General features: G+C 71.9%; 51 protein-coding genes and 1 tRNA gene (2 of these 52 cut by a window edge). 23 read left to right on the forward strand and 29 right to left on the reverse strand.

Annotation, left to right across the window (positions count from 1 at the left end; all coding sequences use genetic code 11):
* From aroA to ALLO2_RS03870, 4 genes are all read left to right on the forward strand, one after another.
* On the forward strand, positions 1-656 hold the end of the coding sequence (aroA, locus tag ALLO2_RS03855; protein ID WP_035729792.1) for a 3-phosphoshikimate 1-carboxyvinyltransferase. 685 nt of this gene lie to the left of the window's left edge; the window shows 656 of its 1341 coding nt (coding positions 686-1341); the start codon falls outside the window, past its left edge; it ends in the stop codon at positions 654-656.
* Positions 657-731: 75 nt separating this feature from the next.
* Entirely contained in the window at positions 732-1718 is a 987-nt protein-coding gene (gene rsgA, locus ALLO2_RS03860) for a ribosome small subunit-dependent GTPase A (RefSeq protein WP_035729793.1), read from the forward strand.
* Positions 1719-1819: 101 nt separating this feature from the next.
* Positions 1820-2665: a histidinol-phosphatase gene (gene hisN / locus ALLO2_RS03865; RefSeq protein WP_035729794.1), complete on the forward strand. Its 846-nt coding sequence runs from the start codon at positions 1820-1822 to the stop codon at positions 2663-2665.
* Positions 2662-3381 carry a glycerophosphodiester phosphodiesterase gene (locus ALLO2_RS03870; protein WP_035729795.1) on the forward strand — a complete coding sequence of 240 codons (720 nt, stop codon included), beginning with the start codon at positions 2662-2664 and terminating at the stop codon, positions 3379-3381. Before hisN ends, ALLO2_RS03870 begins: the two co-directional genes overlap by 4 nt.
* A 308-nt stretch (positions 3382-3689) precedes the next feature.
* On the opposite strand, the gene ALLO2_RS03875 is transcribed toward ALLO2_RS03870, so the two are convergent.
* The 4 genes from ALLO2_RS03875 to ALLO2_RS03890 form a co-directional block, all read right to left on the reverse strand.
* Positions 3690-3887 carry a hypothetical protein gene (locus tag ALLO2_RS03875; RefSeq protein WP_035729797.1) on the reverse strand — a complete coding sequence of 66 codons (198 nt, stop codon included), beginning with the start codon at positions 3885-3887 and terminating at the stop codon, positions 3690-3692.
* Between the two features lie 418 nt (positions 3888-4305).
* Complete coding sequence (locus tag ALLO2_RS03880) at positions 4306-5367, reverse strand: alpha/beta fold hydrolase (RefSeq protein WP_369808120.1); 1062 nt, start codon at positions 5365-5367, stop codon at positions 4306-4308.
* A gap of 177 nt (positions 5368-5544) precedes the next feature.
* Positions 5545-6975 carry a gamma-aminobutyraldehyde dehydrogenase gene (locus ALLO2_RS03885; protein ID WP_035729802.1) on the reverse strand — a complete coding sequence of 477 codons (1431 nt, stop codon included), beginning with the start codon at positions 6973-6975 and terminating at the stop codon, positions 5545-5547.
* A gap of 31 nt (positions 6976-7006) precedes the next feature.
* Positions 7007-8380 carry an aspartate aminotransferase family protein gene (locus tag ALLO2_RS03890; protein ID WP_011438153.1) on the reverse strand — a complete coding sequence of 458 codons (1374 nt, stop codon included), beginning with the start codon at positions 8378-8380 and terminating at the stop codon, positions 7007-7009.
* Between the two features lie 225 nt (positions 8381-8605).
* On the opposite strand from ALLO2_RS03890, the gene ALLO2_RS03895 reads away from it, so the two are divergent.
* A complete protein-coding gene (locus ALLO2_RS03895) occupies positions 8606-9094 on the forward strand; it encodes an Lrp/AsnC family transcriptional regulator (RefSeq protein WP_011438154.1) in 489 nt (162 codons plus the stop codon).
* A gap of 238 nt (positions 9095-9332) precedes the next feature.
* Positions 9333-9599 carry a hypothetical protein gene (locus tag ALLO2_RS03900; RefSeq protein ID WP_035729936.1) on the forward strand — a complete coding sequence of 89 codons (267 nt, stop codon included), beginning with the start codon at positions 9333-9335 and terminating at the stop codon, positions 9597-9599.
* A gap of 282 nt (positions 9600-9881) precedes the next feature.
* On the opposite strand, the gene ALLO2_RS03905 is transcribed toward ALLO2_RS03900, so the two are convergent.
* Positions 9882-9958: transfer RNA gene (locus ALLO2_RS03905), tRNA-Met, on the reverse strand.
* 78 nt (positions 9959-10036) lie between these two features.
* Positions 10037-13093, reverse strand: coding sequence for a UPF0182 family protein (locus ALLO2_RS03910; protein WP_035729804.1), 3057 nt, complete (start codon positions 13091-13093; stop codon positions 10037-10039).
* Positions 13094-13195: 102 nt separating this feature from the next.
* Between ALLO2_RS03910 and ALLO2_RS03915 the strand changes: the two genes are divergently transcribed.
* A complete protein-coding gene (locus ALLO2_RS03915) occupies positions 13196-13702 on the forward strand; it encodes a PPA1309 family protein (RefSeq protein WP_011438157.1) in 507 nt (168 codons plus the stop codon).
* Positions 13703-13814: 112 nt separating this feature from the next.
* On the opposite strand, the gene ALLO2_RS03920 is transcribed toward ALLO2_RS03915, so the two are convergent.
* From ALLO2_RS03920 to ALLO2_RS03930, 3 genes are all read right to left on the reverse strand, one after another.
* Positions 13815-14852 carry a PDZ domain-containing protein gene (locus ALLO2_RS03920; protein WP_035729807.1) on the reverse strand — a complete coding sequence of 346 codons (1038 nt, stop codon included), beginning with the start codon at positions 14850-14852 and terminating at the stop codon, positions 13815-13817.
* Between the two features lie 282 nt (positions 14853-15134).
* A complete protein-coding gene (locus ALLO2_RS03925; RefSeq protein WP_011438159.1) occupies positions 15135-15410 on the reverse strand; it encodes a hypothetical protein in 276 nt (91 codons plus the stop codon).
* Positions 15411-15470: 60 nt separating this feature from the next.
* Entirely contained in the window at positions 15471-16046 is a 576-nt protein-coding gene (locus ALLO2_RS03930; RefSeq protein ID WP_232234868.1) for a molybdenum cofactor biosynthesis protein MoaE, read from the reverse strand.
* A gap of 120 nt (positions 16047-16166) precedes the next feature.
* Between ALLO2_RS03930 and ALLO2_RS03935 the strand changes: the two genes are divergently transcribed.
* From ALLO2_RS03935 to ALLO2_RS03945, 3 genes are all read left to right on the forward strand, one after another.
* The gene (locus ALLO2_RS03935; RefSeq protein WP_035729809.1) at positions 16167-17534 is read left to right on the forward strand and encodes a zinc-dependent metalloprotease; all 1368 of its coding nucleotides are present in this window, start codon (positions 16167-16169) and stop codon (positions 17532-17534) included.
* A 177-nt stretch (positions 17535-17711) separates the two neighbouring features.
* Positions 17712-18992, forward strand: a complete 1281-nt coding sequence (locus ALLO2_RS03940) for a ThiF family adenylyltransferase (protein ID WP_023841365.1) — start codon at positions 17712-17714, stop codon at positions 18990-18992.
* Positions 18993-19105: 113 nt separating this feature from the next.
* A complete protein-coding gene (locus ALLO2_RS03945; RefSeq protein WP_035729811.1) occupies positions 19106-20830 on the forward strand; it encodes an AarF/ABC1/UbiB kinase family protein in 1725 nt (574 codons plus the stop codon).
* Positions 20831-20847: 17 nt separating this feature from the next.
* Here ALLO2_RS03945 and ALLO2_RS03950 read toward each other — a convergent pair whose 3' ends face one another.
* The 4 genes from ALLO2_RS03950 to ALLO2_RS03965 form a co-directional block, all read right to left on the reverse strand.
* Positions 20848-22398, reverse strand: a complete 1551-nt coding sequence (locus ALLO2_RS03950; protein WP_084588347.1) for an alkaline phosphatase family protein — start codon at positions 22396-22398, stop codon at positions 20848-20850.
* Positions 22399-22544: 146 nt separating this feature from the next.
* Positions 22545-22835, reverse strand: a complete 291-nt coding sequence (locus ALLO2_RS03955; RefSeq protein WP_011438164.1) for a WhiB family transcriptional regulator — start codon at positions 22833-22835, stop codon at positions 22545-22547.
* Between the two features lie 110 nt (positions 22836-22945).
* Positions 22946-23221 carry a hypothetical protein gene (locus ALLO2_RS03960; RefSeq protein WP_011438165.1) on the reverse strand — a complete coding sequence of 92 codons (276 nt, stop codon included), beginning with the start codon at positions 23219-23221 and terminating at the stop codon, positions 22946-22948.
* Between the two features lie 200 nt (positions 23222-23421).
* Entirely contained in the window at positions 23422-25632 is a 2211-nt protein-coding gene (locus tag ALLO2_RS03965; RefSeq protein WP_035729817.1) for an ATP-dependent DNA helicase UvrD2, read from the reverse strand.
* 94 nt (positions 25633-25726) lie between these two features.
* Between ALLO2_RS03965 and ALLO2_RS03970 the strand changes: the two genes are divergently transcribed.
* Together ALLO2_RS03970 and ALLO2_RS03975 are read left to right on the forward strand one after the other, a co-directional pair.
* Positions 25727-25966, forward strand: coding sequence for a mycoredoxin (locus tag ALLO2_RS03970; RefSeq protein WP_011438167.1), 240 nt, complete (start codon positions 25727-25729; stop codon positions 25964-25966).
* 113 nt (positions 25967-26079) lie between these two features.
* Positions 26080-27243 (forward strand): GAF and ANTAR domain-containing protein, encoded by a 1164-nt coding sequence (locus tag ALLO2_RS03975; protein WP_035729818.1) that lies wholly within the window; start codon positions 26080-26082, stop codon positions 27241-27243.
* A 79-nt stretch (positions 27244-27322) separates the two neighbouring features.
* On the opposite strand, the gene ALLO2_RS03980 is transcribed toward ALLO2_RS03975, so the two are convergent.
* Complete coding sequence (locus ALLO2_RS03980; protein ID WP_035729819.1) at positions 27323-28669, reverse strand: pitrilysin family protein; 1347 nt, start codon at positions 28667-28669, stop codon at positions 27323-27325.
* Entirely contained in the window at positions 28666-29967 is a 1302-nt protein-coding gene (locus ALLO2_RS03985; RefSeq protein WP_011438170.1) for a pitrilysin family protein, read from the reverse strand. Before ALLO2_RS03985 ends, ALLO2_RS03980 begins: the two co-directional genes overlap by 4 nt.
* A gap of 233 nt (positions 29968-30200) precedes the next feature.
* Here ALLO2_RS03985 and ALLO2_RS03990 point away from each other — a divergent pair, with 233 nt between their 5' ends.
* Both ALLO2_RS03990 and ALLO2_RS03995 read left to right on the forward strand, forming a co-directional pair.
* Positions 30201-31559 carry a helix-turn-helix domain-containing protein gene (locus tag ALLO2_RS03990; protein WP_232234869.1) on the forward strand — a complete coding sequence of 453 codons (1359 nt, stop codon included), beginning with the start codon at positions 30201-30203 and terminating at the stop codon, positions 31557-31559.
* A gap of 28 nt (positions 31560-31587) precedes the next feature.
* A complete protein-coding gene (locus tag ALLO2_RS03995; protein WP_035729823.1) occupies positions 31588-32379 on the forward strand; it encodes an endonuclease/exonuclease/phosphatase family protein in 792 nt (263 codons plus the stop codon).
* On the opposite strand, the gene ALLO2_RS04000 is transcribed toward ALLO2_RS03995, so the two are convergent.
* Both ALLO2_RS04000 and ALLO2_RS04005 read right to left on the reverse strand, forming a co-directional pair.
* Entirely contained in the window at positions 32337-35729 is a 3393-nt protein-coding gene (locus tag ALLO2_RS04000; protein WP_011438173.1) for an ATP-dependent DNA helicase, read from the reverse strand. The genes ALLO2_RS03995 and ALLO2_RS04000 overlap by 43 nt on opposite strands.
* The gene (locus ALLO2_RS04005) at positions 35726-39046 is read right to left on the reverse strand and encodes an ATP-dependent DNA helicase (protein WP_023841359.1); all 3321 of its coding nucleotides are present in this window, start codon (positions 39044-39046) and stop codon (positions 35726-35728) included. Before ALLO2_RS04005 ends, ALLO2_RS04000 begins: the two co-directional genes overlap by 4 nt.
* Before the next feature lie 196 nt (positions 39047-39242).
* On the opposite strand from ALLO2_RS04005, the gene ALLO2_RS04010 reads away from it, so the two are divergent.
* Positions 39243-39989 carry an SDR family NAD(P)-dependent oxidoreductase gene (locus ALLO2_RS04010; RefSeq protein ID WP_035729824.1) on the forward strand — a complete coding sequence of 249 codons (747 nt, stop codon included), beginning with the start codon at positions 39243-39245 and terminating at the stop codon, positions 39987-39989.
* A gap of 15 nt (positions 39990-40004) precedes the next feature.
* Here the strand turns inward: ALLO2_RS04010 and ALLO2_RS04015 are convergent, their stop codons facing one another.
* Complete coding sequence (locus ALLO2_RS04015; protein WP_011438176.1) at positions 40005-40391, reverse strand: MGMT family protein; 387 nt, start codon at positions 40389-40391, stop codon at positions 40005-40007.
* Between the two features lie 44 nt (positions 40392-40435).
* On the reverse strand, positions 40436-41608 hold the full coding sequence (moeZ, locus tag ALLO2_RS04020; protein WP_035729827.1) for an adenylyltransferase/sulfurtransferase MoeZ: 1173 nt from the start codon (positions 41606-41608) through the stop codon (positions 40436-40438).
* A 221-nt stretch (positions 41609-41829) separates the two neighbouring features.
* Here moeZ and ALLO2_RS04025 point away from each other — a divergent pair, with 221 nt between their 5' ends.
* Complete coding sequence (locus ALLO2_RS04025; protein ID WP_023841357.1) at positions 41830-42003, forward strand: CsbD family protein; 174 nt, start codon at positions 41830-41832, stop codon at positions 42001-42003.
* A 121-nt stretch (positions 42004-42124) separates the two neighbouring features.
* Here the strand turns inward: ALLO2_RS04025 and ALLO2_RS04030 are convergent, their stop codons facing one another.
* A complete protein-coding gene (locus ALLO2_RS04030; protein ID WP_011438179.1) occupies positions 42125-43315 on the reverse strand; it encodes a Ku protein in 1191 nt (396 codons plus the stop codon).
* A gap of 419 nt (positions 43316-43734) precedes the next feature.
* Between ALLO2_RS04030 and ALLO2_RS04040 the strand changes: the two genes are divergently transcribed.
* The 3 genes from ALLO2_RS04040 (at position 43735) to ALLO2_RS04050 (ending at position 45286) form a co-directional block, all read left to right on the forward strand.
* Positions 43735-43938, forward strand: a complete 204-nt coding sequence (locus ALLO2_RS04040) for a hypothetical protein (protein WP_023841356.1) — start codon at positions 43735-43737, stop codon at positions 43936-43938.
* Positions 43939-44144: 206 nt separating this feature from the next.
* Complete coding sequence (locus ALLO2_RS04045) at positions 44145-44834, forward strand: TetR/AcrR family transcriptional regulator (protein WP_023841355.1); 690 nt, start codon at positions 44145-44147, stop codon at positions 44832-44834.
* 224 nt (positions 44835-45058) lie between these two features.
* Positions 45059-45286, forward strand: coding sequence for a DUF3107 domain-containing protein (locus tag ALLO2_RS04050; protein ID WP_011438181.1), 228 nt, complete (start codon positions 45059-45061; stop codon positions 45284-45286).
* An 84-nt stretch (positions 45287-45370) separates the two neighbouring features.
* Here the strand turns inward: ALLO2_RS04050 and ALLO2_RS04055 are convergent, their stop codons facing one another.
* A complete protein-coding gene (locus ALLO2_RS04055; protein WP_035729943.1) occupies positions 45371-46057 on the reverse strand; it encodes a ferritin-like fold-containing protein in 687 nt (228 codons plus the stop codon).
* 192 nt (positions 46058-46249) lie between these two features.
* Here ALLO2_RS04055 and ALLO2_RS04060 point away from each other — a divergent pair, with 192 nt between their 5' ends.
* A complete protein-coding gene (locus ALLO2_RS04060; RefSeq protein ID WP_232234870.1) occupies positions 46250-48199 on the forward strand; it encodes a DEAD/DEAH box helicase in 1950 nt (649 codons plus the stop codon).
* Between the two features lie 54 nt (positions 48200-48253).
* Here ALLO2_RS04060 and ALLO2_RS04065 read toward each other — a convergent pair whose 3' ends face one another.
* The 3 genes from ALLO2_RS04065 to ALLO2_RS04075 all read right to left on the reverse strand — a co-directional run bounded on the left by ALLO2_RS04065 (position 48254) and on the right by ALLO2_RS04075 (position 50187).
* On the reverse strand, positions 48254-48649 hold the full coding sequence (locus ALLO2_RS04065) for a hypothetical protein (protein WP_023841352.1): 396 nt from the start codon (positions 48647-48649) through the stop codon (positions 48254-48256).
* Between the two features lie 7 nt (positions 48650-48656).
* A complete protein-coding gene (locus ALLO2_RS04070) occupies positions 48657-49637 on the reverse strand; it encodes a ParA family protein (RefSeq protein WP_035729831.1) in 981 nt (326 codons plus the stop codon).
* Positions 49638-49812: 175 nt separating this feature from the next.
* On the reverse strand, positions 49813-50187 hold the full coding sequence (locus tag ALLO2_RS04075) for an antibiotic biosynthesis monooxygenase (RefSeq protein ID WP_035729833.1): 375 nt from the start codon (positions 50185-50187) through the stop codon (positions 49813-49815).
* Positions 50188-50240: 53 nt separating this feature from the next.
* On the opposite strand from ALLO2_RS04075, the gene ALLO2_RS04080 reads away from it, so the two are divergent.
* Entirely contained in the window at positions 50241-50873 is a 633-nt protein-coding gene (locus ALLO2_RS04080) for a hypothetical protein (protein ID WP_011438186.1), read from the forward strand.
* Here ALLO2_RS04080 and ALLO2_RS04085 read toward each other — a convergent pair.
* Positions 50860-52077, reverse strand: a complete 1218-nt coding sequence (locus tag ALLO2_RS04085) for a pyridoxal phosphate-dependent aminotransferase (RefSeq protein ID WP_011438187.1) — start codon at positions 52075-52077, stop codon at positions 50860-50862. The genes ALLO2_RS04080 and ALLO2_RS04085 overlap by 14 nt on opposite strands.
* Positions 52078-52203: 126 nt before the next feature.
* Positions 52204-53049, reverse strand: coding sequence for a PD-(D/E)XK nuclease family protein (locus tag ALLO2_RS04090; protein ID WP_023841351.1), 846 nt, complete (start codon positions 53047-53049; stop codon positions 52204-52206).
* 403 nt (positions 53050-53452) lie between these two features.
* On the opposite strand from ALLO2_RS04090, the gene ALLO2_RS04095 reads away from it, so the two are divergent.
* Positions 53453-53734: a chorismate mutase gene (locus ALLO2_RS04095; protein ID WP_011438189.1), complete on the forward strand. Its 282-nt coding sequence runs from the start codon at positions 53453-53455 to the stop codon at positions 53732-53734.
* A 68-nt stretch (positions 53735-53802) separates the two neighbouring features.
* On the opposite strand, the gene ALLO2_RS04100 is transcribed toward ALLO2_RS04095, so the two are convergent.
* From ALLO2_RS04100 to ALLO2_RS04110, 3 genes are all read right to left on the reverse strand, one after another.
* Positions 53803-54414: a DUF1003 domain-containing protein gene (locus tag ALLO2_RS04100; RefSeq protein WP_011438190.1), complete on the reverse strand. Its 612-nt coding sequence runs from the start codon at positions 54412-54414 to the stop codon at positions 53803-53805.
* Positions 54411-55754 carry a magnesium transporter MgtE N-terminal domain-containing protein gene (locus ALLO2_RS04105; RefSeq protein WP_035729835.1) on the reverse strand — a complete coding sequence of 448 codons (1344 nt, stop codon included), beginning with the start codon at positions 55752-55754 and terminating at the stop codon, positions 54411-54413. Before ALLO2_RS04105 ends, ALLO2_RS04100 begins: the two co-directional genes overlap by 4 nt.
* 193 nt (positions 55755-55947) lie before the next feature.
* The gene (locus ALLO2_RS04110) at positions 55948-57429 is read right to left on the reverse strand and encodes a TerD family protein (protein WP_023841349.1); all 1482 of its coding nucleotides are present in this window, start codon (positions 57427-57429) and stop codon (positions 55948-55950) included.
* Positions 57430-57542: 113 nt separating this feature from the next.
* Here ALLO2_RS04110 and ALLO2_RS04115 point away from each other — a divergent pair, with 113 nt between their 5' ends.
* Positions 57543-57671 carry the 5' end (the start) of a suppressor of fused domain protein gene (locus ALLO2_RS04115; protein WP_023841348.1) on the forward strand. It continues 447 nt past the right edge of the window, so the window shows 129 of its 576 coding nt (coding positions 1-129); its start codon is at positions 57543-57545; its stop codon lies beyond the right edge, outside the window.

Genomic DNA, 57671 nt, shown 5'->3' on the forward strand with positions numbered 1-57671 from the left:
ACGCCGTGTGCTCCCCCGCGGCCGGCCCGGTGGCGGACNCCCGGCGCTGGCGCGTCGANCCGGGCCGGCCGACCGCCGCGGACCGGACCATCGAACCGGACATGAACAGCGCGGCGGCCTTCCTCGCGGCGGCGGTCGCCACCGGCGGGCGGGNGNTGATCTCGGACTGGCCGGAGTCGACCGAGCAGCCCGGCCGGCTGCTGCCCGATCTGCTGGTGGCGATGGGAGGCACGGCCCGGCGCACGTCGGCGGGCCTGGAGATCACCGGCGCCGGTGCCGTCCACGGGATCGACGTCGATCTGTCCGACTTCGGGGAAGCCGCTCCGATACTGACCGCCCTCGCCGTGCTCGCCGACTCGCCGTCACGGCTACGGGGCATCGCGCACCTGCGGCTGCAGGAGACCGACCGGCTGGCCGCCCTGGCCCTCGAACTCGGTCGCCTGGGCGCACGGATCACCGTCGCCGACGACGGGCTGGCGATCAGTCCGGCGCCCCTGCACGGCGCCCGGCTCGACCCGCACGCCGATCATCGGCTGGCGATGGCCTACGCGGTGGTCGGCCTCGTGGTGCCCGGGATCGTCATCGACGACATCGCGACGACCGGCAAGACGGTGCCGGACTTCCCCGAGATGTGGACGGCGATGCTGGACCAATGAGCGGCGCGACGCGACGCCCCCCAGGCCAGGCCGGCTGCCCCCCGGGTCCGACCGACAGCGCCGGCGGCTAGTCCGATGGCCCGCGAGCTGGACGAGGACGACGTCCGGGTCCGGCCGAGCCGGGGATCGCGCCCCCGGACCCGGGACCGGCCCGACCATGCCGAGGCGGTCGCGGCGGNGGNAGTGGGNGTCGACCGCGGCCGGTACACCTGCCGGCTCGACACGATGGCCGACCGCCTGGTCGCGGCCGTGCGCGGTGGGTCGATGCGCCGGACCTCCGTGATAGTCGGTGACCGGGTGGCCCTCGTGGGAGATGTCTCCGGGGCGGCGGGCCTCTTGGCGCGCATCGTCCGCCGCGAGGAACNCACGAGCGTCCTGCGGCGCACCCCCGACGACAGCGATCCGGTGGAACGCCCGATCGTCGCGAACGCCGACGTCCTGGTCATCGTCTGCGCGGTCACCGATCCGCCGCCGCGGCCCGGCCTGATCGACCGATGCCTGGTCGCCGCCTACGACGGCGGGCTCTCCCCGGTCCTGTGCCTGACCAAGACGGATCTCGCGGATCCGGCAGCGCTGGTGGACCTGTACCGCCCACTCGGACTCCCCGTCGTGACCACGCGCCCCGGTGGGGACCTGCGCGCGCTGCTGGAGCTGCTGACCAATCGGGTCAGTGTGCTGTTCGGGCACAGCGGGGTCGGCAAGTCCACCCTGGTGAACCGGCTGGTGCCGGCGGCGGACCGGGCGATCGGCGAGGTCAACGCCGTGACCGGCCGCGGCCGGCACACCTCGTCGGCCGCTGTCGCACTGCGGCTGCCCCAGGGGGGCACTGTCGTGGACACCCCGGGTGTCCGGTCGTTCGGGCTCGGCGCGGTGTCCCCGGACCGCGTGCTGCGCGCCTTCGAGGACCTCGCCGCGGCCGCCGCGCACTGTCAGCCCGGATGCCAGCACCTGGCGCCGTCCCCCGACTGCGCCCTGGACTCGGCGGTGCGGGACGGCCATGCCGACGCCGCCCGGCTGGCGAGCCTGCGCCGGCTGCTCGGCACCCGCGGAGCCTCACCTTGATCGCAATAGATCGGGAGATTGGTCACACTAACCCCGCCACCTGGTGTCCGGCGCCCGGGACCACCGACGCGCGGTGGGGCTCGGCTCGTAGTCTCGCAGGCGTGACCCCGCCTAACCCCGCATCCGTGAGCATCGAACCGACCGCGGACTCCGACACCGTCGCCATCGCCGACGATCTGGCCCTCGCGCTCAGCCTCGCGGACGCCGCCGACCGGATCACTCTTTCCCGATTCCAGGCAGTAGACCTGCACGTCGAGTCGAAGCCGGACAACACCCCGGTCTCCGACGCCGACACCGCCGTCGAGTCCATGATCCGCAAACGGCTCGCCGTGGCCCGGCCGGGCGACGCCGTGCTCGGCGAGGAGGAGGGTCTCGTCGGATCGGGCGCCCGCCGGCGCTGGATCCTGGACCCCGTTGACGGCACCAAGAACTTCGTGCGCGGCGTGCCCGTCTGGGGCACCCTGCTCGGACTCGAGGTGGACGGCGAGATGGTCGTCGGGGTCGCGAGCGCCCCGGCGATGAGCCGACGGTGGTGGGGAGCCCGGGGCACCGGCGCCTTCACTCGCGACGCCACCGGCGACACCCGTGCCCTGAAGGTCTCCTCGGTCACCAGCCTGGGTGACGCCTTCCTGTCCTTCGCCTCCGTCGAGGGCTGGCAGACCGCCGACCGGCTGGAGGAGTTCCTCCACCTCGCCGGCCAGGTCTGGCGGACCCGCGCCTACGGCGACTTCTGGTCGCACATGATGGTCGCCGAGGGCGCCGTGGACCTCGCCTGCGAGCCCGAGGTGTCGCTCTGGGACATGGCCGCGCTCCAGGTCATCGTCGAGGAGGCCGGTGGCCGGTTCACCGACCTGGGCGGGCGCCGGGGGCCGGGACACGGCACGGTGCTCACCACCAACGGGCATCTCCACAACGTCGCGCTGCAGTCGTTCAACGGCTCTTCATGATCGGTTTTGCGCATCGTGGTTCTCCCGCCCCCGGCCAGCGGGAGAACTCCCTGCCCGCGTTCCGTCGCGCTCTGGCCGGCGGGGCGAGTGGGCTGGAGTCGGACGTCTGGCTCGCCGCCGACGGCGTTCCGGTCCTGCATCATGACGGTGTGTTCGGCCCGCCCGGGCGGCGTCGGCGGATTCCCGACCTGACCGCCGACCGCCTGCCGGGGTGGCTGCCAACCCTCGCGGAGTTCTACGCGCAGCTGGGTACGTCCTTCGAGTTCAGTCTTGATCTGAAGGGCCCGCCGGGCAGCTGGGCGGACGCGGCGGCGGCCGTCGTCACCGTCGCCCGCGAGGCCGGTGGCGGCGAGGCCGCGAGGCGGCTGTGGCTGTGCGGCGGGCTCACGGACCTAGCGAAATACCGACCGCTGGATGACGACGTCCGGCTGGTGAACTCGACGTCGATCCGCGACATCGTCACCGGCGGCGGAATGACCGCGTACGGCGATGAACTCCGGGCCGTCGGAGTCACCGCCCTCAACCTGCGCGCGCGTGAATGGACCCCACCACGGGCCGGCATCGTCGGTGTTCTCCACGACCTGGGTATCGCCGTGTTCGGGTGGGATGCGCAACGAACAACCACACTGACCCGGCTAGCCGGCTACGGGCTCGATGCGGTCTACAGNGACCATCTACGCCGGCTGGTACGCGTGACGGGTGCCACCCGGGCATAGCCAGCAGAGGTGCCCGGTGACGCGACTGTCGTAGGTGCGCCAAGGTCAGACGAATTGGGTAGTCAACCAGGCGAAGTCGTTGATTCAGTTGTGCGCAGCGTGACGCGACTCCGGCACACCGTCATATCACTGCTGGTTAGGATAGCGCCGTGCAAGCTATAGCCGGCGTCGCCCTCGATCACCAGGGAAAGATCGGTTCCCCGAACCTGCGGATTGACCACGAAAGGGATAACACTCACTCCCGCGCCGGCAGCCGACGATGGCGCATCGTGGCACTTTCTTGACACCGGGATGGCGGGAGGCTGCACTCAGTCCTCCTCGGCGACTTTCAGCATCTGCTCCGGAAACCCGGTGCGTTCCGCCACATGCTCGACGGAGTATCCCTGTCGTAGCAGGTCACGAGCCTGTTCCAGGGTCCAGCCCCGACCGGGGTCGACCCGACGGACAACTACCTCACTCGCCTGGCGCCGTTCCTGGGGCCAGCTGAGTCGTGCACGGCGTGCCAAGGGTCGACCTCCGAGATTTGAGAGGACTTTGGTGTTACGCCACCAAGGATAGGCCATATTGACGTCGGCCTGCCCGTTGAACTCCACGATAGCGGGTGCCGACCAGTTAATGCAGACCCGCGCCGGAAGACAGCGCATCACGCGAAGACTCTGGCCCGAACAGGCGGCACGCCAAGAGGTACGAGAGTCCTTGATCCTCGGCTGGNCGGATCCATCGGTGACCGGGAAGACCTTCCGCGAGAGCGGTTCAGCCGAGAACGGCACCGACGCATCTCACCGGGTGACTTCCCGCAAGGCATGGCTATGGATGGCCAACCGGGTCGTGGATGCATAGCGGCTCCGCTCCGATGCGACGGGTCACCTCGGTGAACGTATAACGGCGGATCCCGGCCCCGCGGTGGCCGGCAGCCGTGCCCGTTTATCGGCTCCGGGTGAGGCCACGACCCGCGGCTTCCGCCGGGGCCGAACGCGCGCCCGACGGCTGGACGGCGGGCGCGGACACTTCCGTGGTCCTGGTCGAGCGGCCGTGCTCACGCAGCATCGTCCGCCACTGCTGCGGGGAGTGACTCGCCGGCCGGGTGGTCGCCAGAAAATCCTCGAGAACCGCCCGGAAGCGTTCGGGGTCAGTGTGATGGGGGAAATGCCCGGCACCGGAAAAGATCTCCAGGCGGCTCCCCGGCATCGCCTCGTGCGCCATCCACGCGTGCTCAACCGGGATGACGGCATCCCGGTCACCCCAGACGATCAGCGAGGGCATCCCGGCGGCGAGGTAGCACCGGTCCAGCATCGTGATGGACTGCCCACGCCCGTCCACCGCCGACCGTAGCGTGCGCAGGAACGCCGCCCGCGCGGTGGGTACGCCCAGCGAGTCGAAGACGTTCAGGAGATCGTCGGCGTCCCGCCCGAGATCGGTGTGCAGCAGGCGCAGCGCGTGCATTCCGGCCCAGCCGGCGACCCGCACCGGCGGCATGCCGATCAGGGAAAGCNCCGCCCCGGCTCCGGGCACGGCCGCCGCCCGCAGCGCGGGATGCAGGTGCGGCCCGNCCCCGCCGGTGGCGACCAGCACCAACCGCTCGCAGCGCTCCGGGAACTGGTAGGCGAACTGCATGGCCACCCCGCCGCCCAGCGAGTGTCCGACGACCGTGGCGCGCTCGACTCCGAGGATGGTGAGCAGGTCACGCATGCCGCACGCGTAGCCGGCCACCGAGTAGTCACCGCGCGGTTTGTCCGACTCGCCGTGTCCCAGCAGGTCGGGAGCGATGACGGTGTGCCGGCGGGCCAACTTCGGGATGATCGAGGCCCAGGTGCGCGCGTTGTCCCCGATGCCGTGGATGAGCAGTAGANCCGGCCCGCGCCCGGCCCGCAGATAGCACCGCCGGTACCCGTGGACCGTGACGAAGCGGGAGGTCAGCGGGCCCACCCGGGGCACGCCATGGGCACGGCCGCCCCCGGTGCTCGTCGTCCCGTCTGCCGATGCCACGACCGAGGCTGGATTCTTCCTCACTCGCCACCACCCACCCGCGACTCGCCGCCACCCACCTGCCCCCGCTCGAAGCACACCATCCTACTTCCACGGCCTNCCCCGGGAGCCGGCCCGGGACTCGTACCCGCCTCCCCGCGCCCGACCGCTTCTGACCTGGTGGTCAGAACCTGATGGTCAGAATTCGATGTTGCTCATCACATGCTTGATCCTGGTGTAGTCCTCCAGGCCGTAGACCGACAGATCCTTGCCGTACCCGCTCTTCTTGAACCCACCGTGCGGCATCTCCGCCACGAGCCGGATGTGCGTGTTGATCCATACGCAGCCGAAGTCCAGCCGGCGGGCGACCCGCAGGGCCCGGCCGTGATCGCGGGTCCAGACGCTGGAGGCCAGGCCGTATTCGACCCCGTTGGCCCAGGCAACCGCGGTGTCCTCCGAGTCAAACCGCTGCACCGTGATGATCGGGCCGAACACCTCGGACTGGATGAGCTCGTCGTCCTGGCGCAGACCCGAGACGACCGTGGCCGGGTAGAAGTAGCCCGCCCGGTCCAGCGGAGCACCGCCGGCGAGCACCTCGGCATGTTCAGGTGCCCGCTCCACGAAACCGCTCACCCGGGCCAGTTGGCCCGCGTTGTTGAGGGGCCCGTAGTCGACGTCGGGCTCCTCCGGCGATCCAGTCGCGGTCTTCCCGGCCGCCTCGGCCAGGGCGGCTGCGAGCTCGTCGNGGACGCCCGGCGCGGCCAGCACCCTGGTCGCCGCCGTGCAGTCCTGGCCGGCGTTGAAGTACGCGGCCTCGGCGATCTGCCGCGCCACCACCGCCGGATCCACGTCGTCGAAGACGATGACCGGCGCCTTGCCCCCGAGTTCGAGGTGCACCCTCTTCAAGGAGTCCGCCGCGGCCCGGGCGATCTCCATCCCGGCCCGCACGCTGCCGGTCACCGAGACCATCGCCGGGCCCGGATGGGCCACCAGCGCGCGTCCGGTGTCACGATCACCACACACCACGTTGAGCACGCCGGGCGGGAGGAACTCCGCGGCGATCTCGGCAAGCAGCAGGCTGGACGCCGGGGTGGTGTCGGAGGGCTTGAGCACGACGGTGTTGCCCGCCGCGATCGCCGGCGCGACCTTCCAGACCGCCATCATCAGCGGGTAGTTCCAGGGCGTGACCTGGGCACAGACCCCGATGGGCTCGCGGCGGACATAACTGGTGTACCCCGCCAGGTACTCGCCGGCCGACCGGCCCTCGAGCAGCCGCGCGGCCCCGGCGAAGAACCGGATCTGGTCGGCGGACGGCCCGACCTCCTCGTCCACGGTGAGCCGCAGCGGTTTGCCGGTGTTCGCGCTCTCCACCGCCGCGACCTCGTCGGCCCGGTCCTCCAGCGCGTCGGCCACCCGCAGCAGTGCCCGGGACCGCTGCGCGGGCGTGGTGTCCCGCCAGCCCTCGAACGCCGCGCTCGCGGCCGCCACGGCCGCGTCGACGTCGGCCGGCCCCGACCGGGGTGCCTGCGCCAGCAGGTCCGCCGTCGACGGGTTCAGGATGGACATTGTCTCGCCATCGACGGCCGGGGTGGAGACGCCACCGATGAGATTGGCGAAGATCGCATCCATGTCTCTGTCCCTCCTGGGGGATCGGGCCGGCTCAGCCGACGAGGTCCCGGGCCATCTGGTCGAGGCTGTCGAGGTAGCGGTCGACATCGGCGTCGGTGTGCTGCACCGACAACGTCCACTCCTCCTCGCGCCCGGGCGCCATGAGGACGTTGCGGTTGGCGTTGTAGAGCCAGGCCAGTTCGGGCAACTCGGCGTTCTGGTGCGCCATGAACGAGGTGTAGTCACGGATCGGGGCGTCGGTGAAGTGCACGCATCCCTTCGAGCTGATGCCGACGGTGTAGCCGGGAATGCCGTGCCGGGTCAGGATCTCGTCGCAGCCGGCGGTCAACCGGCCACCCAGCCGATCGAGGTGGGTGTAGGCGTCGGGAGTGAGCACCTCGAACAGGCTCGCCCGGGCGGCGGCCATGGTCAGCGGGTTGCCGTTGTACGTGCCGACCTGTTTCACCCGGTCCGAGGCCACGGCCTCCATCAGTTCCGCCGTCGCGCCGATCGCCCCGGACGGCAGCCCGCCACCGAGCGCCTTGGCCAGGGTCACCAGGTCCGGGCGCACGCCGAACCTCTCGGTGGCCCCACCGGCCGCCACGCACAGCCCCGTCTTGACCTCGTCGAAGATCAGGATAACCCCGTACCGGGAGGTGATCTCCCGGACCGCCGCCAGGTAACCGGGCTCCGGCAGGACGACGCCGAGGTTCATCATCGCCGGCTCCATGATCACACAGGCGGGCAGGCGTCCCTCGGCGGCGAGCGCGGCGATCCGCCGCTCCATCGCCGGAGCGTCGTTGAAGGGGACCGGCACCGTGAGGTCGACGACCACCCGGGGGATCCCGGCACCGTAACCCAACGAGTTCATGTTCTCGGCCGGACCGATGTCGTCGTACGGGGTCCCGATCGACACCATCACGTAGTCGTGGTGCCCGTGGTACGAACCGAAGATCTTGACGATCGTGTCGCGGCCGGTGACGCCGCGGGCGATGCGGATCGCGTCCATCGTCGCCTCGGAGCCGGAGTTGACATAGCGCCACTGCGGCAGGCCGAAGCGGCGGGCCAACTCCTCGCTGACCACCACGCAGTCCTCGGTGGGCATCGCGAAGTGCGTACCGAGCGCCACCCGCTCGGTCACGGCCCGCACGATCGCCGGGTGGGCGTGCCCCTGCACCATCGAACCGAACCCGTTGTGGAAGTCGGAGTACTCGTTGCCGTCGACGTCCCAGACCTTCGACCCGAGACCGCGGGTGAGGTAGATCGGCCAGGGATCACGCACCTGGTAGGACGACGGCACCCCGGAGGTCATCGACCGCACCGCCCGCGCATGCAGCGCCTCCGAGCCCCGGGTGCGGACGTCGAGGCGGGCGGACTCGCGCGCGGCCAGCTCCGCGACCCTGGCCCGCGCAACGACCCGGGTCACACCGCTCCCGGAGGCAGTCACATTCGACACTAGCCACGCATCCTTTCCACCGATCAGCCACTGAAAGCGTAGCCTGATCGGCAGCTTGACGATGGAATCCGTCGAAGATTGCGTGGATAAGGATCGCTTCCCAGTTCACTCATCGACGGCCATACGATGGCAGCAGGGGCAGGCCAGCGTGAACGGGCGTGGGGAACCGCCACGGAGGACCGAGGAGGACGCCGGGTGCAGTCGCGACGGTCGCCCGGCCAGCGACTTAGCTCCGATACCCTGCTGGACGATGTCAACAAGGCCATCATCGAGCAGCTGCAGCAGGACGGCCGGCGGTCCTACGCGGCCATGGCGGCGGCGGTCGGGCTCTCCGAGGCGGCCGTGCGCCAACGGGTGCAGCGTCTACTCGACGCCGGCATCATGCAGATCGTCGCCGTCACCGACCCGCTCCGGGTGGGCTTCCACCGGGAGGCGATGATCGGGGTGCGGGTCACCGGGGACACCCGCGTCGTCGCCGACACGATTGCCGCGCTGCCCGAGGTCGATTACGTCGTCCTGACGGCCGGATCCTTCGATCTCATCGTGGAGATCGTCGCCGAGAACGACGAGCACCTGCTCGAACTGATCAACGAGCAGATCCGCGCCCTGCCACAGGTCCTCGCCACCGAGACGTTCGTCTACCTGCGGCTGGTCAAGCAGACCTACACGTGGGGAGCACGCTGAAACGTCCGGACGCCGACAGCGCGGGCCGCCGGGCGCGGAGGGGAAGCCGGGCCGGGTCGAACATCGATAGGGCGCAGAACCTGCCGACGGGCCGACGGGCGCGGCGACGCGGGCGGGCATGCGGTTCGGGGGTGTCACCGTTTGTACCGCCGACGGGAACAACCAAGCGGCCACAACAAGAGTCCAACATATGCAACGAACGTCAAATATCTCGGCCCGGACACACGATGGGGTGAACATGGCGCTGGTCCACCATGACCCGCAGGACGGCATTATGGTTACCCGGATCGGGCAGGCGGAGATAACGGTACGTCCCGAGCCACCGGCGAGCGCCGGGAAGGCTCCGGTCATCCTGCTCCGGTTGGATGCGCCCATGCTCGACACCCTTGCCGCGGCCTACCTGGATCCGGACGAGGCCCGCCGGCTGGCCCAAGCGCTGATGCGGGCGGCCGAGGCGGTGCGTCCGGCAAGCCCGTGGCGANCCCCGGGAACCNCCCCCCGCTGANCCCGGAACGGNCCCCGCCGCGGGAGAACCCGCCGCCGACGGCCGCCATGCCGGGGCGGCTCCCGGGCCACCACTGTGCGTCCCGGGCTCGGACGACCGCCAATCCGGGCCCCGCGCCGCCGGGCGTCGGCGCGCATCCCGGCCGGGCGCCCGGGTCGCCAACCGGCGGAAGGAGCGGACGGATTCCGATGAAAACGGCCCGTGATACGGCCCGTGATAATGATGCATGCCTGCCTAAATGCGAAAGTACCCTCGGAAAAACTTTCCGAGGGTACTTTCGACTGGTAGCGGGGACAGGATTTGAACCTGTGACCTCTGGGTTATGAGCCCAGCGAGCTACCGAGCTGCTCCACCCCGCGTCGGTGTGTCTTCACTATACAGGGCCGCCATCGGCGGCTGTCAAATCGATGGCGGCCCCAATTTCGGAACTTTCGGGACTAGCCGGGCGCCGGGGCGGCCCGGGCCCCCGGTGGACCGGGAGTGTCGCCGCCGGCCACGGTCGCCGAAGGAGACGGAGCCGGTGGTTTGGCTGCCGGTGACGCGGGGACCGGTGACGCGGGCACCGACGCACCGGCCCGTGTCGCCGTGGCAGCGGGCGGTGTCGCCGCCGGACTCGACAGAGTACGCAGGCGACCCAGCGCATCAGCCAGCTCGCTCTGGGCCTTCCCGTAGGCGGTGAAGTCCGGCGGGCTCTTGCGCAGAGCGTCCTGCCCCGCCTGGTAGGCGCGGTCGGCGTCGCCCACGGCGTCCTGCAGCGCGGTCTGCCCCGGCGGCGGGACGCCGGCCCCGCCCTGCCCGGATCTGGGAGCCGGCGTGCCGTCCTGACCGGCGTCCGTGGTCGTGGCCCCGATGCCGGCCCCGGCCGCCGCGGCACCGGCACCGGCACCGAAGACCTTGTCCAGGGCCTCACCCAGCGAGGCACCGAAACCGATGCGGTCGCCGAAGGCCGTGGCGACCCCCTGCAGGGTCGGGTAGCCGGTGCTCCCTCTGGCCTGGACGTAGTAGGGCTCGACGTAGAGCAGGCCGCCGGCCAGGGGCAGGGTCAGCAGGTTGCCCTCGATCGTGGTCGCTCCCCCGCTGCGCCATAGCGACAGCTGTTTGGCCACGTCGCCGTTGCCCTCGATGGCGTTCTGCACCTGGACCGGACCGTTGATCGTGTTCCCCGCCGGCAGTTTGAGCAGGGTGAACCGGCCGTAGTTGGCGGGGTCACTGGACACCGCCATGTACGCCGCGAGCTTCGAGGACCGGGCGGAGATCAACGGTGAGGTGAGGTTGTAGGACGGGTCTTTGCGCCCGGGAAGCTGGCTGTAGACGTAGAACGGCGGCTGGGGTTGCCCGCTTCCATCCGGCGAGTCGGACACATCCCAGAAGTCCTCCTGGGAGTAGAAGTCCCGCGGGTTGGAGATGTGGTACTGCCCGATCAGATCGCGCTGGACCTTGAACAGGTCCTCCGGATAACGCAAGTGTGCTCGGAGGGACGGCGGGATGTCACTCTTCGGCTTCACCGTGTCCGGGAACGCCTTCATCCAGGTCCGTAGCACCGGGTCGGACTCGTCCCAGGCGTAGAGGGTGACGGTGCCGTTGTAGGCGTCCACCGTCGCCTTCACCGAGTTACGGATGTAGTTGACCTGGTTCGAGGCCTGCCGGGTGCGGTTGCCACTCTGGGTGGTCACCGAGTCGGCGGTCACGTCACCCAGGGTGCGCCGGGCGGAGTAAGGATAGCCGTCGGAGGTTGTGTAACCATCGAGAATCCAGGTCACCCGGCCATTGACGATCGCCGGGTACGGGTCTCCGTCGAGGGTGAGCCAGGGCGCTGCCTTGCTCACCCGGTCCCGCGGGTTTCGCTCGTCCAGGATCCGGGAGTTCTTCGTGATGTCACCGGAGAGCAGGATGTTCTTCTCCCCGAACCGCAGCGCGAACAGCGCCCGACGGAAGGTCGAGCCGATCGAGACCCCACCGTCGCCCTGGTAGGTCGTGGTGACCNGGGTTTCTCCCGGCCCCGGCCCATCGATCTCCATCTGCCTGGTGCCGACGATGGAATACGACGGCGACATCTCCCCGAAGTAGACCCGGTTCTCCTTGATACCGAAGGTACCGTCCTGCGGGAAACCGCTCACGCCGTGATCGAAGTCGGGGCGCCCCACGTCGACGGTGTTCGACGGCGCCGCGACAAATCCCTTGCCGTGGGTATAGGTCAGGTGCTCGTTGATCCAGTTGCGCTGCTGCGTTCCCAGCCCGGCCTGGTTCAGCTCCCGCACCGATACCACGTAGTCCTGGGTCGTCGACTTCTTGTCCGCCCCTGTGACGGTGTACCGGTCGACGTCGAGCGTCGGCGGGAAACCATAGTAGCCGCGGAACTGCTGGAGCTGCTGGAACGTCCGGGAGAGTTTGCTGGGGTCGAGTAGACGGATGTTGGGGACCGTGCCGGTGTCGGCGGCGACCTGCTGGGCGGTGACGTCGGTGCTGGCGGCATAGTCCTGCGGCTCGACGTCCTGGATGCCGTAGGCGGCCCGGGTCGCCGCGATGTTGCGCGCGATGTAGGGCTCCTCGCGGGTCGCCTCGTTCGGCCGGACCTGGAACTGCTGGACGATCGCCGGGTAGATCCCGCCGATCACCACCGAGGACAGGACAAGGATGCCCGCGCCGAGCAGCGGCAGCGTCCAGCCCCGCTGGAAGATGTTGTAGATGAACAGCACCGCGCAGGCCAGCGAGATGAACAGCAGGATCAGCTTCGCCGGCAGCACGGCGTGCACATCGGTGTAGGACGCACCGGTCCCCACCCCGCGCGAGGAGAACACCGAGCCGAACCGGTCGAGGTAGTACGCCCACGCCTTAAGCAGGGCGAGCAGCCCGAGTAGCACCGAGATGTGCGCCTTCGCCGCCGGGGTCACCCGTTCCCCCGTGGTCTGCATCCGGATTCCGCCGAACAGGTAGTGGGTCAGCAGGGTGACGAGCAACNACAGCAGCACCGCGGTCAGCAGGAAGCCGAGCAGGAACCGCTGGAAGGGATAGCTGAACGCGTAATAGCTGATATCCCGGTGAAACTGCAGATCAGGGGNCCCGAAAGACTCGCCGTTCACCCACAGCAGCCACGTCCGCCACTGGCCGGCGGCGGACAGGCCCGCGGCCAGGCCGAACAGCGTCGTGACCGCGAGCAGGATCAGCAGCATATACGGCTCGATCACCGACCGGTAGCGTTCCAGGTTCTGCTGCTCGGTCGACAACGGCCGAAGCGGCGGCCGTAGCCGGTACGCAAGTACGATGTTGGTCCCGACGATGATCGCCATTACCACGCCGAAGAGGACGAACAGCAAAATCCGGGTGTAGAGGACAGTGGTGAACACCCTGCTGAAGTCGATCGAGCGGTAGAACAGCAGGTCAGTGTATAGCCGGGTGAAGATGGCGATGATCGTAATCGCGAGGACGATGACAAGCAGCACCGGCACGAGCACCTTGGTGCGGGTCAGCACCGGGCGGCGACTGGTGGTTGCCACAGGTTCCTCCGTGCGTCGGTGATTCGGTGNTTCGGGGCGCGTACCGCCCTAGTACGGCAACCTACGCCAGGGGCTCTGGGGGAGATCGGAGAGGATGGGTCGGTGAACAGCCCGAACATCACGGAGTTGACCTCCGTCGTACTCGAGGTCGAGCGGCACGTCGCCGATTCCGGGTGGGATCAGCCCAGCCAGGTCTACGCGCTGGCCGACACCGCCGACCTGCTGGCGCGAGAACCCGCGCTGGCCCCCCACATCGGAGACTCCCCGCCTGGGTCGCTGACCCCGGTCGAGCAGGAACCGCTGCCGGTGGGGCGGCTCGACGAGGTGCTGGCGGGGATCGGATGGCCGCCGGAGGTGCTCGGATGCGTGCTGGTCACCGAGCTTGTCGTCCTGCCGCCCAGCGCGGAGGAGGAGGCTCCGTACTCCGATCACGAGATCGAGTACTGGGCGGCGAACCATCCCGAACGCCAGGACGTCCGCCTCGCCGTCGGGGTCACCCGCAGCGGGCTGCACGCGTCCTGCCTGCGAGTCCGCGGGGACGACGAACTCGTCATCGATCCGGATCTGGCCGACAACCTCGTCGACGGACTGCTCGCGACCTTCCAGTGAGTCGACCCGGCGGGCGGCGGCGCACGGCAGCCGCCCGCCCTCTTCCGGCGCCACCGGGCACAACGGCGCCACCGGGCACGCGGATGGCGCATGGCACGCGGATGGGGCGCGCTCAGCAGGAGGGCACCGCCGCGGCCGGATTCGTCCGGAGGGCGTCGACGGCCTTCAGCGCGCCCGCCAGCGATTCCACCTTCACCAGGCGCGGACCGCCGGAGTCGATCGCGCGGGCGTCACCGCAGTTCCCCGCGGGGACCAGGAAGATCGATGCCCCGGACGCCCTGGCCCCGAGGATCTTCTGCTGGATACCGCCGATCGGTCCCACCTCACCGGCGGAGGTGATCGTCCCGGTGCCAGCAATGATCCTTCCTCCGGTCAACGCGCCGGGGGTGAGAAGGTCCACGATGCCCATCGCGAACATCAGCCCGGCACTCGGCCCGCCGACATCGGAGATGCGGATACGAACCGTGAACGGGTAGGTCCGCTTCTCCGTCGTGGTGACACCGATCATGGCACGAGCGGGGTCGTCGGTGGCGGCCCGGGTCGTGACGGTGGCCGTGGCCGTCTTTCCGTCGCGCCGATAGGTGACCGTCACAGGATGGCCCGGAGCCACCTTCCCGATCTGCCGGCGCAGCTCCTCCTGGTTGGCCACGGCCATCCCACCGACCTGCACGATCACATCGCCCGGCATCAGCTTGCCGGTGGCCGGGGAGCCCGTGGGGACCCCGGCGACCGCGACCGAACGGCCGGTGGGCGCGATACCGAGCTGCGCGAGCGCTGCCGCGGTCGCCTGGTCCTGTGAGTCGAGCATCGCCTGCGCGTTCTCCTGCTGGATCTGCTCCTGGCTCGAACCGGGCGGCCTGATCAGCTCGCTGGGGACCACCGCCCGGTCGGAGTCGGACCAGTCCCGCAGCGCGGTGACGAGGTTGAGCCGGGGCGTCTCCTCGACCGTGGTCAGTTCGAGCTTGCCGGCGGTCGGATAGGTCCGCCGGCCGTCCACGGTGATCAAGGACGTCCCGTCAACGCTGCCGAGGGTGTCGGTGACCGGCCCGGGGGCCAAGGTGACGAACGGTACCGGCATCCACAGCCCCGCGACCACGAGAACCAAGGCCAGTACCGACGCGACCACGAGGGTCTGGGTGCGCCGGACCATGCTCGCAGTCTATGTATCAGGGCTCACGACCCTCGTCCCGGCGTCCGGGAACCGAGGTTCGCCACGACGGTCCGGGGTTGCGATGATCGACACCGAAAGGCATTCGGTGGCCCGAAAGGCGCGGCGGAAGGCCGTGGCAGAGTCCGGAAGGCCGCGCGGCGGGCCGGGAGGTGGGGAGTAAAGAACGAGATCGAAAGCACGGCCGAGGGACTCGAAGGACCACTCGGTCCTGAACCGCCGTCCGGCGGCCGGTGAGACGCCCCGGCCGCCGGACGGAAACGGTCAGATGGACTCGGGCGGCGGCGCCGTGTGTCTCGCGGACAACGGCGCCCCGGCCGAGGCGGACCGCCCGGGATGACCGGGATGACCGGGTTCGTCAAGGGCGGTAACGGTACGAACCTCGTGCTGGGCGGGGATCGGTCGGGCCAGCGCGGCCATACTGCGCCGATAGCCCTCAATCGTGATCATGGCTTCGGAGGTGCGGTCGGGACGGCTGCGTAGGGTGACCCACGCAAGAGTTATGAGCACGGCGACGGGGGGGATCAACAGGAACCACATGGGAGCCTCGACGTCGAGACGGGCAAGAAGATGACTTATTTCTATCGTAGGGTGCCCCGATCAGCAGGCGCCTACCCATTCCGCCGCGCCATCCGCAAAAATCTGGTGTTTCCAAATGGGAACCTGCTCCTTGATGTCATCGATCAGACGACGACAGGCGGCAAAAGCCTCCGCCCGGTGGGCCGCGCCGACCGCCACGATCACGGCGGTGTCCCCGACGGCGAGGTGACCGGTACGGTGGACCACCGCGACGGCCAGCACCGGTGCGGTCGCGGCGACGTCGCCGGCGACCCGGGCGATCTCCGTGCCGGCCCGGGGATGCGCCTGATACGTCAGGTCGGTCACCCCGCGGCCCTGGTCATGGCCCCGGACAGTGCCCACAAACAGGGCAATCCCCCCCACGCCAGGGGACCGCACAGCGGCCATGCACTCGTCCACCGACAGGACGCCGTCCCGGATCTCCGCGAGCGTCACCCGCGCGACCGGGTCCGGGTCCGGCACGGACGGCACGGACGGCACGGACGGCACGGACGGCACGGACGGCACGGACGGCACGGACGGCACGGACGACGGAGGTGGCGCGGGCGGGGCGGGCGCGATCGGCGGGGCCCCCGCCGGAGAACACGTCGGTTCCACAGCTACGACCGTAACGGTCGGGGCCAGCGCCGTTTCGCCCGTCGGGCAGAAAACGCATTACCGTGGGTTCATGTGCCAACCGTGCGTGCGACTGCCCGCCTCCCGAGGAGGCTACGGCCGATGAGTGGCAACTTCCCGTTCGGCTTCACGCCCGCTGGCGGCGGCGACGAGCCCCGGCCCCCCTTCGGTGGCGGCGCCCCGTTCTTTGCCGAGCTCGAACGGCTGCTGTCCTGGCATGGCGGTCCGGTCAACTGGGAGCTGGCCCGCCAGGTGGCCGTCAGGTCCCTCGGCGACACCGACTCCGCGGTGTCCACGGCCCAGCGGGAGCCGGTGAGCGAGGCGATACGGATCGCCGACGTCTGGCTCGACGCGGTGACCTCGCTGCCGGCCGGAGCCACGGCGGCGCAGGCCTGGTCGCGGCAGGAGTGGATCGAGAAGACCCTGCCGGTCTGGCAGACCCTCTGCGACCCGATCGCCACGAAGGTCGCCGAGGCGATGCGCACTGGGATCTCCAGCGGGCTGAACCACCTCGGTGGTGGCGGGATCGAGCTGCCGAGTGAGCTGCGCGGCGCGCTGCCCCCGGGACTCGACCTCAGCGGGCTGATGGCCACCGGCGGCCCGATCATGCAGATGATGGACCGGGTCGGCGGGATGCTGTTCGGCGCCCAGGTGGGGCAGGCGATCGGCACCCTGGCCGCCGAGGTCGTCTCCTCCACTGAGGTCGGGCTGCCACTCGGACCGGTCGGGACCGCCGCCCTGATCCCGGCGGGTGTCGTCGCCTTCGGTCAGGGCCTGGAGATCCCCGAGGACGAGGTCCGCATCTACCTGGCGCTGCGGGAGGCCGCGTCCAGCCGGCTGTTCGCGCACGTCCCCTGGCTACGCGCCCACGTCCTGGGCGCGGTGGAGGAGTACGCCCGCGGCATCGCGGTGGATACCGAGGCCGTCGGACGGGTGATGCGGATGGTCGACCCGACGGCGTTGATGAACCCTGAACGGCTGTCGGAGGCGCTCGGCGAGGACGTGTTCAGCGACGCCACCACCCCCGAGCAGAAGGCCGCGCTCGCCCGTCTCGAACTGATCCTCGCGCTGATCGAGGGCTGGGTCGATCATGTGACGGACGCCGCGGCCACCGGTCATCTGCCGGCCGCGGGCAAACTGCGCGAGATGGTGCGGCGCCGTCGCGCCGAAGGCGGTCCGGGCGAGCAGACCTTCGCCACGCTGGTCGGTCTCTCCCTGCGGCCACGCAAGCTGCGGGAGGCCGCCGCCCTGTGGGAGGCGGTACGGGACGCCCGGGGTCACGAGGGTCGCGACGCGCTGTGGGCGCATCCCGATCTGCTGCCCACCGCGGCAGATCTCGCCGCCCCGGAGGCGTTCGTGTCCGGCGCGTCGTCGAGCGCGCTCGACGACCCGATNGGTNAAATCGAGAANCNCCGCGGCNCCCCACCCGCCGATGGCGGATCCGACGGGCCGGACAACCCGGACAGGTAACCCGGACGGACCAGTGATGATCCACAGTTTCGTCCACAGCACGTCCACAGCGATCCACGGGTGTTCATCCTTCGCCGGTCGGACGTGCCACGCTGAGGATCCGCCGGTCGCCGTGACCGGCCCGTCCTGGTCCGATTCCCCGGCCTCAACCGGCCGGCGGGAACACCCGGAGGATCCATGCGCCCGATCCTCAAGCCGGGCCTGCGCCGGCTCTGGCACAACAGCTCCACCCTGCAGCTCGGTATCGACACCGCACGCGCCGTCATCCTCGCCGACCTGGCCCCGTCGGACGCCGCCCTGCTCGACGCCCTCGACGGCAGCCGCACGCTGGAGCAGCTGCGTCTCGATGGCACTCCCGCCGGCCGGGTCCTGCTCGACCTGCTCGCCGAGGCCGGTCTGCTGGACGACGCCACGGCGCCTCCCGGTGCGGCACCGCTGCCCGCGGTCGAGCATGACCGTCTGTCGCCCGACCTGGCGGCGCTGTCCCTGGTGTCGGAGGATCCGGCCGGTGCCCGCCGGGTCCTCGCCACCCGCCGGGCGATGCGGGTCCTCGTGCGCGGCGCCGGTCGCGTCGGTGCTCAGGTCGCGGCCCTGCTCGCCGCGGCCGGGATCGGTCGGGTCGTCATCGACGATCCCGAGGTGACGACCGCCGCCGACGTCTCCCCGGGCGGCCTGCGCCTCGACGACGTGGGGCGTCCCCGGTCCCTGGCCACCGGCGCGGCGGTGACCCGGGCCAGCCGGCAGGGCGCCGGGCACCGTCGGCCCGACGAGGACCGGTTCGCCGCGGATCTGATCGTGCTGGCTCCGGTCGGTCTGCCGATGATCCACCCTGGGGAGTGCCTCGATCTGGAAGGCCGAGGCACCGCCCATCTCGTGGCCGGAGTGCGGGAGACCACGGGGATCGTCGGTCCGCTCGTCGTGCCGACCGTGACCGCGTGCCTGCACTGCCAGCACCTCCACCGGTACTCCCGGAACCCGGTCTGGCCGGTGCTCGCCATGCAGATGGTCCACCGCCCGGCCACCGGGCCGGACGCCTGCGAGATCACCCTGGCGGGTCTTGTCGCCGCGCTCACCGCCATGCAGGCCCTGGCCTTTCTGGACCTCGCCGCCTCGCCTCCACCCGACCTATCCGCCCTATCTGCCCTATCTGCCCTATCTGCCCCNCCCGACCTGTCCGGCGTCACGGGACCCGCCCCGGGCCAACATCCCGACAACTCGGACCATCTGCCACCGACAGCAAACAGCCATAATGAGACCTTCATTACATTGACTTCCCCGCGCACGGTCCTACCGGTGACCGCGGTCCTACCGGTGACCGCCGACGGCACGCTGGAGTTCACCGTTCCCGGCTGGCGGATTCGCCGACGCACCTGGCCGGTCCACCCCAACTGTCCCTGCCGCACCGCCCGATCGGCGGCCGCGTCGGCGGAGGCCTCTGCGCCGGTGGCACCCGCGTGACCGTTCCACCCCGCGGGCGGTCGCCGCGCCGGCGTCCTGGAGTCATTTGGCGTCCTGGAGTCATTACGCCTGGCCGGCACCCGTGACGACGCGGAACAGGGCACGATGGAGCAGTGTCCGAGATCCCACGGCGGGCCGTCGTCCGCACCGCCAAGCTGGCCACGCTTCCCATCGGAATAGCCGGCCGAGCCNCCCTCGGCGTCGGCAAACGCATCGGTGGTCGCCCCGCCGAGGCCGTCGCCTCCGAGCTCCAGCAGCGCACCGCCGCGCAGATCTTCCGGGTGCTCGGGGAGCTCAAGGGTGGCGCCATGAAACTGGGCCAGGCGCTGTCCGTCTTCGAGGCGGTGCTTCCCGACGACGTCGCCGGGCCATACCGGGCGGCGCTGACCAGGCTGCAGGAGGCGGCGCCCCCGCTGCCGGCGGCAGTGGTGCACCGCGTGCTCGCCGAGGAGCTCGGAGCGGACTGGCGCTCGCTGTTCACGAGCTTCGACGACGTTCCGGCGGCGGCGGCCAGCATCGGCCAGGTGCATCGGGCGGTCTGGGCTGACGGCCGAGCCGTCGCGGTGAAGGTGCAGTATCCGGGAGCGGGTCCCGCTCTGCTCGCCGATCTCACCCAGCTCGGCCGGGCCGCTCGGCTGTTCGGCGCGGTCACNCCCGGATTGGACATCAAGCCGCTGGTCGAGGAGCTCAAGGCCCGAATCGCCGAGGAGCTCGACTATCGGTTGGAGGCCGCCTGGCAGGGGGCCTTCGCCGAGGCGTACGCGGACGACCCGGACGTCGTCATCCCCCGGCCGCTGGCCGGTTCTGGCCGGGTGCTCGTGAGCGAGTGGATCGAGGGAATACCCCTGTCCGTCATCATCGCGGACGGTACCCCGCAGCAGCGCGACACCGCCGGCCTGCTGCTCGTGCGGTTTCTCTATTCCTGCCCGGGTCGCGCCGGTCTGCTGCACGCTGATCCGCATCCCGGCAACTTCCGCCTGCTGTCCGACGGGCGGCTCGGCGTCCTGGACTTCGGCGCCGTGAACCGCCTGCCGGACGGCCTGCCGGCGCCGATCGGCCGGCTGGCTCGACAGACCCTGGCCGGGGACGCCGACGCCGTCGAGCAGGGACTGCGCCGCGAGGGCTTCATCCCGCCGTCGGCCGAAATCCGAGCCGAGGACCTGCTGGATTATCTGGCCCCGATGCTGGAGCCGATCGCGGTGGAGGAGTTCACCTTCTCCCGAGGCTGGCTGCGCAAGGAGGCCGCCAGGCTCGGAGACTGGCGGTCGGCGGCGGCACAGCTCGGTCGCCAGCTCAATCTGCCGCCGTCGTACCTGCTCATCCACCGGGTGACACTCGGCGCGATCGGCATCCTGTGCCAGCTGGGCAGCACCGGCCGCTTCCGGGACGAGATGGAGCGCTGGCAACCCGGGTTCGCCGAACCGGGGACGGCGACCGCCCGCGCGGCCGAGGACGCCAACCGGCCCGGTCGTCCCCTGCCCGCTCTCCCCGTCCAGGACGAGGCCGGAATCGTCCGGCCGCTGGACGGCCCGGTCGTTCTGGCCGGCGGGTTGCCCGGCCCGCGCAAACCCCGCAGACCAGGACGGACCGGCAGGACGACCAAGGCCCGCAAGGCCGGGAGGTCGGCGGCCGACACCGCTCCGGCGACTGCCGACGACCTGGCCACCGCCCCCGCGGCGCTGCCCCTACAGGCCGAGCCGGCCGAACCGAGCCGGCCCTCTACCCCGGCGAACCGCTCCGCCGCGGCTCGACCCGGGTCGGGCCGCAAGGCCGCCCCGCGCCGGGCACCGGACGAGGAGTCGTTCTCCGACCCCGCAACCGTGACCGACGCTTATTGACGGGCTGGCCCGGCGGGTCAACCCCCCGGCTGCTCGACGATGTCAACGATGTCGACGCCGAGGTACAGGAAGCCGTATCCCTCGTCCCGGAAACGCACCCCGGCGGCGCGCAGCGCAGCCCCCCAGTCGCCCTGGCAGGTGGGATCCGCCGCCTCCGAGCCGTGGTCGGCGGTCAGCAGGATCGCGGTCTCGGCCAGCAGATCCCGCTCGGCGAGCAGGTCGAGGAAGGCGCACAACCGGGCGTCCGCGTCCCGCAGCGCGGCGCGGGCCTGCTCGGAGTACGGGCCGCCCCCGTGATGCCCGGTGTCGGTGATGGTGGTGTTCCACCACATCAGGTCCGGGGGCACCGCGTCCGCCGCCCAGAGCTGCTGGACCTGCGCGAGGCCGAGCGCGTCCACCCGGGTGGACCAGGCATAGTCGGCGTTCTCCCCTACCCAGCGGGCGGTGGCGTGCGGGTCGCCGTCGGCCGCAGGCAGGTAGTCCCCCATATCGCCGGCCCCGCCGTGGTTACCGGCGGCCCGCACGAGCCCGAAGGTCGAGTAGTCCGCACCCCGGTCGACCGGTTCGTTCACGCAGGCGCTGGTCGCCCCGGGTCGGTCGCGCGCGAGGGCCTCGAACAGCGTCTCCACCCCGTCCCGAAGCTGATCGCACGCGGAATGCCAGGTCCGCACGTCGTTGACGATGACCTGCTCGCCGGTCGCCCGGTCGAAGTACACGTTGTGCAGGATGCCGTGCCGGCCCGGCCCGACTCCGGTGAGCGCGGAGGTGTGGTTGGTCAACGTGACGCTGGGGAACTCGGCGATCGCGCCGCCGGTCAGGGCCGTCCCGGTGGCAAGCAGACGCGCGACCCCCGGCAGCTCGCCGGCGTGCGCGAGGTGCAGGACGTCGTTGCTGTTGGCCCCGTCCCAGAGCAGGCCGACGACGTGCCGGGCCCCTGGCCCCACCAGATCGGTGAGCGGCGTCCCCTCCACATCCGCCATGGTCACGCCGGCGAGGGCCGCGAGGGTGGGTCCGATGTCGATGACCCGCGCCGCGCGGGCGTGCGGGCCCCGGGCCCGCACGCCCGCGCCGGACAGGATCAGCGGAGCCCGGGACTGGCCGGCATCCAACGATCCGTGCTCACCCAGGTGGCCGCCGCGGTCGGGCCAGTAGTGCCGGGGGGTGTGTACGACGATCAGATCGGGTGAACGGCTGGGATCGGCGAAGGCGGACAGCAGTCGCCGTCCGGCGAACGGGTAGGAGTTGCGCTCGTTCGGTGGTGACGGGTCGGCGAGCGCCGCCGCGAGCGGCACGCCGTGCATCGGATCCTCCGACCCGAGCGGATCACGCCCGAAGCGAAGTTCCCGGGGACCGTCCGGATCGGCCACCGGCAACCGCGACGAACCGATCGCGTTCGCCACGTAGAGCCAGCCGGAATCGACCCAGGCCACGAGATCCACGATCGCGGCCAGCTCGGGACCGGTGAGGATGGCAACGGCCAGAGAAAGATCGTCGGATGCGGCCAGTCCCGGCGCTCCGGCCGGACCCGCACCTGTGGACACCGGGTAGACACGCTCGCTGCTGGGCACGCCGGAACAGTACCGGGGCCGCAGGCACCAGCGGAAGAAAAGCGCGGCAACACCGGTGGGCGGAACACCGACGATCCGGTGTCCCGCCCGTGCTGGTGCGGCGATGCCACCGCCGCCCCCGTGTGATCAACGGGTGGCACGGGGGCTCAGGCGGCGACCTCTTCTTCCTTGCGCTCCTTGCGCGGACGGCCGCGGGGCCGCTTACGCGGGACGACGCTGCCGGTCACCAGCAGTTCGCCGCCCCACACTCCCCAGGGCTCGGCACGGTCCAGCGCGGCGGACAGGCACGCCGCCCGGATGGGACAGGTCCGGCAGACGGCCTTGGCGGTCTCCACGTCCGCCGGGGACTCAGCGAAGAACATGTCAGGATCTACGTCCCAGCAGGGCAGGACGAGACGATCCCGCTCGATCCGGGAAACGACCGAGGGGTCGAACACCGATGTCACCTCCGAGACAGGTTGGTCTTCGGGTGGGATGAAGGAAGCGAAACGACAAAGGCCGCAGTCCCCATCGGGATCCGCGGCCTCGGATTCGGCTCCAGTCGGCGCTAGTCCAGGAGCGGATCGTGGGCGGATCCCCGGAAGGTGAAGTGACGGTGTGCATAGCCGGACGCCAGCGCCACGCCCCCCGCCGGGTTCGGGAACGCGGACTCCTGGGCCGACAGATCATCGGCTTGGACCGTGGGGACGGCGGCGGACGTGCCACGGCCTGCGGACGCACCGACGACGGCACCGATGGCGGCACTCATCAATGCCGCGCCGTGCCGGTTCTCCCACGGACGGGTGATCTCGGCGACAGCTCTGTCCATCACGATGCTGAACACGACGAAATCACCTCCTTCTCTGTGGGCTCGGGAGTCCGTGGGCTCGGGAGTCCGTGGGACCCGGAGTCCGTGGGACCCGGAGTCCGTGGGACCCGGACGGGTGTCACTCCACATGCCCGCTTCAGGCGTCCTCGGTAACGGTAGAAGCTCGCCGCGCGAACCACAACATATTTTCTGTGTTGCGCCGCGAACACTTCCAGTTACGAAGCGTCGGGCGGCGTGTCGGACCCCAGTGACTCCACCACCAGCGGCGACCCGACCGGCGGCGTGCGCCCCGCGACGAGGGCGAGTACCTCCTCCCCGTAACGGTCGAGTTTGGCCTGTCCGATGCCGGGCAGCCGCACGAGCTCGGCCACCGTGCCCGGCCGGCTCTCGGCGATCGCCTGCAGCGTGGCGTCGGTGAAGACGACGAAGGCCGGTGCCCCCTGTTCCTTCGCCCGCGCCGAACGCCACACCCGCAGGCGCTCGAACAGCGCGGCGTCGACGTCGCCGGGGCAGCCCTCGCAGCGCCCGACCCGCGCGTGCACACCCGTCAACGACCGGCCGCACGTCCGGCACCGCACCGCCGACCTGCTCCGGGACCGACCCGGGCCGGTCTCCTCCGCCCCGGCCACGGGCCTCGTGCCCTCGCCTCGCCCCCCGTGGCGGACGCCGGCCGCGGACTCCCGGCGCATCGGACGCAGATCGTCGAGGAAGCGAGACGGCCGCCTCGACCGCCGGCCGCCCTCCGCCCGGGACAGCGCCCAGGACAGGACGAGGTGCCTACGGGCCCTGGTCACCCCGACGTAGAGCAGGCGACGTTCCTCGGCGATCTGCTCGGCGGTCCTGGCATGGACGAGGGGAAGCGTGCCCTCGGTCAGCCCGACGAGGAACACCGCATCCCATTCCAGGCCCTTGGCGGTGTGCAGGGTCGACAGGGTCACCCCCTGCACCGTCGGCTGATGCTCGTGGGTCGCGCGGTCGCCGAGCTCGGCGACGAAGGCCTCGAGGTCGGCCTCGGGCGAACGGGCGGCGAGATCGCCGGCCAGCCGGTGCAGCGCGGCGAGGTTCTCCCACTGTTCCCGCTCGGCGCCCGAGCCCACCGTCGGCTGGTCCGCCCGCCAGCCGAGCGCCGCGAGGATGTCGGCGACAGCGGCCGTGAGTCCCTCCGGGCGGTCGGTGTCGGCGGAGCGCACCGCGGCCCGCAGCAACCTCATGGCCGCGACGACCTCGGTCCGCTCGAAGAACTTCTCCCCGCCCCGGAGCAGGTAGGCGATACCGGCCCCGCCGATCGCCGCCTCATACGCCTCGGACTGGGCATTCGTGCGGTACAGCACGGCGATCTCACTCGCCGGCACGCCCTGGTCGAGCAGCCGGCGGATCCGGGACGCCACCGCGGCGGCTTCCGCCGGCTCGCTGTCGCACTCCAGCCACACCGGGGCGGGACCGTCCGGGCGAGCGGCGACGAGGCGGGCCGCCGGGGCCGCCCGCATCAGGGTGTTCGCGAGTCCGACCACCTGGGGGGTGGACCGGTAGTCTCGGATCAGACGCACCACGGCCGCGTCCGGGAACCGGCGCGGGAATCCGAGCAGGTGCTCGGGCGACGCCCCGGTGAACGAATAGATCGTCTGATGGGGGTCCCCGACGACACAGAGGCTGTCGCGCTCCCCCAGCCAGGCGTCGAGGACACGCTGTTGCAGGTCGTTGACATCCTGATACTCGTCAACGACGAAATGGCGGTATCTGGCCCTCACCTCGGCCGCGACCCAGCTGTGCTCCTCGATCATCGCCGCGGTCAGCAGCAGCAGATCCTCCATGTCGATCACACCGGCGTCGCGCTTGACCTCCTCGTACGCGGCGTAGAGCCGGGCGACCGTCTCGGGGGGAGCGGCGGTCTCCCGCCCGCTCGCCGCCGCCATCCGGGCGTAGTCCGCCGGGGTCACAAGCGTCGTCTTCGCCCACTCGACCTCCGAGGTGAGGTCGCGCAGCTCGGCCCGGTCCGGCCGCAGGTGCAGGCGGGCGGCCGCCCGCACCACGTACGGGATCTTGCTCTTCTCCACCTTGGGCAGCGCGACCCCGGCGACCGACGGCCAGAAGTACAACAGTTGCTTGAGAGCCGCGGAATGGAACGTCCTGGCCTGCACTCCATCGACACCCATGGCCCGCAACCGGCCGCGCAGCTCTCCCGCAGCCCTGNCCGTGAAGGTCACCGCCAGGATCTGGCCCGGCCCGACCCCCCCCTGCGCGACCATGTGCGCGACTCGATGGGTGATGGTGCGTGTCTTACCTGTACCGGCGCCGGCGAGGATGCAGACCGGTCCGAGCGGGGCTCCGGCCGCGGCCCGCTGTTCGGGATCGAGCGCGGCGAGCAGATCGTTGCCCGATCGCACACGGGCGGCCTGGGCGGCGAGGGCAGGCGGTCCGGACATCATCCGATACGGTAGTCCCCGCCGCGCGGCGGGAACCGACGGCGCCGCGGTGGGGTTACATGAACCGTTGTGTCACCAGCGGCTTGGAGGCCCTTTCGTGCTCACGATCTACACGACTTCCTGGTGTGGCTACTGTGTTCGGCTGAAGCGCCAACTCGACCATGCCGGCATCGAGTACACGACCGTTGATATCGAGCAGGACCCGACAGCAGAGCAACGTGTCCGCGATGCGAACAACGGGAACGCGACCGTGCCGACCGTGCTCTTTCCCGATGGCACTGTGATGACGAACCCGAGCCTTCGCCAAGTCACAGAGAAGGCCACTTCTGCCGCATAACGGATACGTAGAGCAACGACATCTCGGGAGTTCTTACCTTCCCACTGCACACGCGGCCGGCTCGTGGGACGGTGTCCGTTACTGCCCGTGAAGTTTGTGGGAGAGTTCGGCCTGTGTCGTCAGCACCTTCAGAACAGGCGTGGAGCACCGTCGATGCCGCGCTGCGGGCCGCCAGTGCCCTTCACCGGATGGAGACGGCCTGTTTCGTCGTGGTATCGACGACGACCGCGAGCTATCTCCGGGTAACAGGTCCCTCCCCTGGTCTCGACGAGGGAACGCACTATCCCCGGGGGGACAGCCTGGTCGCCCGCGTGCTCGACGGCACGCCCGCCACGGCGTCCGGTCTTGACCCGACGCACGCCGGATCCGACACGGCCGAATACCGCCAGCTCGGGATACGCAGCCATGTCACGATGCCGGTGGTCCGCACGGACGGTCGGCTGGTGGGCCTCCTCGTCGGCCTGGACCGTAGCAAGGTGATCGTATCGGCCGACATCCTGGCCCTGCTGCGCGGGGTAGCCGATGCACTCGCGGTCACCGGGGACGTTCCCGCGCCGAGCCCGCCGACGGTCTCCGCGAACGGTCCCCGCCCGCCCGGCGGCCCGCCCCCGCCGGGCCCACCGGCGACCCCGCGCCCACCGGGGCGGATACCCACCCCGCAGACCATCGCGCGGGCGGCCCGGCCCGGACCGCCGGGCCGGGCCGGGCCGGACCGGCCCGGACCGCCGTCCGCGGCGGGCGGAACCGGGGCGGGAACCGGCCCCCNCCNGACCCCCTCGGACATGCGCCTTCGACGTACTCCCGCCGGGTGGGTCGTGGAGGGCCCCGGAGCCGAGATCCGGCCGGTCGGCGACCTCCTCTCGGCAATGGTGCTCGCCGATCTGCTGGCCGAGGATCTCGCCCCGCCCGGCCGACCCCGCCGCCCCGATCGTGACCTGAGCGAGGTCGAGCAGCTCCGGCTGTCCGTCGTCCAGCTGGAACACGCGCTGGCCTCCCGCGTAATCGTGGAACAGGCCATCGGGGTCCTCGCCGAACGTAACCACATCCGCCCGCGGGAGGCCTTCGAGCGGCTGCGGCGCACCGCTCGCGGAATGGGACGCAGGGTGCACGATCTGGCTCGGCAGGTGGTCGATTCGGTTGGCGACCCACGCGCCGTGCTACCGGGCGAGCTCGGTGGGCGGGGCGGCAATCCACCGGGCGGTGGACCACCGGCACCGGGCCCCGGCGGCGGCGCGCCCCGCCCCGCGCCCCCGCGTCCCACCTCCACCAGGCGCTGAGCACGCCCCGCCGGGAGCGGGACCCCCGGGAGCGGGACCCCCGGGAGCGGGACCCCCGGGAGCGGGACGGGCCCGGTGCTCAGGTCGCGACGATGCCCAGTGCCCCCACGGTCGCGGAAATCCTGGCCGCGTCCCCGACGAGCACCGTGATCAGCTTTGCCGGGGCAAGCAGGTCCGCGGACACCGCCTGGATGTCGCCCACGCCGACCTCGGCGAGGGCGCGCGGGTGATCACGCAGGTACTCGACCCCGATCCCGGCCCCGGCCAGCGCCGACAGCGTCGAGGCGAGACCGGCGGCGGTCGCGCTGCCCAGTGCCAACGTGCCAACGGCGTATTGGCGGGCGGCGTCGAGCTCCTCCTCNCTGGGCGGNAGAANCGCCNTCCGCCCNAGCTCGTAGAAGATCTCCAGCAACGCGGGCCCGGTCACCTCGGTGGCGACGTCCGCTGCGACGGTGAACCGTGACCCTGCCTGGTAGTGATCGATCGAGCTGCGCGGGGAGTAGGTGTAGCCCTTGTCCTCGCGGATGTTGTTGACCAGCCGGGAACTGAAGTAACCACCGAAGATGGTGCTCGCCAGCCGCTGCGCCGGGTATCCGGCCGCGGAACGGCCCAGGGCCGGTCCGCCCAGCCTGATGTTGGTCTGCACGGCACCCGGACGGTCGACGATGACGATCGGGCCGGTGGTGAGGGCTGGGACCGGCGGGACGGTCCGCGCGGGCCCGCCCGTCCAACCGCCGAGCGCGGCGGAGACCGCCGCGAGAGCACGCGGCGCCGGCACGTCCCCGACCAGGGTGAGGATCGCGCCGGCCGGGGAGATCAGTTCGGCGTGCAGGGCCCGTACGTCCTCGGGGCCGACCTGTCCGACGGTCTCCGGCTCGGCGATGCCGGTGGCGTAGGGGTGGTCACCGAAGAGCCGGCCGAGCAGCGCCTCCCGGGCGATGACCGCGGGCTGGCTACAGGCGATCGCCGTGTCCTCGACGATCCGGTCGCGTTCGCCGGTGACCTCGTCGTCCGGGTAGGTGGCGCTGAGGAGCACCTCGGCCATGATTCCCAACAAGGGTTCGAGGTTCACCGCAAGGGCGGAACCGACGATGGCCAGCCGGTCGGCGTCAACCCCCGTCGACAACGATCCGCCCAGGCGCTGGACCTCGGTGGCCAGGCCCACCCGGTCGAAGCGGTGTGATCCGGTGAACAGCGTCTCCGCGAGCACCTCGGCCCGGGCCTGGTGCACGGCGCCGACGCCGGCGAAGGGGATCCGCAGCCGCACCTCGACCAGGGGCACACTGGCCCGCTCCACCACCAGCACCCGCAGACCGTTGTCGAGAGTGTGGTCGGTGACGGCCGGCAACTCCGCCGGGACGGTCGGGCGCACGGCCGGGATGACCGCCGCCCGGGTGGTCGTCGAGCTCAGCGCGCTGCCGCTCATGAGGCGGCGCCGGCACGCAGCTCCAGGACCGAGCGGCCCTGGTCGAGAAGCGTCCGGGCGGCCGCGGCGACGGCCTGCCCGGTCACCGCGGACAGTTCCGCGGGCAGTTCGTTCACCAACTCGGGACGTCCCCGTTGCAGCTCATGCACGGCCATGGCGAGTGCCCGTCCCAGCGCGTCGTCGGACTCACGCAGCAGCGAGGACGCCACCCGCGCCTGCACCCGCTCCAGCTCGCCGTCCGCNAGGCCCTCGCCCGCCAGCCGCGCCAGTTCCTCGTCGACGGCGGCGAGGACGGCGTCCGCGCTCGCGTCCTCGGACTGGCGGGCCTCCAGGGTCAGCAGCAGCGGGTCACGCTGCTCGAACGGATCCCCGAAGGTGCCAAGGTAGGTGCTCACACCGATGACCGAGCGATCCTTCTGCACCAGGCGGCGTTCGAGCCGGCTGGCGTCGCCGTCGCTGAGGATCTCGGTGAGCAGGTAGTAGGACAGGTAGGTGGACAGGTCTCCGATCGGGTCGGGCACCCGGTAGCCGACCGCCAGGGCGGCGCGCGGCGCGAGCGGGTCGGTCAGCACCGCCCGGCGCTCGGTACTCGGCACCGGCTCGGCGAAACTCACCCGCGTCGGCACCGAGCGGGCGGGGATGTCACCGAAGTACCGGTGGACGAAGGTGAGCGTCTCCTCCGGGTCGATGTCGCCGACGATGGTCAGCACGGCGTTGCCCGGTGCGTAGTACTTGTCGAAGAAGTCCTCGGCGTCGTCCAAGCTCGCGGCCTCGAGCTCGGAGAAATCCCCGTAGCCGTTGTGGGCGTTCGGAAAGGTGTCGAACGCGACCGGCGGCAGCTTGATCCAGGGAAATCCCCCGTAGGGGCGGTTCAGGACGTTGACCCGGATCTCCTCCTGCACCACGGCGATCTGGTTGTCCAGGTTCTGGCGGGTGATCTTCGGCGCCCGCATCCGGTCCGCCTCCAGGAACAGGGCCAGTTCGAGCGCCCCGGCCGGGAGCAGCTCGAAATAGTCCGTGTAGTCCGGGTGCGTCGATCCGTTGAAGATTCCGCCGGCGGCCTGGACGTGCTTCGGATGCTCGGCCTTACCGACGTTCTCGCTGCCCTGGAACATCAGGTGCTCGAACAGGTGAGCGAATCCGGTACGGCCCTCGGGCTCGGATCGAAACCCGACGTCGTAGTGCACCGAGACGGCCACCACCGGCGCGGTGTGGTCGGGGGCGAGCAGCACGCGCAGGCCGTTACCGAGCCGGGTCCGCTCGATCGGATAGGAGGATGCCGGCAGGGCCGACTTCACCGCGGTGGACGCGGCCGGGCCGGGTTCTCTAGGCGGGGACACAGTTGCCAACGCTACTGCCCGGCGGGCCGCGCCGGTGGCGAAGAGGACGCCCATCCCAAGTCATGGCCACGGGAGGCCGTGCCCCGACCCGCCCGGGACCGATTCCGCCGGCCGTCGGCGACGACCACGGGCGGCCCCGCCCAGACGACGAGGTGCGGGAGATTGCGACGGTCGGGCGGCAAACTGTCCTCATGGGACAGTTTCCAGCCGGGCTGAGCGAGATCCTCGCTGCCGAGTTCGACGCTCTGGGTGAAGAGATTATCGCCGCGATCGCCCGGGAGGTTCCCGCCTACGCGCGCCCGCNGGAGGGCAAGTTCGGCCATGGGGTGCGCCGCGGAGTCGACGAGGCGTTGTTCCGCTTCCTCAGCCTGGTCGAGGCCGGTCCCCACTGCACTGTCGACCTCGCCGCCAGCCGGGAGGTTTATGTCCGTCTCGGCCGCGGCGAGGTGTACGCGGGACGGTCGTTGGACAACCTGCTGAGCGCCTACCGGGTGGGCGCCCGCGTCTCCTGGCGGCGCCTCGGGGAGGCGGCGGCCCGCCGCGGCGGGCTGGACGGCCCGGCGCTGGTGTCCCTCGCCGAGATGATGTTCGCCTACATCGACGGCATCTCCGCGGCCTCCGCCGAGGGCTACGCCTCCGAGCAGTACACCGCGGCCGGTGAACTGGAGCGGCTGTGGGACCGGCTGGGCGAGATGCTGCTGTCCGGCGCGGCCGGCGGGGCGATCGCGCAGGTCGCCCGTTCCGGCAACGTGCGGCTGCCCGGCCGGCTGGCCGCCGTGCTCGTCCCCGCCCCGACCGGCTCCGCGGCTACCCACCCGGCTGACGGCGAAGCCGACCACGAGGCCGACCACGAGGCCGACCACGAGGCCGACCCCTGGGCAGGCTCGCTCCCCTCCCGGTTGCCCTCGGGCTGCCCCCGCGCCGTGCAGGGGGCAGACATCTGGGTGTTCGTCGGCTCAACCGAGCGGGCGGCCACCCGGGCGGCACTGGCGAAACAGCTCGCCGGGCTCGCCGCGGTGGTGGGACCGGCCGTGCCGTGGGGTCAGGCGGCGGCGAGCGCGGCGCGGGCGAGGTTCGCCTGCGATGCCCGCAGCGCCGGGCGGCTTCGCGGTATCGCCGCGGCCGACCCCCTGTTCACCGACGAACATCTCAGCGCCCTGCTGCTGGCCAGCGACCCCGGGCTCATCACCGACCTCGCGTCCCGCCGGCTCGCCCCCCTTGACGGGCTGCCCGACCGGACCAGGGAACGGCTGGCCGAGACCCTCCTGCACTGGCTGACCCTGCGGGGGCAGCGCGGGCTGATCGCCGAGCGGTTGCACATCCATCCGCAGACCGTCCGCTACCGGGTCAACCAGCTTCGCGAGCTGTTCGGACCATGTCTGGAGGACCCTGACACCCGCTTCGATCTCGAACTGGTGCTGCGCGCCGGGGGCGCCGAGGACGTGGCCACCGACCCGGTGAGCGCCGCGGTCCGCGAGGACACGGACGAGGGCCGGGGCCCGGGCTCCCGCCGTCCCGCGGCGGTGCGGGGTCGGCCACTCGGGCCGTGACGGACCCCGCATCCGATACGGTCCAGGCGTGCGGCTGGGCTCCTTCAACATCATGCACGGCCTGTCGCTCACGGATGGGACGGTCGAGCCCGCCCGCTTCGCCGCGGCCGTCTCCGCTCTCGGCGNGGACGTCCTCGGGCTCCAGGAGGTCGATCTCGACCAGCCACGATCGGGTGGGCTGGACCTCGCCGCGGAGGCGGCGGCGATGATCGGAGCCGGCGACGACGACTGGCGGTTCGTCCCCACCGTCTTCGGCACGCCCGGCGTGGGCTGGCGGCCGGCTGACGGGCAGCGCCGGGACGACGAGCCGGCGTACGGCATCGCTCTGATCAGCCGGCTGCCCGTCCGTGAGTGGCGAGTGATCGACCTCGGCCGGGCGCCGGTGCGGTCCCCGATCGCGATACCGGGGGGTCCGGACAGGCGGGGNCGNCTGATCATGCTCGACGACGAGCCGCGGGCCGCGATCGCCGCGCGGGNGGAGTCGGCCGGGGGCCCGCTGACGGTGGTCAACACCCATCTGTCGTTCGTGCCGGGGTGGAACGCCGTGCAGCTGCGCCGGCTGGCCCGCCGGCTCGCGGACGTCCCGGGGCCGCTGGTCCTGCTGGGCGATCTGAACCTGCCCGGCCGGCTACCGGCCGCGCTCACCCGCTGGCGCCGGTTGGCGGTGACGCCCACCTACCCCGCGCACTCCCCGCGGGTGCAGCTCGACCATGTGCTGGCCCGCGGGCCGGTAGGCAGGATCATCGCCGTGCAGGCCCGCCGCGTGCCCATCTCGGATCACCTGGCGCTGTCCGTCGACCTCGCCGACCCGCGGGCCTGACCCGCGGCGGGCCCGGTGCTCGGACTCGCGAGCAGGTCGGCGAGCTCCTCCTCGGACAACGTCGGGGGCCGGACAACGGCGCCGGTACGCACGTACAGGAAGGCGGCGTCGACCGCACTCGGGTCGACGCCCCGCAGGCGGGCCCAGGCCAGCCGGTAGATCCCGAGCTGAAGATCGTCGGCATCGGACCGGCCGGTCTTCCAATCGACCACCTCCCATCGACCGCCGCCGAGGTCGTAGACAGCGTCGATGCGACCGCGCACGATCCGCCCGGCGAGGCGGAGCTCGAAGGGTGCCTCGATCGCGAATGGCCGCCGGGCACCGTACGCGGTACGCAGAAACGCCTGCTGCAGCGAGCGCAGATCGTCGTCGGTGAGCTCCGCGTCGGCCGCGCCGGGCAGATCCTCGGTGTCGATCAGTGCACGGTAGTCGAAAATCTCCTCAACCCAGGCGTGGAACCGGGTGCCGCGACGGGCCGCGGCCACTGGACGGCGCGGCAGCGGCCGGACCAGCTCACGGGCGAACGCCTCCGGGTCCGCGCGCAGCCGGACGATCTGGGACGCGGTGAGGCTCGCCGGCAGGGCGACATCGGTCCGCGCGAGGCGTGCCGCGCGTTCCTCGGCGAGCAGCAGCCGGGCCTCCCGGTCGAGCTCGGCGAGCAGGACGCGCTCGGCCGCCGTCATCCCGGCCGGACCGTCGACGAACGGTTCCCCGGCCGGTTCCGCCGACGCCCCCGGTACGCTCAACGCGGCCAGCCGCGCCATGACCCCCTCGGCCGCGGCGAGGCGCCGGGCGTACGGCTCCGGCTCGTAGGGGATCGGCCAGGCGAACCGTTCCGGCGTCGCCAGCGCCGGGTTGGTACGCTCCGCCGGCTCCGGCGCCCAGACGTCGACCAGCCCACCGCCGGTGCGGGCGTGCTCGGCGAGCTCGTCGAGGAACACCGAGGCACCGCGTGGGGTCTTCTGGGTGGGCCCCCACCAGTGCCCGCTCGCGAACAGCAGCGACTTCGCCCGGGTGACCGCAACGTAGGCGAGCCGGCGTTCCTCCCGCTCGGCGTACTGACGGGCATCGGCCCGGAAGGCGTCCAGGGCGGCCTTCTCGGCGCAGACCGTGAACGCCGGCAGATCGTCGGCATCGCCGCGCAGCGGGATCGGCAGCACGCCCGGCGAGGTGGTCCACTGGTCGCGCACGGTCAGGTCAGGGAACACCTTGCTGGTCAGGTTCGGGACGGCGACGACCTCCCATTCCAGGCCCTTGGAGCGATGCATCGTCATCAGGGCGATCGCGTCGGCCCCGGACGGGCCGGCGACGTCGAGACCCCGCTCGTGCTCCCGCGCCGCCCGGAGGAATCCGAGGAACGCGGGCAGGGAGTTCGTGCCGTCGGGATCGGTGAAGCCCGCGGCCACATCCAGGAAGGCCGCGACGTTCTCCTGGCGCCGGGCCCGCACCGCCACCTCGGTCGCCGTGAGCTCCACGTCCAGCCCGATCGTCGCGACCACCCGGTGCAGCAGGTCGAGCAGGCCCTCGCCGACGTGCCCACGCAGCGCGGCGATCTCGGCGGCAAGCCGACGCACCCGGGCGCGCCCCGGCGCGGACATCTGCGGCCCGGGGTCGTCGAGGACGTCCGACAGGGCGACGACGTCGGCGGGGTCGACGTCGGCGACCGCCTCGGCAAGTGGATCGGACCGTCCCGGCAGGTCCGGATCGCCGACCGGGTCCGGGACCCGCGCCGCCTCACGCGCGTGGCGGCCGAGCGCGGCGAGATCCCGGGGGCCGAGCCGCACCCGCGGCCCCGTGAGCAGCCGGACGAGCGCGGCGTTCGCCGTCGGCGAGTCGAGCACCTCCAGCATGGCCACGATCTCGGCGACCTCCGGGACGATGAGCAGCCCGGTCAGCCCGACGACCTCGACGGGCAGCCCGGCCGCCTGCATCGCGGTAAACAGCGCGGGGATGTCGCCACGGGCCCGGACCAGCACGGCGATGTCGCCGGGAGCGGTGCCGGCGTCGACCACCCGGCGGAGCTGGCCGGCGATCCAGGCCACCTCGTCGGCCCAGCTGACGTGCAACGCGACCACCGCCTCGCCCTGGTCAGCCACGTCGGGTCGCGGGCGGAGCTCGACGACGCGGTGACGGGCCCGCAGCTGTGCGGCGACGGTGTTGGCGAGGCGGAGCAGCCGGCCGCCGCTGCGCTGGTTCACCGACAGTTCGTAGACGGCCGCGGGCGTGCCGTCGGCCCCGGGGAAGTGCGTGGGGAAGTGGTCGAGGTTCGCCACCGACGCCCCGCGCCAGCCGTAGATCGCCTGGCAGGGGTCGCCGACGGCGGTGACCGGATGCCCGCCGCCGAACAGGCCGGTGAGCATCCGCCGCTGGGCCACCGAGGTGTCCTGGTACTCGTCGAGCAGGACGACAGCGGCCCGCGCCCGCTCGGCCCGACCGACCTCCGGCATGGTCTCGGCGAGCCTCGCGGCACAGGTGACCTGGTCACCAAAGTCCAGGACGTCGCGTTCCCGCCGGGCCGCCCGGTACTCCGCCACCAGGGCGGCCAGCTCCCGGCGCCCCCGGGCGGCGGCCGCGCACCGGCGTAGCTCCCGGCGGACGCCCCGGGTGCCCCGCCGCTGCTCGGCACGCCGCAGCGCCGCGTCGATCTCGGCGAGCAGCGCGCCGTCGAACGCGACGAGGTCCGCCGGATCGACCAGGTGCTCGCTCATCTCGGCGTCCAGCGCGACGAGCTCGCCGACGAGCGCGCCCAGCGAACGTGTCAGCGCCTCCACCTTCCCGCCGTGGGAGCGGGCGACCCGGGCGGCGAGCTGGTAGCGGGCCGCGCCGGAGATCAGCTGGAGGTCCGGCTCCAGCCCCAGCCGCAGGGCGTTGTCGACGACCAGCCGCCCGGCGAAGGCATGGTAGGTGGCGACGGTCGGCTCCCCGTCCACCTCGCCGTCCGCGGCCGGTCCNCCCGGGCCCGCCCCAGCCGACGCCTTGCGCAACGCCAGCCGCACCCGGCCGGACAGCTCCGCCGCCGCCTTCGTCGTAAAGGTCAGTCCGAGCACCTGGTCGGGCCGCACCTGCCCGGTGGCGACGAGCCAGACCACCCGCGCGGCCATCACCGAGGTCTTGCCGGATCCCGCACCCGCGATGATGACCCCCGGTTCGAGCGGAGCGGTGGCCGCGGCGATCTGCTCGTCGGTATACGGGACCTCCAGCAGGTCGCGCAGGTCGTCCGGGTCGAGCCGGGGACCGGCGACGCCGCCCGCCGGGTCACCGTCGACGTCGCCGTCGAAACCGGGCAGGAACGGCTGGCGGGGAATCGTCACGTGGACGCCCGCGCCCGGCTGCTCCACCCGCGGGTTCACTCGACCACCTGACGTCCCTCGGGCCGCGCGGGGCAGCTCGTCTGGAAGGTGCACAGCGTGCAGTGGTCGCCGGGCGTCGGCCGGAACGCCTCGGCGTCGATGGTGCGCACCGCCGCGTCGAGCACCTCGTCCATCCAGGTCGCGCCGTGGGGAGGCAGCGCGCTCTGGGCCTGGACCTCCGGCGGGCCAGGCCGCTCCCCCGGCAGCCGCGGACCGGCCGCCGCAGCGCCGGCATCCCGCCGGAGCTGCACGAGCTCCGCCCCGCCGGGCACCGCCCGGGGCTGATCCGCCCCGGGCTGATCCGGCGCCGCGGCCGCGAGCACATCGTCGAGCGCGCCGGCCCGCACGGCGAGCTGATAGCTGCCCAACTGGGGGTGGGTGGCGAGCTCGGCGGGAGCGACCGCGGTCCGACCGGTCTTGAAGTCTATGACGTGGACCCGGCCGGCCTCGTCCAGTTCGAGCCGGTCGATGAATCCGCGCAGCTGGACGTCCCGCCCGGCGACCCGTAGGTCGCAGGAGAACCTGACCTCCGCGTCGATCACGCGCCGACCGCGCTCGGCGGCGTGCCAGTCCAGGAAGCGGGCGAGCGCCTCGCGGGCGGCCGCGCGCTCCTGATCGGAGCGCCAGCGGGCGTCGAAGTCCAACTGCCGCCACACCGTGTCCAGCCGGGCGTCGAGCGCGGCGAGGTCGGCCGGGGTCCGCCCGGTCGTGACCTCGTCCGCCAGGGCGTGCACCACCTTGCCGAATCCCTGCGCGGTCGAGGCCGGGGTGACCGCGTACGCCTCGTGCTCTAGGAACCACCGCAGGGAACAGGCGCCGATGCTCGACAGCGACGAGCCGGACAGCCGGATCGGCCCGGCCACCGGGACAACAGGAACATCCGACGTGGTGGGGTCGAGCAGCCCCCACCAGGTGTCCGGGTGCGCGGCCGGCACCAGGGGCCGGCCCGCCTGGTCCCGTGCGGCGGCGAGCGCGGCGAGGCGGGCCTGCGCGGCGGAGCGCATCACCGGGCTTGAGTCCGGTTCCGTCGCCAGCCGGCGCAGGGTCGCGACCAGGCCGACCAGGGTGAGCGGCCGGGCTGGGCGACCGGGCACGTGCTCCACCGCTACACCCAGTTCCTCAAGGAAGCGGCTCGGCAGGCTGCCGTCGTCCTCGGGGCTGTTCACCGCGGTGACGACCAGCCGGCGCCGCGCCCTGGTCAGGGCGACGTAGAACAGCCGACGTTCATCGGCGAGCAGGTCCTGGCGGGTCAGCGGCGGGCGCAACCCGCCCCGGGACGGCGCGTCGAGCTGCTCCGCACCGAGCAGCGAATGCCGCTCCCGCAGGTCGGGCCAGGTGCCGTCCTGCACTCCGCAGACGACGACGACCTCCCATTCGAGCCCCTTGGCGCGATGGGCGGTCAGCAGCCGCACCCCGCGGCGGCGCACGGACTCCCCGGCCGGCTTGAGGACGTCCCCGGCGATCTGCTGGCGGGTGAGCTCCGCGACCAGGGACGCGACGCCACCGCCCGGCCCACGCCGCTGGCCCAGCCGGGTGACGGCATCGAAGAGCGCCACGACGGCGTCGAGGTCACGGTCGGCCGCGCGCCCGGCGGCGCCCCCGGCCGCCGAGGCATGTCGCAGCCGCGCCGGCCACTCGCTCGCCGACCACAGCGCCCACAGCGCGTCCTGCGGGGCGCCCGAGGAGTCCCGCAACGCCTGACCGGCCGTCCGCAGCAGACCGCCGACCCGCCGGACCGGACCGGCCAGGTCGTCGGGGATCGTCGCCAGCCAGTGGTCGGGCTCGGCGACCGCCGCCCGCAACAGCTCCGCCGACGGCGCCGGATGCTCGGACCCCGCGTCGCGCTCGAAGGTGCGCAGAGCCCGGCCCAGCGCCCGCAGCCCGGCCGGGTCCGCTCCACCGAGCGGCGAGGTGAGCAGGGTGCGCGCCGCGTCGACGGTGAGCGCCCCGGCCGGATCCTCCGCGCAGCGCAGCGCCAGCAGGAGCAGGGCGGCGGCCGGCTCCTGGGCGACCGGCAGGTCGTCACCGTCGGCGCTGACCGGAACGCCGGCGGCGGCCAGCACGCGGCGCAACCGGCCGATCCGCTCGGCCGTGCGGACCAGGACCGCCATCGCGTCCCAGGCGACGCCGTTCTCCAGATGTTCGCGACGGAGCAGGTCGGCCACCGACTCGGCCTCCGCGCCGGTGCCCGGAAACGTGCGGGCCTGCACCTGGCCTGCCCCGGCGTCGGCGCGCCCGACGAGGTCGCGGTGTGCCCGGATCGCGGCCACCGGAAGCCCGGCGGCCGGGATCCGCCGGGCCACGTGCCGGCTCGCCGCCAGCGGGGCCGGGGCCATCCGCCGACAGCGCCGCAGCGCGACGATCGGCGCCGGCTCGCCGTCGAGGCGGGGGAACCGGGCCGGGAAGCCCAGCAGGCCGGCGACCTCGGCCCCCCGGAAGGCATAGATCGACTGGTCCGGGTCGCCCAGCACGACGAGGTTGCCACCACCACCGGCCACCGCCTCCAGCAGGCGTTCCTGAGCCGGATCGGTGTCCTGGTACTCGTCAACGAAGACGTGCCGGTAGCGCCCACGCAGCCAGGCGCCCCCCTCGGCACTCTCGGCGACGACCACGGCCCGGTGGACGAGATCGGTGTAGTCGACCGCCCCCTCGAATCCGAACACGTCGAGGTACATCTCGTAGAACTCGGCGAGGGCGGCCCAGTCCGGGCGGCCGGTACGCCGAGCGAGCTGCGCCAGCGCGACCGGTTCGAGCCCGACCTCGCGGGCCCGGGCCAGCAGCGCCCGCACCTCCTCGGTGAAACCGCGGGTGCGCAGGCAACCCACAAGCGGCTCGGGCCAGACCGGCCGGCCGTCCTCGCGGGAACCCTCGATGAGATCGCGCAGCCGACTGTCCTGCTCCGGGCCGGACAGCAGCCGGAGCCCGCCCGGCGGGGCCGGCCGCTCGTGCGCGCGCAGCAGCGCCAGGCACCAGGCGTGGAACGTCCACGCCCCGGGACCTCCGCCGGCCCCGCCCTCGGCACCGAGCCGTGCGGTGATCCGCTCCCGCAGCTCTCCGGCGGCTCGCCGGCTGAAGGTGAGGACCAGGATCGACCGCGGATCCGTCCCGGCTTCGATCCGCGCGGCGACCGCCTCGACGAGCGTGGCCGTCTTCCCGGTGCCGGGCCCGGCGAGCACCAGCAGCGGCCCGACGCCGTGCTCGACCACCGCGCGCTGCGCCGCATCCAGGACGAGCGGACGCGGCGGCGCGACCGGGGCGGCGATCAGCCGGTAGCCGGGGCGCGGGGCGGTGGGGGCGGGGGCAGGAAGGACGACCACGGGCAAAGCACATCACGTGGGTCCGACAACCCAGCCAACCCGCCGGCTCCGCGGCGGGTCGGCGTCCGTAGCGCGGCAGCGTCCGTAGCGCGGCAGCGATGGGACCGCGGTGTGGCGACGACCGGGACACTCGACGACCGGGACACTCGGGGGGCCTCTCACGCGTGCGCGTCAGGACGTGGCAGTGTCCTTAGTCATGACCGAGTGCAGCGACAAGGTCGCGCTCCTGACCGGAGCGGGATCCGGCATCGGTGCCGCCTGCGCCCGCCGACTGGCGAGGGCGGGCGCCCGGGTCGTCGCCACCGACCTCGACGCGCACACTGTCAAGGAGGTGGTGGCGACGATCGAGGACGGTGGCGGGGAGGCGCTCGCTCTGGAGGCGGACGTCACCGATCCCGATTCGCTCGAACGCGCCGTCCAGGTCACCGTCGGCACCTTCGGACGGCTGGACCTGGCGGTGAACAACGCGGGAGTGAGCGCGGGGCGCGAGCCGGTGGAGACCACCCCGGCGCAGGACTGGCAGCGGGTGCTGGACGTCAACCTCTCCGGCGTCTTCTACAGCATGCGGGCCGAGATCACGGCGATGCTGCGCGGCGACGGAGGCTCGATCGTCAACATGGCCTCGGTGCTCGGGGTGGTCGGGTTCGCCGGGTCGGCGCCCTACGTCGCCGCGAAGCACGGGGTCATCGGGCTGACCAAGACGGCCGCCCTGGACTACGCCACCCGCGGCATCCGAGTGAACGCGGTGGCGCCGGGCTTCGTGGACACCCCGCTGCTGCATGTCGACGGCCGGCCGCGGCGCGGAGCCGCGCTGTTCTCGCCGATCAACCGGCTGGGCACGGTCGACGAGGTGGCCGAGGTCGTCGTCTTCCTGCTGTCCGACCGGGCCTCCCTGGTCACGGGCAGCGTCTATCTGGCCGACGGCGGCATGGCCGCCCGCTGACCGGGCCCGCGGCGGTCAGGCCGGAGAACCGTCCCACCGGGCCGCGGCGAGATCGACCTGGTCGCCTCCGGGGCGCAGCGGCGTCCGGTCGGCGACGAGCCGGCGCAGGGCCTCGACCGGTGCGGCCGGGTTCGGTTCCCCGGTCGCCCGGATCACCCGGTGCCAGGGCACCTCGTCGCCGAATCGGGACAGCACGGCTCCAACCGTGCGCCCCGACCCGGCGCCGACGTACTCGGCCACGTCGCCATAGGTCATCACCCTGCCCGGCGGGATGCGCGCCACCGCATCCAGCACCTCAAGGGCGTGCGGACCCGGCGCGCCGCCGAGCGAGATCCGGGTACCGAGCCCGGCGGAGACGCTCGCCGGCGGCGCATCACGCCGGGCCCGCGGCCTGGGGCTCATCCAGGCTCCGTGGGACTCGTCCGGGCTCCGTGGCTCATCCGGGCTCAGTAGACCGGCAGCGACTTGTCGACCTGGATCGCCCACGCGGTCACGCCACCCTGGACGTGCACGGCAGAGGAGAAGCCGGCGCCCTTCAGCGTGGCGAGCGCGTCGGCCGAGCGCACCCCGGACTTGCAGTAGACGACCACCCGACGGTGCTGCGGCAGTTCGGAGAGATGCGCGGGCAGGTCCCCCTTGGGGATCAGGCGCGCGCCGGGGATCCGGACGATCTCCCACTCGGCCGGCTCACGGACGTCGACGAGCTCGATCGGCTCGCCGGCATCCAGCCAGCTCTTGAGCTCGCCCGCGGTGATCGTCGAGCCGGCGGCGGCCAACTGCGCCTCCTCCGAGACCGCCCCGCAGAACGCCTCGTAGTCGATCAGCTCGGTGATCGTCGGGTTCTTCCCGCACAACGGGCACTCCGGGTCCTTGCGGACCTTGATCGACCGATAGGTCATCTCCAGGGCGTCATACACCATCAGCCGACCGACCAGCGGATCACCGACCCCGGTCAGCACCTTGATGGCCTCGGTGGTCTGGATGGAGGCGATGGAGGCGCACAGCACACCCAGCACCCCGCCCTCGGCGCAGGAGGGGACCATGCCGGGAGGAGGCGGCTCCGGGTAGAGGCAGCGGTAGCACGGTCCGTGCTCGGCCCAGAAGACGCTGGCCTGACCGTCGAAGCGGTAGATCGAACCCCAGACGTAGGGCTTGCCGAGCAGCACCGCGGCGTCGTTGACCAGGTAACGGGTGGCGAAGTTGTCCGTGCCGTCGACGATGAGGTCGTACCCGCTGAAGATCTCCATGACGTTGGAGGCGTCCAGCCGGGTCTCGTGCAGGACGACGTTCACGTACGGGTTGATGTTGCGAACCGAGTCACGGGCCGACTCCGCCTTCGAGCGGCCGACGTCGGACTGGCCGTGGATGATCTGACGCTGCAGGTTCGACTCGTCAACGGTGTCGAACTCGACGATGCCTAGCGTCCCGACGCCGGCGGCGGCCAGGTACATCAGCGTCGGCGAGCCGAGGCCACCGGCACCGACCGCCAGCACCCTGGCGTTCTTCAGCCGCTTCTGGCCGTCCATGGCGACATCCGGAATGATCAGATGCCGAGAGTACCGGCGGATCTCGTCGACGGTCAGCCCCTCGGCGGGGNCGACCAGGGGNGGNAGGGNCACGCTTGCTCCTCGCGTTCGGTGTCGTCCTTCGACGATGCCACAGCGCGACGCGGCGTCGCCGGATTTGGGCCATCCGCCGGGAGGTCCCTCATCACGGGTACACGTCGGACATCGCGACGGCCGGCCCTCTGGTGCAGCGCACGGCGCCCCCGGAGTGTTCCCGCGGCTGCCACGGGTAGACCTCTTCCTACCCACCGCACATACAGTGAGGAGTGAGTGCAGTGTCCTTCACTGACAAGGTCAGGAACAAGATGCAGGAGCTCCGCGGGCGGACCAAGGAACAGGCCGGCAAGGCCACCGAGAACCGGGACCTGCAGGCGGAGGGCCGGGGAGAACGCGGCGTCGCCGACCTCAAGAACGCCGGGGAGAAGGCGAAGGAGGCCTTCCGTCACTGACCGCCCCTGTCGTTGACCGCCTTCCGTCACTGACCGCCCGGTATCCACCGGCCCCCGCCACCACCTGCCCCCGGCTCCCGCGCCGGGACCGCTCCTCAGGTCGGTCGTGGGGAACCGCTCCTCAGGCGGATCGCCGCGTCGGGGGCGTCTTCGAGGTCGGCGTCCTCGGGGCCGTCTTCGGGGCCGTCCTCGAGGAGGTGGCCTTGGCCGCGGAGGTCTTGGCCGCGGAGGCCTTGGCCGCGGAGGTCTTCGCGGGCGGCGTCTTCGTGGCGGCGTTCGTCTTCGCGGTGCTCCTCGTCGAGGACGGCGTCTTCCGGGCGGTCGACCGCGTACCCGGGGCCGACGAGGCACCCTTGACCGAGGAGGTACGGCCGCCCCGCCGTCCGTCGGACGCCTTGTCGTCGGACGCCTTGTCGTCGGACGCCTTGTCGTCGGGCCCCTCGTCGGTGACCCCGGCCGCCGCGGGCCCCGCGTCACCATCTGCCACAGCCGCACCACCTGCCACAGCCGCACCACCTGCCACAGCCGCTTCGCCGGGCCGTCCAGCGCGGGCGGCGGCTATGCTCGCGCGCAGCGCCGCCATGAGGTCGCCGACCGCCTCGCTGGCCGGCCCGCCCGGCGAAGCCACAACCTCGCGGCCGGCGACCTTCGCATCGATCACGGCCTGCAGGGCCTCACGGTAGTTGTCGGTGTACCTGGTGGGGTCGAAGTCGGCTGCCAGGGTGTGGATGAGCGAGGCAGCCACCGACAGCTCCTGCGGGCGTACCGCGACGTCCTCCTCAAGGAACGGAAAGTCCGGTTGCCGCACCTCGTCCGGCCAGACCATGGTCTCCAGGACGAAGACGCCGCCGCGCACCCGGAGCGTCGCGAGCTGCTCGCGTTGCCGCAGGGCTATCTTCACCAACGCGACACGGCCCGATGCGGCCAGCGCGTCGCGAAGGAGAACGTAGGGTTTGGCGCCGGTGCGGTCGGGCTCGACGTAGTAGCTCTTCGCGAAGTAGATCGGGTCGACCTGCTCCAACGGGACGAACTCCAGCACGTCGATCGCCCGGGAGGTGGACAGCGGGAGATTCGCGAAGTCCTCGTCGGTGAGTACGACGGTCTCCCCATCCGGCAGCTCGTAGCCCTTGGCAATGTCGGCGTAGTTGACCTCGTCCCCGTCGGCCTCCGCCACTCTCCGGTATCGGATACGGGACCCATCCGACCGTCTAACCTGGTGAAACGCGACATCCCGTTCCTGGGTCGCCGAGTAGAGCCTCACCGGGATGGACACCAGGCCGAAGGAGATCACGCCCTTCCAGGTCGCACGCATGTTCGCCCCTCACGTCACGTACCCCTATGGTGTCCCACCGGAAGCCCACGAGTAAGCCAGACAGGCGAAAAGCTTGAACCTATCAACAGGTGAAGATCTCCAGGACGCCAGCCGCCCTGGAGACACACCGGAGAACGCCGACGACCGGCGGGGGATATATGTGCAGGAGGGCGGAACGTACCCAGAACGGGAAGCCTGGTGCGAGCGGGACACGGAGCCGGGAACGGCGCGGGAGCGGGGGGTGGGATGAGTGACGGACGCCACCGCCACGTCCGTGACGAGGCCGGCCCGGCCGATGGCGCGTGAGGGCCACCCGTTCCGGGCACATCGCGATCCGGACCCCGGACAGGTTCGGATCGTCCATTTCCGGCGCCCGCCCCAGCGGGTCGCCATAACGATGAGCGCAGGAGGACGTCCCCATGGGAGCACCCACCGACCTTCCGGCATCCGATCTTCCGATCGAGGCGCCCGACGCCGACGCCGTCGAGCAGGCCCGGGAGATACGTCCGGCCGGCCCGGCGCCGCGCTGGCTACCTTCGGCGCCACCCGTCGAGGCCGACGAGTACGACGTCGTCGAGCAGAGCATCGTGGTCGAGACCGACGAGGACGACGACTACCGCTGACCCGACCACCAGCGACCCGACTACCAACGACCCGACCACCAGCGACCCGACCACCAACGACCCGACCACCAGCGACCCAGCGCCACCCCNCGCGAGCGACGAGCAGGCCGGCTGGTTTCGTTTCGACGAACGCCGGCCGGTCGGACCCCGCGGGTACTGTTGACCGCATCAACCAGGAGGTGCGCCATCAGCCAGGAGGTGCGCCGGTGACCGCCGAGCCAGCCCCGCCCGACGCACGACCGGGCAGGGCTCCCCGGCTCCCCCGCACCGCGCGCCGCTTCCAGCTTCTGGGAGCCGCCCGCGAGGTCTTCGTCGCCCAGGGCTACCACGCAGCGGCGATGGACGAGATCGCCGAGCGGGCCGGCGTCAGCAAACCGGTGCTGTACCAGCACTTCCCCGGCAAGCTCGAGCTCTATCTCGCGCTGCTCGACGAGCACGCCACCCAGCTGGTGACGAGCGTCCAGGACGCGCTCGCCTCCACCTCGGACAACCACGCGCGCATCGCCCGGTCCATCCGAGCGTACTTCGACTTCGTCAACGACCCCTCTGGGGCACACCAGCTCGTGCTGGAGTCGGACCTGCGCAACGAGCCCGCGGTCCGCCAGCGCATCGAGACCGCCTTCGCCCAGTGCGTGCGGGCCATCGCCGCGACGATCGTCGCCGACACCGGGCTGCCCCAGGACGAGGCCGACCTGCTCGCGGTCGGGCTGGTTGGGCTGGCCGAGACGGCGTCGCGCTGGTGGCTGGTCCGCGGTGCCACCGTGGAAAAGGAACGGGCCATCGAGTCGATGGTGGAGCTGGCCTGGCGCGGCATCGGCGGCTACCCCCGCCAGGAGCACCGGGATGCCGCGCGCACGAACACGGAGCCGCACGAGGAGGTCCCCCCCGCCGGCTGACGTCGTCCGGCACATCGGGTGTAACGGGCGCGCCGGGCATATCGGGTGTAACGGGTGTAACGGGCGCATCGGGCAAGCGTTTGCCGGGTGAGCGGATGTGCCCGGAGCGAACACGCCACCCCTGCCGCGGTGGAGAAGTCCCGGAAGCCATAGTGTGGGCGGTGATCCAAGATCGGCGGCGCTCGTCCGCCGACGGTAGGTCCGACGAAGGCGGAGGTCATCGGGTGGAGGTCAAGATCGGCGTCCGGCAGGTCAGTCGGGAGCTGGTGCTGGAGAGCAGCCAGTCCCCGGAGGCTGTCGCCGCGCTGGTGAATGAGGCGGTCAAGGCCGACAACGGGGTGCTGACCCTCGTCGACGACAAGGGCCGGCAGGTGATAATGCCGATCGCGTCGCTGGCCTATGTGGAGATCGCCGCGACCACGACTCGACGGGTGGGCTTCGGCGCCGTCTAGGTCCCGGCCGACCACCGGCAGCGGTCCGCCGGCCGGCCCGCCGGGGAGCCGACCGGCGTCGCCGCGCCGGTCGGCGGGCCCGGATCAGGCGGACAGGCCCAGTGCCGCCATCCGCCGGCCATGCGCCGCCATGATGCGGTTGAAGATCGCCGCCAGCGCCTCCAGGTCGCCAACCCCGACCAACAGCCCGGTGAGCGCGTCGCGATCGACCCCGACCCGCTGGGCCTGCGTGAGCGCCTCACCGACGAGCCGACGGGCCCACAGCGCCAGCCGCCCGGCCACCGTCGGGTTGGCGCTGATCGCCGCGCGCACCCGCTCGACCGCGAAGGCTGCGTGCCCGGTGTCGTCGAGCACCTTCAGAACCAGTTCGCGTGACGGTGACGGAAGCCGCGCCGCGATCTCGCGATAGAAGTCCGCCGCGATGTTGTCCCCCACGTAGGCCTTCACGAGGCTCTCCAGCCAGTCGGCCGGGGCGGTCGAGTTGTGGAAGGCGGTCAGTGGCGCGATGAACGGGGCCATCGCGAGCTCCCGGTCGACGCCGAGCCGGTCCAGCTCGTCGCTGATGGCCTGGAAATGGGCGAACTCGGCGGCGGCCATCTTCGCCAGGGCGATCTTGTCGGCAACGGTCGGTGACATCCGCGCGTCGGTGGCCATGCGCTCGAAGGCGGTCAGCTCGCCGTAGGCGAGCAGGCCCAGCAGATCCACGGTCGCCTGGTCCACGGTCGCCTGGTCCACGGTCGGTGCGGGTCCGGCATCCGGGGACGGGGGCACCCGATTGTCAGAGTCACCTACCTGACCGGGGGCGGTGATGGCGATGGGTGTCGCCGGGCCGGTCGGGGTCCGTGTCGTCTGTGCCACAGGCGCGATTCTGACACCCGCCGCAGTCGCTGTCGGCAAACACTCCTGCCAAGGAGCCCCCACCCGGGGTTACACCGGCTATGCTGGGGGCAGCCAGGGGTCGTTATGTCACCTCGGCCGCCGTGTAGCAGGCGTCGCCTCGTCACCTGTGCACCCAGAGTTGCCATCGAGGGCACCGGGGCACATGGATTTTCGGGTCGCGGGCGCCGCGCGGCTCACCGCGAGCGGGTTCAGCGTAGACACCGCTCAGAGAAGACCAGGAGCGTCCCGCTGTCCGTCACAGCTGAAGTACCCACAGATGATCTGACTCCCTACGAGCCACAAACCACCCCCTCCACCCCCGGGTCCCCGGCGGCACCGACCTTCGCGGAGCTCGGCGTGCGCGCCGAGACCGTCTCGGCCCTGACCGAAGCGGGCATCGTGCACGCTTTCCCCATCCAGGAGTTGACGCTTCCACTCGCCCTGGCCCGCAACGACATCATCGGGCAGGCCCGCACCGGCACCGGCAAGACCCTCGCGTTCGGCGTCCCGGTGGTGCAGACGGTGCTGGCGGCCAAGGAGGGTGCCGACGGCCGTCCGCAGGCCCTCGTCGTGGTGCCCACCCGTGAGCTGTGCGTCCAGGTGACCGCGGACGTCACCCGCGCCGGCGCCCGCCGTGGCCTGCGGGTGCTGTCCGTCTACGGCGGGCGTGCCTACGAGCCGCAGCTGTCCGCGCTGCGCGCCGGGGNCGACATCGTCGTCGGCACGCCCGGCCGCCTGCTGGATCTCGCCCGCCAGCACGTGCTCGACCTGGCCGGCGTCGGCACCCTGGTGCTCGACGAGGCCGACGAGATGCTCGACCTCGGCTTCCTGCCGGACGTCGAGCGCATCATGTCGCAGCTGCCGACCGAGCGGCAGACGATGCTGTTCNCCGCGACCATGCCCGGCCCGGTCATCTCCCTGGCCCGGCGGTTCATGAAACGGCCCGTGCACGTCCGCGCGGAACAGCCGGATGAGGGGCGCACGGTCCCGACCACCCGTCAGCACGTCTTCCGCGCCCACGCGCTGGACAAGATGGAGGTGCTGGCCCGGGTCCTGCAGGCCGGCGGCCGGGGGCTCGCCATGGTGTTCGTGCGGACCAGGCGCACCGCGGACAAGGTCGCCGAGGACCTCGCCAAGCGCGGCTTCGCGGCCGCGGCGGTGCACGGCGACCTGGGCCAGGGCCAGCGCGAGCAGGCGCTGCGCGCCTTCCGCTCCGGCAAGGTCGACGTCCTGGTCGCCACCGACGTGGCCGCCCGGGGCATCGACATCAACGGTGTCACCCACGTGGTCAACTACCAGTGCCCCGAAGACGAGAACGTCTATCTGCACCGCATCGGCCGCACCGGTCGGGCGGGCGAGAGCGGGGTGGCCATCACCTTCGTCGACTGGGACGACCTGCCGCGGTGGACGCTCGTCAACAAGGCGCTCGCCCTGCCGTTCGATGGCCCGGTGGAAACCTATTCCACCTCCCCCCACCTGTACGAGGCGCTCGGCATCCCGGCGGGCGCGAAGGGCACCCTGCCGCACGCGGCGCGGACCCGCGCCGGGCTCGCGGCCGAGGACATCGAGGATCTCGGGCAGTCCGGTCGCGGCGGGCGCCGCGGCTCGCGGACCGGGCGTGACCAGGACCGTTCCGAGCCGGCGGCGGTGCCGACCCGGACTCGCGCCCGTCGGCGCACCCGCGGCGGTGGTGCGGCGGCCGCGGGTGCGGGGCTGGCCATCGCCGCGGACCCGGCGGACCCGGCGGACCCGGTCGACGAGGACGGCCGGAAGGCCGGCGCACCCGTGGTGGACGGTGCCGGGCAGACCGGGCTGGTCGAGTTCACCGGGACCGCCCCGCTCACCGACACGGACACCGACACCGCCCGCGTCGTCTCCGCCCTGGCCTCGGAGACGGGCGTCGAGGCCGAGGAGTCGCCGCGCCGCCGGCGCCGGCGGCGCGGCAACCGTGGCCGCGGCACGGGCACGATGCGGGAGGCCGGCGACGGCACCGAGGCCGACGCCGACGCGCCACCCCGAGCCGAGTCGGCCTGACACCCCGGCCCCCGGCCCCGCATACCCGCGGGGGTCGCCGGTCCGCGGGGGTCGTCAGCCCGCGGGCCGAAAATGCAGGCCCAGCCGGACCCAGCTCAGCCGCCGGCACGAGGGACAGCGCACCAAGGAGGGATGCCGGAGCCGGACCAGCGGTAGATGGACGCTCGGCGTCAGGACGCGCAGCGCGTGCCAGGCGCCGAGGGAGCTGGTCTGCCCGCATCGGGAGCAGTTGACGGTCAGGCTGGTGTTCGGCGGTGTCACGGGGCGGACGCCGCTGTACAACGCACGCTTTCCATGCGCGTCGCGACCCACCGTTGATCTCGCGCGAACCGGAGTGACCAGGGGAGACCGGGCGCCACGCGGACGCAGCCGGTCGAACCCGGCCGTCGCCCGGTCCTGCGCCTGCCTCCCGCCCGGCACCCGGCCGGGTGTCCGCCCGAGCTCGTTCACCGTCGGCTCACACCCGCACCTCTCCGGTGCAGGTCGGTTCGCCGACCTGCACCGGAGGGCGGGAATGGTCCCGCATGCCCGCGGGTTGGCCGTCCCCCTCCCGAGGGCGTTGCCGCCGACCGGGCGAGGTGGCCCCCGGGCCGTCAACGGTTTCGGCGGCCTGTCCAACCGCGGTTCCGGCAGGGTCAGCGATGCCAGCGATGCCAGCGATGCCGGCAGCCGTGCCCACCCCCGCAACCCCGGCGATGGCACGGGCATGCGACCGGTAGGCCTCGGCCCCCTTGGAGCGCCGTGCGGTCGTCAGGATGGACCGCCCCGTTCCCGGCGCCTCGGCGAAGCGCACCGAGCGGGCTACCGGCGGCGCCAGCACCGCGATGTCGTACCGGGCGGAGACGTCGGCGAGCACCGCCCGGCAGTGCGCCGTGCGACCGTCGAACAAGGTCGGCAGCACGCCGCGGACCCGCAGGCCGGGATTGGTCAGCCGCTGCACGTCGTGCACCGTGTCCAACAGCTGGCCGACGCCGCGGTGGGACAACGTCTCGCACTGCAGCGGCACGATGACCTCGTCCGCCGCCGTCAACCCGTTGATGGTGAGCACGCCCAGGGAGGGCGGGCAGTCGATGAGGATGAAGTCGTACTCGTCGACGATCTCGGCGAGGGCGAGCCGCAGCGCGTGCTCCCGCCCGGNGCGTGACAGCAGTACCGCCTCGCAACCCGCCAGCTCGATGGTCGCGGGCAGCAGATCGGTGCCGTCCGGTGTCCTGGTGATGATGATGCCGGCGGACAACCGTCCCAACAGGACGTCGTGCACCGACAGTTCGAGGGCATCCGGATCCAGCCCGAGCGAAAAGGTCAGACATGCCTGTGGGTCGAGATCGACCAGCAGGACCCGACGGTCCAGCTCGCACAGCGCGGCACCGAGACTCGACACGGAGGTCGTCTNGGCAACGCCGCCCTTCTGATTCGCAACAGCGAGTACTCGGGCCACACCGATCAGTGTGGGGGCGTGACCGATCCGTCACAACACTTGACGAGCGAAAATCTCGACGCGCCCCCGAGGCCACTCCGCAATCACCCTAAGTCGGACACCGACCAGCCATCCGCAACCCCGGTGGATCCCGGGGTACCACTCGTCTCATCCGGTGTGCGCCGCCGGGCGCGGGTCAGTTCGAGGCGGGGGCGGCGGNCTGCACCACCTCGAACGACCACAGCGTGGCCGCGGTGGCCGCGGGGGCACCCTGCCCCCCCGCCGGGGCCCCGTGGCCCGCCGGAGCGCCCTGACCGGCCGCGGTCTGCTCCGCGGCCTGCCGGTGGCCCTCACCGAACGCCTGCGAGGACTGCCACTTCTGGAAGTCCTCCTCGCTACGCCAACGGGTGTAGACGAGGTAGGTGTCCGTGCCCTCGATCGGGCGCAGCAGCTCGAACCATTCAAACCCGTCGGCCTGCTCCACCATCCCGGCGCGGCCGGCGAACCGCTTCTCCAGGGTGTCTCGCAGCTCTGCGGGCACGGTCAACACGTTGATCTTGACAACGCTCATGTCTTCAACCGTAGTGCGCGGGATCCATCACCGCACCGCTAGAGTCCCCCGACGTGCCAGGTCTTCCCCGTGTCGCCGTCCTCGGTCTCGATGCCGCCGGAGCCGCCGCGACAATCACACTCGCCGACGGTGGGCTGACCGTCACCGCGTTCTCCGAGGGCCCCGCGCCGCCGCCGTCCCTCGCCGAACTCGCCACGCACGATCTGACTGATCGTGTCGTCGCCGTGACTCCCGCTACGTTGCGCCTGGTCGGAGCCGCCGCGCTCGGTCCGCCTTTTGAGGTGCATGGCGCTCCCCAGCCGGATGGCGAAGCCCACCCGCTCGGCGTTTTCGAGGCCGTGGTGCTCACCGGCCCGGCGGCGCGGCTAGGTCCGGCCGGGACGGGCTCGGCCCGTTTCGGCGAGGTCTTCGATCTCGAGGTTCCCTGGCTGTTCCATGTCGCGGGTCCCGCGCGGCTCGCGGCCGCCCAGGCCCGGTGGATCGGGGAATACCTGCGCGGGCGGTACGCGCCGCCGTCGCCCGATGAGATGGCCGCTCGCCCGCGACTGGCCGGCCGATCGCTGCGCGGCGGGACACACGGTCAGCTGACAGCGCTGGACCGGGAGCTGCACGCGGGGCATACCCGGGCGGCCGAAGCCGGCTACCCGATGCCCCAGCCGCCTGGGACAGGCCTCAACCCGGGGTAGCCGGGGTAGCCGCCGGGGTGAGACGGGCAAGCCGCCGCGCCGCGGCCTCCAGGGTCGTGAGCTTCTTGGGGAAGCCGAACCGGATGATGTGGCGGCCGTCCGCCGGGTCCGCGAAGAACGACGAGCCGGGAACGGTGGCGACCCCGATCCCGGTGGCCAGCCGGCGAGCGAAGGCCACGTCGTCACCGGCCGGGTCGAGCGCGCGGGTGTCGCACATCACGTAGTACGCCCCGTCCGGTTCCCGGAAGGTGAAGCCGGTCCGGGCGAGGGCCGCGCAGAGCAGGTCCCGCCGTTCCCGGTACTGCCGGGCGAGATCGACGTAGTACGTCTGCGGCAGGTTCATCGCCGCCACCCCGCCGGCCTGCAACGGTGCCGCCGCCCCGACGGTGAGGAAGTCGTGCACCTTGCGGATCGCCGAGGTGTAGGCGGCGGGCGCGATCGTCCAGCCGACCCGCCAGCCGGTCACCGCGTAGGTCTTGGACAGCGCATTGATGGTGACGGTGCGGTCCTCCAACCCGGGAACGGTGGCCGGCGGGATGTGGCCGCCCGGGCCCAGGTAATGGATGTGCTCGTAGATCTCGTCGGTGAACACGAGCGCGTCGTGGCGCTGGCAGAGCTCGGCGACGAGGTCCAATTCGGCGCGGCGCAGCACCTTGCCGGTCGGGTTGTGCGGGGTGTTCAGCACGATGGCGCGGGTGCGGTCGGAGAACGCCGCACGCAGCTCCGCCTCGTCGATCGTCCAGTCCGGGGCATGCAGGCGGACGAGCTTCGGCCGGGCGCCGGAGAGGATCGCGTCCGGGCCGTAGTTCTCGTAGAACGGCTCGAACATGATCACTTCGTCGCCGGGGTCGACCAGCGCAAGCATCGCCGCGATCATCGCCTCGGTGGAGCCGCAGGTCACACAGATCTCGGTGTCGGGGTCGACCGACCAGCCCGGGTAGGTTCCGGCCACCTTCGCGGCAACGGCGGCGCGGAACTCCGCGGCTCCCCACGTGATGGCGTACTGGTTCACGTCCGCGTCGATGGCGGCCTTGGCCGCCTCCTTGAGCTGCGGCGGGCAGGCGAAGTCGGGGAAGCCCTGCGCGAGGTTCACGGCGTCGTGCGCGAGAGCGAGCCGGGTCATCTCCCGGATCACCGATTCGGTGAAGGTCGCGGCCTTCGCGGAGACCCGCGGCCGGGCGGGCGTGGCGGTCTGGTCGGGCACCGTCTCATGATGACGCCTCTCCCGGCCCGGTGTCCGGCGCCCCGGTGTCCGGGCCGACCCGGTGTCCGGGCCGACCCGGTGTCCGGGCCGACCCGCCGGTCGCCGGCGCCCTGGTACGCCGATGCCTCAGTCCTCGTCGCCCTCGTCGCCGAGGGCGTCCCAGGGCTGGCGTTCGGGGCCGGCCGCCTGCCCCTCGGGGCAGTGGCTGCGGAAATCGCACCACGAGCACAGGGGGCCGGGGCTCGGCGGAAACGCCCGTTGCGGATCCTCACCCGCCCGCAGGGCCTCCGTCGCGCGCACGGCGTCCGCCGCGACCGACTCCGCCCGCCGCACGTGCCGGGCGATGCTCGCCTCGGTGTGCTCGGCGGCCGCGACCCGCCCACTGGGCACGTGGTGCAGCTCGACCCGCCGGCATGGTTGGCGCAGCATCCGCCCGGCGGCCAGGGCGTAGAGCGCGAGCGCCGGGGACGATCGCGCATCGTCGTCGGTGACCGGCCGGCGTCCGGTCTTGTAGTCGACGACGACCAGCTCCCCGTCCCGGTCGTCGAGACGGTCCACCCGTCCGGAGAAGGCCAGCGCCTCGGTACGGGCCGCGACCGAACGCTCGACCCCGCGCGGCTCGGCCGCCGGATCGAGGTGCGCGACATAGTCATGCGCCATCCGCGCGCCGCGCTCGCGCCACCGGTACGACTGCTCACCGTCCCGGAAACCCTCGTCGACCCACAGCAACCGCAACAGCGCCGCGGCCCGCTGTGGGACCCGTTGCTCGATCGGCCCCTCCCACCAGCGTCGCAGCGCGTTGTGCACGCTGACGCCGAAGGAGGTGTGCGCCCAGGGCGGCCCCTTGGGCGGCCGCGGCCGGTCCAGATACGTCATCCGGTACCGGCGGGGGCAGTCCTCGAAGGCCGCCAGCCGCGACGGCGTGCAGGAAAAAAGCCGGCGGGGCAGGCCGGTGAGCTCCAGTTGCGCCATCACTCACTCTATAGTCTCTACCGGCCTCGCCTCGGTTACCGGACGCCCGCTCGGGCGGCGCCGCCCGAGTCAAGGCGAGGGGTTAATCAAGGCGAGGGGTTAATCAAGGCGAGGGATTAGTCGGGGTGGGGGTTACCCAAGAGCCAGGGTGGAGGGTACCCAAGAGATCAGGCTCCTGGACGAATCGGCGCGCGGCTGGCATGCTCTTGCCATGCAGTGCAGTCGACTCACGTGCCGCCGACTCGCATGTCACGGCACGTCGCTACGGCTGTTTTATGGGGACCGGGCACGGTCCCCGCTCCGCCGCTGATCTCACGCGGCACAAGCGCCAGACCCAGGCCCGGTCCGCCTCCGGGTTGTCTCGGCCTGGGGTGCGCCGGGCCTCCGACCGAAAGGCCCACTTGTGGAGAACGTCGTCGACGCCCCCAGCACCGCGCCGGCCATCGCCTCGATCGACGAGGGACGACAGCTCATCGATGACATCGATGCTCAGCTGCGTGATCTCGTCGCGACCCGGCGGGATCTGTCCCAGCAGATCCAAGCGCTGCGCTCGGCCGAGGGCGGGCCTCGCATCCAGCACGCCCGGGAGAACGAGATCATCGCGATCTGGGCGGACAAGCTGGGGCCTCGTGGGGTCGAGATCGCGATGGCGGTGCTGACGCTCTGCCGCGGTACCGTGCGGTAGGCACCCGGGTATCCGCNGGTGCGGCGCGCGGCCGCCGTTCGCACCAGCCCGCCGCACCGGCCCGATCATCACGGCGGACGTAACGAACGCTCGCCCCCCCGCCGCCGTCGGCGTTCCCGGTCGCGGTCCTTCGCCCGGTCACCGTCCGGCCCCTCCAGCTCCGCGAGCAACCCCCGCAGCTCCGAACGCAGAAAGTCCCGGGTGGCGAGCTCGCCGATCGTGATGCGCATCGCGGCCAGTTCGCGGGCGAGGTATTCGGTGTCCTCGCGGTTACGGATGGTCTGCTCGCGGTCCTGGGCGAGGTTCGCGCGGTCCCGGTCATCCTGGCGGTTCTGCGCCAACAGGATGAGCGGTGCCGCGTACGCGGCCTGCAGCGACAGGACCAACGTCAGAAAGATGAACGGGAAATTGTCGAACCGGACGGACTGCGGGGCGATGATGTTGTAAGCGACCCACAGCACAATCACGACGCTCTGCGCAACGAGGTACCGGGCCGTGCCGATGAAACGCGCCACCCGCTCCGCGATCCGCCCGAAGGCGTCCGGCTCGTAGGCGGAGCGCAGGGCGGACCGCCGGGACAGCCGCGGCTGATCGAGGCGGGCGCCTCGCGGCCGGCGGCGTCCCAGACCTCCCAGACCTCCCAGACGTCCCAGACCTCCCAGACCTCCCAGACGTCTCATGAGGCGGCCGGGGAGCTGCCCGCCTCACCGCGGGAGCCTGGTTCCACGTCGCCCGCGGCGGGCGGNGNCAGTGCCCCGGGGGNCGCCCGCGCATCCACGTCCGCGTCGAGCTGTCGCTCCCGCCAGTTCGCGGGAAGCAGGTGGTCGAGCACGTCGTCGACGGTGACGACGCCGACGAGCCGGCCGGCGCGGTCGAGAACCGGTGCCGCCACCAGGTTGTAGGACGCCAGATGACGGGTGACCTCGGCCAGCGGGNTCTCCGGCCGCAGCGAGGCGATGTCGACGTCGATCACGCCACCGACCAGGGTCGCCGGCGGCTCACGCAGCAGCCGCTGGAAGTGGGCGAGACCGAGGTAGCGGCCGGTGGGCGTCTCGTAGGGCGGACGCACCACGTAGACCTGCGCGGCGAGCGCCGGGGAAAGCTCGGGTTCGCGGATGCGGGCCAGCGCCTCGGCGACCGTCGCGTTCGGGGCGAGCACGACCGGCTCGCTGGTCATCATGCCGCCGGCCGTGTCGTCGGCGTAGAGCAGCAGACGGCGCACGCCGGCGGCCTCGTCGGGCTCCATCAGCCGCAGGAGACGCTCCGCGTCGTCGGCGGGCAGCTCGCCCAGCAGGTCCGCCGCGTCGTCGGGGCCCATCGCCTCCAGCACGTCGGCGGCCCGCTCGTCGGCGAGTCCCCCGAGCAGCTCGACCTGCTCGTCCTCCGGCAGCTCCTCGAGGACGTCGGCAAGCCGCTCGTCGTCAAGGGCGGCGGCGACCTCCGCGCGCCGTTTCTCGGACAGGTCATGCAGCAGCGACGCGAGGTCGGCGGGCCGCAGCTTCTCGAACGCAGCGAGCAGGTTCGCGGCCCCCTGCCCCTCCTCGGGCAGCGAGAAGCCGGTGACCTCGTCCCAGGCAACCGTCTTCACCTCGCCGCGCCGGCCCCGGCCGACCCGCACCGCCACCTGGTCGAGCACCCAGTCGCCGCCGCGGACCAGTTCGATCGCGGCGTCGACGACGGTCACCTCGACACCGGACGAGATGAGCGTCACCCGCCGGTCGAGCAGCTCGCCGAGCACCCGGGTCTCGTTCGGGCGCTGTTGGAAACGCCGCCAGCTCAGCCGGGCCGAGGACAGCACCACCGCGCCCGACTCCACCCCGGTGACCCGGCTCATCGGCACGAAGATCGGTCGGCGTTGGACCTCGACGGCCAGGCCCAGGACGCGGGGCGGCTCATGCCCGAGTCGCAGCGTCGCGATCACATCGCGCACCCTGCCGACCTGGTCGCCGTTCGGGTCCAGGACGAGCAGGCCCGCCAGCCGGCGGCAGTAGACGCGGGACGGGGCCGGGCGGGAGACCATGCCCATCACCGGGCGATGCCTGCGAAGTGCAACACACCGGCCCACGACGGCGCTGCAGACCTGTTCACGGCCGGAGGTTACCCGGCCCGGGACATCCCACAACCCGGAGAGGTCGGCCGGATCAACACCGTCGCGCGGGCCGCCGGCAAACCGCCCGGCGTTCCGGGGCCGGGGATCGGCCTACAGGCACTGCCTACAGGTACTGCCTCGACGGATTGACCATGGCGCGGACGGTCTTGCCGTCATGGAACTCCCCGATCGCCGTCATCGACCAGGTGGGAGCCCCGCGATCGCGCTGCACCCGGCACATCACCAGTCCGGTGGACGGCTTGGAGTCGGACAGGTCGAACCGGACAAGCTCCTGCCCGGTGAGATCGTCATACAACCGGCAGTAGGCGTTACGCACCTCGACGAAGGTCTGTCCCTGGAAACTGTTCACCGTGAAGATCAGGGTGACGACGTTCCCCGGCAGGGCACCGAGATCGACCAAGATTGTCTCGTCGTCCCCTTCGCCATGGCCGGTCAGGTTGTCCCCGGAGTGGCGCACGGCTCCCCGGGCGCCTTTCTTGGACATGAACCAGACCTTGTCGACGTCCTTGCCGCGCTCGTCGAACAGGATGCAGGACGCGTCGAGGTCGATCGACTTCCCGTGCTGGGCCGGATCCCACCCAAGGCCCATCCGGACCCGGGTGAGCGGCGGCGCGCCGGTCTTCACCAGCGAGACGCTCTGCCCCTTGGCGAGCGATACCCGCCCCTTGTCCAGGTTCACCCGGCCACCCTGCTGACCGGGCGCTCCCGGCGCGGGAGGCGGCGGACCCCACTGCTGACCACCCGGCTGCGACCCCCACTGCGGGCCCCCCGCCGGGGTCGGCGCGGGCGGCGGACCCCACTGCGGCTGAGCGGGCGGGGGCGGCGGCGGACCCCACTGCTGACCGGGCGGGGGCTGCGGTGTCCCCCACTGCGGCTGACCGGGCGCTCCCGGCGCGGGAGGCGGCGGACCCCACTGCTGACCGCCCGGCTGCGACCCCCACCGCGGGCCCCCCGCCGGGGTCGGCGCGGGAGGCGGCGGACCCCACTGCCGACCGCCCGGGGGCGTGCCGTACGATGCCGGGGCTGCCTGCGGGTGGGGCGGGGCCACGGGTGGCTGCACGACCTGCGTCGCGGCCTCGGAGGTGCCGGGGTCGTCGACGGTGATGCCGAAGTCAGTCGCGATGCCGGCCAGCCCCGAGGCGTAGCCTTGGCCGACCGCCCGCACCTTCCAGGTCCCGGCGCGCCGGTAGAGCTCGACGAGAATCAGCGCCGTCTCGCTGCTCAGCCCGGACGGATCGAAGCGGACGAGCTCGGCGCCGCCACGCGCGTCCCGCACCACGATGCTCAGGCCGCGCAGGGCGGCGAAGGTGGCCGGCCCGCTGCCGTCGAGACTCCCGGTGACGACCACCTTGTCCATCTCCGGCGGGACCGCGGCCAACGTGCACTCCAGCGCGGACGGCGGTACGAGACGCACCCCGGGACCCGTCGGCTGGTTGAAAAAGACGAAGTCGTCGTCGGTGCGCACCTTGCCGTGGATGGTCACCAGGATCGCCGCGATGTCCAGCGGACTCGACGAGGCGATCTCGACCCGGACGTCGGTAGTGGGCAACGCGGCGTTGCCGCCCTTGGTCAGCATCTGTGCCATGAACCCCTCCAACGTCGCACCACGATAACTCCCGCACCGGCCACGACGGTTCCCGGGATCACTGCCGACCATACGATCGCAGGTATGGAACAACGTGGCGGGGCATCGGCCTGGTGAGCGACAGCGCGATCCTGCGATCGGTCGAGGAGCATGCGGCGGCGCTCTTCGGACCGGACACCGGTCGGGCCGCGGTCACGTTCCTCGGCACCGACCAGATCGAGGTGCTGCGGTTCGGCCCGGAC

The sequence above is a fragment of the Frankia sp. Allo2 genome, assembly GCF_000733325.1.
Lineage (GTDB): Bacteria > Actinomycetota > Actinomycetes > Frankiales > Frankiaceae > Frankia > Frankia casuarinae.

Coding starts and splice junctions, on each gene's coding strand:
- ALLO2_RS04090 (WP_023841351.1), bottom strand. CDS start 53,049: ATGGCGCAACTGGAGCTCACCGGCCTGCCCCGCCGGCTTTTTTCCTGC.
- ALLO2_RS04015 (WP_011438176.1), bottom strand. CDS start 40,391: ATGAGCCCCAGGCCGCGGGCCCGGCGTGATGCGCCGCCGGCGAGCGTC.
- ALLO2_RS04040 (WP_023841356.1), top strand. CDS start 43,735: ATGGGAGCACCCACCGACCTTCCGGCATCCGATCTTCCGATCGAGGCG.
- ALLO2_RS04100 (WP_011438190.1), bottom strand. CDS start 54,414: ATGAGACGTCTGGGAGGTCTGGGAGGTCTGGGACGTCTGGGAGGTCTG.
- ALLO2_RS04030 (WP_011438179.1), bottom strand. CDS start 43,315: ATGCGTGCGACCTGGAAGGGCGTGATCTCCTTCGGCCTGGTGTCCATC.
- ALLO2_RS04110 (WP_023841349.1), bottom strand. CDS start 57,429: ATGGCACAGATGCTGACCAAGGGCGGCAACGCCGCGTTGCCCACTACC.
- ALLO2_RS04010 (WP_035729824.1), top strand. CDS start 39,243: ATGACCGAGTGCAGCGACAAGGTCGCGCTCCTGACCGGAGCGGGATCC.
- ALLO2_RS03920 (WP_035729807.1), bottom strand. CDS start 14,852: ATGGTCCGGCGCACCCAGACCCTCGTGGTCGCGTCGGTACTGGCCTTG.
- ALLO2_RS03925 (WP_011438159.1), bottom strand. CDS start 15,410: ATGTGGTTCCTGTTGATCCCCCCCGTCGCCGTGCTCATAACTCTTGCG.